The 57,671-nt window shown below is 61.9% G+C and carries 47 protein-coding genes, 5 tRNA genes and 2 pseudogenes (1 of these 54 running past the window's edge); 24 read left to right on the plus strand and 30 right to left on the minus strand.

Annotated elements, in window-relative coordinates:
* The 9 genes and pseudogenes from IFU31_RS18345 to IFU31_RS18385 all read right to left on the minus strand — a co-directional run.
* The coding region (locus tag IFU31_RS18345; RefSeq protein ID WP_192104058.1) for an ABC transporter ATP-binding protein at nucleotides 1–809 on the minus strand (809 nt) is incomplete at its 3' end.
* Complete coding sequence (locus IFU31_RS18350; RefSeq protein WP_192104060.1) at nucleotides 806–1,762, minus strand: ABC transporter permease; 957 nt, start codon at nucleotides 1,760–1,762, stop codon at nucleotides 806–808. The genes IFU31_RS18345 and IFU31_RS18350, both read right to left, overlap by 4 nt.
* Before the next feature lie 20 nt (nucleotides 1,763–1,782).
* Nucleotides 1,783–2,742, minus strand: coding sequence for an ABC transporter permease (locus tag IFU31_RS18355; protein WP_192104062.1), 960 nt, complete (start codon nucleotides 2,740–2,742; stop codon nucleotides 1,783–1,785).
* Nucleotides 2,739–4,391, minus strand: a complete 1,653-nt coding sequence (locus IFU31_RS18360) for an ABC transporter substrate-binding protein (RefSeq protein ID WP_192104064.1) — start codon at nucleotides 4,389–4,391, stop codon at nucleotides 2,739–2,741. The genes IFU31_RS18355 and IFU31_RS18360 overlap by 4 nt, the downstream gene beginning before the upstream one ends.
* Nucleotides 4,392–4,554: 163 nt before the next feature.
* Nucleotides 4,555–5,346, minus strand: a complete 792-nt coding sequence (locus IFU31_RS18365) for an ABC transporter ATP-binding protein (protein ID WP_192104066.1) — start codon at nucleotides 5,344–5,346, stop codon at nucleotides 4,555–4,557.
* Between the two features lie 4 nt (nucleotides 5,347–5,350).
* Nucleotides 5,351–6,127, minus strand: a pseudogene (locus IFU31_RS18370) (ABC transporter permease); the annotation flags it as partial.
* 61 nt (nucleotides 6,128–6,188) lie between these two features.
* A complete protein-coding gene (locus tag IFU31_RS18375; protein WP_192104068.1) occupies nucleotides 6,189–6,983 on the minus strand; it encodes a class II aldolase/adducin family protein in 795 nt (264 codons plus the stop codon).
* A 113-nt stretch (nucleotides 6,984–7,096) separates the two neighbouring features.
* A complete protein-coding gene (locus tag IFU31_RS18380) occupies nucleotides 7,097–8,680 on the minus strand; it encodes a rhodanese homology domain-containing protein (protein WP_192104070.1) in 1,584 nt (527 codons plus the stop codon).
* Complete coding sequence (locus IFU31_RS18385) at nucleotides 8,677–9,300, minus strand: cysteine dioxygenase family protein (RefSeq protein ID WP_192053757.1); 624 nt, start codon at nucleotides 9,298–9,300, stop codon at nucleotides 8,677–8,679. Before IFU31_RS18385 ends, IFU31_RS18380 begins: the two co-directional genes overlap by 4 nt.
* Before the next feature lie 94 nt (nucleotides 9,301–9,394).
* On the opposite strand from IFU31_RS18385, the gene IFU31_RS18390 reads away from it, so the two are divergent.
* The 3 genes from IFU31_RS18390 (at nucleotide 9,395) to mntP (ending at nucleotide 12,354) form a co-directional block, all read left to right on the plus strand.
* Nucleotides 9,395–10,288: a LysR family transcriptional regulator gene (locus tag IFU31_RS18390; protein WP_122479283.1), complete on the plus strand. Its 894-nt coding sequence runs from the start codon at nucleotides 9,395–9,397 to the stop codon at nucleotides 10,286–10,288.
* A 148-nt stretch (nucleotides 10,289–10,436) separates the two neighbouring features.
* The gene (locus IFU31_RS18395) at nucleotides 10,437–11,561 is read left to right on the plus strand and encodes an acyl-CoA dehydrogenase family protein (protein ID WP_192104072.1); all 1,125 of its coding nucleotides are present in this window, start codon (nucleotides 10,437–10,439) and stop codon (nucleotides 11,559–11,561) included.
* Between the two features lie 226 nt (nucleotides 11,562–11,787).
* Nucleotides 11,788–12,354 (plus strand): manganese efflux pump MntP, encoded by a 567-nt coding sequence (gene mntP / locus IFU31_RS18400; protein WP_192057570.1) that lies wholly within the window; start codon nucleotides 11,788–11,790, stop codon nucleotides 12,352–12,354.
* Between the two features lie 96 nt (nucleotides 12,355–12,450).
* Here mntP and IFU31_RS18405 read toward each other — a convergent pair whose 3' ends face one another.
* Nucleotides 12,451–13,416: an aliphatic sulfonate ABC transporter substrate-binding protein gene (locus tag IFU31_RS18405; protein ID WP_122479280.1), complete on the minus strand. Its 966-nt coding sequence runs from the start codon at nucleotides 13,414–13,416 to the stop codon at nucleotides 12,451–12,453.
* Nucleotides 13,417–14,060: 644 nt separating this feature from the next.
* On the opposite strand from IFU31_RS18405, the pseudogene IFU31_RS21935 reads away from it, so the two are divergent.
* The 3 genes and pseudogenes from IFU31_RS21935 to IFU31_RS18415 all read left to right on the plus strand — a co-directional run.
* Nucleotides 14,061–14,735, plus strand: a pseudogene (locus IFU31_RS21935) (Tc toxin subunit A); the annotation flags it as partial.
* Nucleotides 14,736–14,759: 24 nt separating this feature from the next.
* Nucleotides 14,760–19,025 carry an Ig-like domain-containing protein gene (locus IFU31_RS21765; protein WP_342345294.1) on the plus strand — a complete coding sequence of 1,422 codons (4,266 nt, stop codon included), beginning with the start codon at nucleotides 14,760–14,762 and terminating at the stop codon, nucleotides 19,023–19,025.
* 48 nt (nucleotides 19,026–19,073) lie between these two features.
* A complete protein-coding gene (locus IFU31_RS18415) occupies nucleotides 19,074–23,180 on the plus strand; it encodes a Tc toxin subunit A-related protein (protein ID WP_342345295.1) in 4,107 nt (1,368 codons plus the stop codon).
* 77 nt (nucleotides 23,181–23,257) lie between these two features.
* Here IFU31_RS18415 and IFU31_RS18420 read toward each other — a convergent pair whose 3' ends face one another.
* Nucleotides 23,258–23,668 carry a PA2817 family protein gene (locus IFU31_RS18420; RefSeq protein WP_192053770.1) on the minus strand — a complete coding sequence of 137 codons (411 nt, stop codon included), beginning with the start codon at nucleotides 23,666–23,668 and terminating at the stop codon, nucleotides 23,258–23,260.
* A 72-nt stretch (nucleotides 23,669–23,740) separates the two neighbouring features.
* Nucleotides 23,741–26,188, minus strand: a complete 2,448-nt coding sequence (locus tag IFU31_RS18425) for an acyl-CoA dehydrogenase (RefSeq protein WP_192104079.1) — start codon at nucleotides 26,186–26,188, stop codon at nucleotides 23,741–23,743.
* A gap of 384 nt (nucleotides 26,189–26,572) precedes the next feature.
* Between IFU31_RS18425 and IFU31_RS18430 the strand changes: the two genes are divergently transcribed.
* The 5 genes from IFU31_RS18430 (at nucleotide 26,573) to IFU31_RS18450 (ending at nucleotide 31,510) form a co-directional block, all read left to right on the plus strand.
* A complete protein-coding gene (locus IFU31_RS18430; protein ID WP_122479275.1) occupies nucleotides 26,573–27,505 on the plus strand; it encodes an ABC transporter ATP-binding protein in 933 nt (310 codons plus the stop codon).
* The gene (locus IFU31_RS18435; protein WP_122479274.1) at nucleotides 27,502–28,281 is read left to right on the plus strand and encodes an ABC transporter permease; all 780 of its coding nucleotides are present in this window, start codon (nucleotides 27,502–27,504) and stop codon (nucleotides 28,279–28,281) included. The genes IFU31_RS18430 and IFU31_RS18435 overlap by 4 nt, the downstream gene beginning before the upstream one ends.
* A 154-nt stretch (nucleotides 28,282–28,435) precedes the next feature.
* Nucleotides 28,436–29,290: a glycine betaine ABC transporter substrate-binding protein gene (locus tag IFU31_RS18440; RefSeq protein WP_192104081.1), complete on the plus strand. Its 855-nt coding sequence runs from the start codon at nucleotides 28,436–28,438 to the stop codon at nucleotides 29,288–29,290.
* A 253-nt stretch (nucleotides 29,291–29,543) separates the two neighbouring features.
* Nucleotides 29,544–29,855 carry a DUF485 domain-containing protein gene (locus tag IFU31_RS18445; RefSeq protein WP_122479272.1) on the plus strand — a complete coding sequence of 104 codons (312 nt, stop codon included), beginning with the start codon at nucleotides 29,544–29,546 and terminating at the stop codon, nucleotides 29,853–29,855.
* On the plus strand, nucleotides 29,852–31,510 hold the full coding sequence (locus IFU31_RS18450) for a cation acetate symporter (protein WP_185793918.1): 1,659 nt from the start codon (nucleotides 29,852–29,854) through the stop codon (nucleotides 31,508–31,510). Before IFU31_RS18445 ends, IFU31_RS18450 begins: the two co-directional genes overlap by 4 nt.
* A gap of 102 nt (nucleotides 31,511–31,612) precedes the next feature.
* Here the strand turns inward: IFU31_RS18450 and IFU31_RS18455 are convergent, their stop codons facing one another.
* The gene (locus IFU31_RS18455; protein WP_122479270.1) at nucleotides 31,613–31,771 is read right to left on the minus strand and encodes a DUF3309 family protein; all 159 of its coding nucleotides are present in this window, start codon (nucleotides 31,769–31,771) and stop codon (nucleotides 31,613–31,615) included.
* A gap of 168 nt (nucleotides 31,772–31,939) precedes the next feature.
* On the opposite strand from IFU31_RS18455, the gene IFU31_RS18460 reads away from it, so the two are divergent.
* A complete protein-coding gene (locus IFU31_RS18460) occupies nucleotides 31,940–32,272 on the plus strand; it encodes a YnfA family protein (RefSeq protein WP_185793917.1) in 333 nt (110 codons plus the stop codon).
* 218 nt (nucleotides 32,273–32,490) lie between these two features.
* On the plus strand, nucleotides 32,491–32,688 hold the full coding sequence (gene csrA / locus IFU31_RS18465) for a carbon storage regulator CsrA (RefSeq protein WP_192104083.1): 198 nt from the start codon (nucleotides 32,491–32,493) through the stop codon (nucleotides 32,686–32,688).
* A gap of 3 nt (nucleotides 32,689–32,691) precedes the next feature.
* On the opposite strand, the gene IFU31_RS18470 is transcribed toward csrA, so the two are convergent.
* From IFU31_RS18470 to IFU31_RS18530, 13 genes are all read right to left on the minus strand, one after another.
* Nucleotides 32,692–32,919, minus strand: a complete 228-nt coding sequence (locus tag IFU31_RS18470; RefSeq protein WP_122479268.1) for a YheU family protein — start codon at nucleotides 32,917–32,919, stop codon at nucleotides 32,692–32,694.
* A gap of 112 nt (nucleotides 32,920–33,031) precedes the next feature.
* Entirely contained in the window at nucleotides 33,032–34,222 is a 1,191-nt protein-coding gene (locus tag IFU31_RS18475; RefSeq protein ID WP_122479267.1) for an osmoprotectant NAGGN system M42 family peptidase, read from the minus strand.
* Between the two features lie 107 nt (nucleotides 34,223–34,329).
* A complete protein-coding gene (gene ngg / locus IFU31_RS18480; RefSeq protein WP_192104085.1) occupies nucleotides 34,330–36,072 on the minus strand; it encodes an N-acetylglutaminylglutamine synthetase in 1,743 nt (580 codons plus the stop codon).
* Between the two features lie 3 nt (nucleotides 36,073–36,075).
* Complete coding sequence (locus IFU31_RS18485) at nucleotides 36,076–37,848, minus strand: N-acetylglutaminylglutamine amidotransferase (protein WP_192104087.1); 1,773 nt, start codon at nucleotides 37,846–37,848, stop codon at nucleotides 36,076–36,078.
* Nucleotides 37,849–38,019: 171 nt separating this feature from the next.
* Nucleotides 38,020–38,784 (minus strand): ABC transporter ATP-binding protein, encoded by a 765-nt coding sequence (locus IFU31_RS18490; RefSeq protein WP_185793914.1) that lies wholly within the window; start codon nucleotides 38,782–38,784, stop codon nucleotides 38,020–38,022.
* A gap of 13 nt (nucleotides 38,785–38,797) precedes the next feature.
* Nucleotides 38,798–39,913, minus strand: a complete 1,116-nt coding sequence (locus IFU31_RS18495; protein WP_192057561.1) for a succinylglutamate desuccinylase/aspartoacylase family protein — start codon at nucleotides 39,911–39,913, stop codon at nucleotides 38,798–38,800.
* Nucleotides 39,914–39,922: 9 nt separating this feature from the next.
* The gene (locus tag IFU31_RS18500) at nucleotides 39,923–40,633 is read right to left on the minus strand and encodes an ABC transporter permease (protein ID WP_122479262.1); all 711 of its coding nucleotides are present in this window, start codon (nucleotides 40,631–40,633) and stop codon (nucleotides 39,923–39,925) included.
* A complete protein-coding gene (locus IFU31_RS18505) occupies nucleotides 40,630–41,358 on the minus strand; it encodes an ABC transporter permease (RefSeq protein WP_192053784.1) in 729 nt (242 codons plus the stop codon). Before IFU31_RS18505 ends, IFU31_RS18500 begins: the two co-directional genes overlap by 4 nt.
* A 69-nt stretch (nucleotides 41,359–41,427) precedes the next feature.
* Entirely contained in the window at nucleotides 41,428–42,210 is a 783-nt protein-coding gene (locus IFU31_RS18510) for a transporter substrate-binding domain-containing protein (protein WP_192104089.1), read from the minus strand.
* Nucleotides 42,211–42,466: 256 nt separating this feature from the next.
* Nucleotides 42,467–44,176 (minus strand): ATP-dependent DNA ligase, encoded by a 1,710-nt coding sequence (locus tag IFU31_RS18515; protein WP_122479259.1) that lies wholly within the window; start codon nucleotides 44,174–44,176, stop codon nucleotides 42,467–42,469.
* Nucleotides 44,173–45,183: a ligase-associated DNA damage response exonuclease gene (locus IFU31_RS18520; protein WP_192104091.1), complete on the minus strand. Its 1,011-nt coding sequence runs from the start codon at nucleotides 45,181–45,183 to the stop codon at nucleotides 44,173–44,175. Before IFU31_RS18520 ends, IFU31_RS18515 begins: the two co-directional genes overlap by 4 nt.
* Nucleotides 45,184–45,327: 144 nt before the next feature.
* A tRNA-Asn gene (locus IFU31_RS18525) sits at nucleotides 45,328–45,403 on the minus strand.
* Between the two features lie 60 nt (nucleotides 45,404–45,463).
* The gene (locus tag IFU31_RS18530) at nucleotides 45,464–46,660 is read right to left on the minus strand and encodes an amino acid aminotransferase (protein ID WP_192104093.1); all 1,197 of its coding nucleotides are present in this window, start codon (nucleotides 46,658–46,660) and stop codon (nucleotides 45,464–45,466) included.
* A gap of 288 nt (nucleotides 46,661–46,948) precedes the next feature.
* On the opposite strand from IFU31_RS18530, the gene uvrB reads away from it, so the two are divergent.
* The 9 genes from uvrB to IFU31_RS18575 all read left to right on the plus strand — a co-directional run bounded on the left by uvrB (nucleotide 46,949) and on the right by IFU31_RS18575 (nucleotide 53,555).
* Nucleotides 46,949–48,964 (plus strand): excinuclease ABC subunit UvrB, encoded by a 2,016-nt coding sequence (uvrB, locus tag IFU31_RS18535; RefSeq protein WP_122479256.1) that lies wholly within the window; start codon nucleotides 46,949–46,951, stop codon nucleotides 48,962–48,964.
* A gap of 219 nt (nucleotides 48,965–49,183) precedes the next feature.
* Complete coding sequence (gltX, locus tag IFU31_RS18540; RefSeq protein WP_122479255.1) at nucleotides 49,184–50,662, plus strand: glutamate--tRNA ligase; 1,479 nt, start codon at nucleotides 49,184–49,186, stop codon at nucleotides 50,660–50,662.
* A 219-nt stretch (nucleotides 50,663–50,881) separates the two neighbouring features.
* A tRNA-Ala gene (locus IFU31_RS18545) sits at nucleotides 50,882–50,957 on the plus strand.
* A gap of 69 nt (nucleotides 50,958–51,026) precedes the next feature.
* A tRNA-Glu gene (locus tag IFU31_RS18550) sits at nucleotides 51,027–51,102 on the plus strand.
* Nucleotides 51,103–51,155: 53 nt separating this feature from the next.
* Nucleotides 51,156–51,231 (plus strand) — tRNA-Ala (locus IFU31_RS18555).
* Nucleotides 51,232–51,274: 43 nt separating this feature from the next.
* A tRNA-Glu gene (locus tag IFU31_RS18560) sits at nucleotides 51,275–51,350 on the plus strand.
* Nucleotides 51,351–51,472: 122 nt separating this feature from the next.
* Entirely contained in the window at nucleotides 51,473–51,910 is a 438-nt protein-coding gene (locus IFU31_RS18565; protein WP_122479254.1) for an acyl-CoA thioesterase, read from the plus strand.
* Between the two features lie 102 nt (nucleotides 51,911–52,012).
* Nucleotides 52,013–52,957, plus strand: a complete 945-nt coding sequence (locus tag IFU31_RS18570) for a tRNA dihydrouridine synthase (RefSeq protein ID WP_122479253.1) — start codon at nucleotides 52,013–52,015, stop codon at nucleotides 52,955–52,957.
* A gap of 151 nt (nucleotides 52,958–53,108) precedes the next feature.
* Nucleotides 53,109–53,555, plus strand: coding sequence for an Hsp20 family protein (locus IFU31_RS18575; RefSeq protein ID WP_122713242.1), 447 nt, complete (start codon nucleotides 53,109–53,111; stop codon nucleotides 53,553–53,555).
* 71 nt (nucleotides 53,556–53,626) lie between these two features.
* Here IFU31_RS18575 and IFU31_RS18580 read toward each other — a convergent pair whose 3' ends face one another.
* Together IFU31_RS18580 and argF are read right to left on the minus strand one after the other, a co-directional pair.
* Nucleotides 53,627–54,712, minus strand: a complete 1,086-nt coding sequence (locus IFU31_RS18580; protein ID WP_192104095.1) for an ABC transporter ATP-binding protein — start codon at nucleotides 54,710–54,712, stop codon at nucleotides 53,627–53,629.
* On the minus strand, nucleotides 54,709–55,629 hold the full coding sequence (gene argF / locus IFU31_RS18585) for an ornithine carbamoyltransferase (RefSeq protein ID WP_122479250.1): 921 nt from the start codon (nucleotides 55,627–55,629) through the stop codon (nucleotides 54,709–54,711). Before argF ends, IFU31_RS18580 begins: the two co-directional genes overlap by 4 nt.
* A 279-nt stretch (nucleotides 55,630–55,908) precedes the next feature.
* Here argF and IFU31_RS18590 point away from each other — a divergent pair, with 279 nt between their 5' ends.
* Together IFU31_RS18590 and grxD are read left to right on the plus strand one after the other, a co-directional pair.
* Nucleotides 55,909–56,202 carry a hypothetical protein gene (locus IFU31_RS18590; RefSeq protein ID WP_122479249.1) on the plus strand — a complete coding sequence of 98 codons (294 nt, stop codon included), beginning with the start codon at nucleotides 55,909–55,911 and terminating at the stop codon, nucleotides 56,200–56,202.
* 134 nt (nucleotides 56,203–56,336) lie between these two features.
* The gene (gene grxD / locus IFU31_RS18595) at nucleotides 56,337–56,678 is read left to right on the plus strand and encodes a Grx4 family monothiol glutaredoxin (RefSeq protein ID WP_043187303.1); all 342 of its coding nucleotides are present in this window, start codon (nucleotides 56,337–56,339) and stop codon (nucleotides 56,676–56,678) included.
* A gap of 102 nt (nucleotides 56,679–56,780) precedes the next feature.
* Here the strand turns inward: grxD and bfr are convergent, their stop codons facing one another.
* Both bfr and IFU31_RS18605 read right to left on the minus strand, forming a co-directional pair.
* Nucleotides 56,781–57,257, minus strand: a complete 477-nt coding sequence (gene bfr / locus IFU31_RS18600) for a bacterioferritin (protein ID WP_122713240.1) — start codon at nucleotides 57,255–57,257, stop codon at nucleotides 56,781–56,783.
* Between the two features lie 199 nt (nucleotides 57,258–57,456).
* Nucleotides 57,457–57,671, minus strand: the 3' portion of a protein-coding gene (locus IFU31_RS18605; RefSeq protein ID WP_122479247.1) for a bacterioferritin-associated ferredoxin. Its footprint extends 7 nt past the window's final position; only the last 215 of its 222 coding nucleotides appear in the window; its start codon lies beyond the right edge, outside the window; it ends in the stop codon at nucleotides 57,457–57,459.

Genomic DNA, 57,671 nt, shown 5'->3' on the forward strand with positions numbered 1-57,671 from the left:
GCAGCGCGCGGTGCGCGGGGCTCGGCGAAGGCCGGCGCGGCGGCGATCAAGGCGCGGGTGTAAGGCTGGGTCGGCTTGGCCAGCACCTGCTGCGGCGTGCCGTGCTCGACCAGCCTCCCGGACTTCATCACCAGCACCCGGTCGGCGCGGTCGGCGGCCACGCCCAGGTCGTGGGTGATGATCAGCAACGAGATGCCTCGCTCGCGCACCAGCCCCTCGAGATGATCGAGAATCCGCTGCTGCACGGTCACATCCAGCGCACTGGTCGGCTCATCGGCGATGATCAGTCGCGGGTTGCCGGCCAGTGCGATGGCGATCAGCACGCGCTGGCGCATGCCGCCTGACAGCTCGTGAGGGTACTGCCGGGCGCGCAGCGTCGGGTTGTCCAGGCCGACCTGGGCGAGCAGCTCGCCGACATCGTTGTCCACCCCGCGGTAGCGCCCACCTCTGGCCAGCACCAGAGCCTCGGCGATCTGCACGCCGATGCGCTGGGTGGGGTTGAGGCTGACCATCGGGTCTTGAGGCACCAGGCCGATGGTGCGGCCGCGGAGTTGGCGCTTGACGCGTTCGCTGGCCTGGCTCAGGTCCTGCCCGGCCACCACCAGCCGACCGGCGGTCAGCACGGCGCTGTCAGGCAGCAAGCCGAGCATAGCGTTGGCCACAGTGGTCTTGCCCGAGCCCGATTCTCCGACGATGGCCAGGGTCTCGCCCTGGGCCAGGCTGAACGATACATCCGTCACCGCCTGGGTGTGCTGCGCACCCTGGCGGTAGGCGATGCCCAGGTTGTGGACTTCAATGAGCGCGTTCATCGCTTGATCTCTTCAAGGGTGCGGGCCAGGTGATTGAGGCTGAACACCACGGCCACGACAAAGACGCCGGGCAACAGCGCCACCCATGGCGCGGTGATCAGAAAATGCCGGCCGGTGGCAATCAGCGTGCCCCATTCCGGCGCCGGTGGCGCGGCGCCGAAACCCAGGAAACTGAGGCCTGCGGTGGCCAGAATGGCGGCGCCGAAGTCCAGGGTGGCGAGCACGGCGACCGGCCCCCAGGCGTTGGGCAGGATGTGCCGCCACAACGTCTGCAACCAGCTCGCGCCGCCCAAGCGGGCGGCCTCCACGTAGGGCAGGGTCTTCACCCGCAACACCTCGGCACGGGTGGTGCGGGCAAAACCGGGAATGATCCCTACACCCACGGCAAGGGCTACCGGCAAGGTGCCGAAGCCGATGGCGGTGACGATGGCCAGCGCCAGCAGCAAGCCAGGCAGGGCCAGCAGCACGTCGATCACGCGCATGATCAGCGCATCCACGCGGCCCCCGGCGAACCCCGACAGCACGCCCAGGCTCAAGCCGCCGAGCAGGGCCAGGCCAACCGCCAGCAGCGCTGCCTGAATCGACAGGCTGGCGCCGTGGATCACGCGGGTATACAGGTCGCGGCCCAGCTCGTCGGTGCCGAACCAATGGGTGGCGTTGGGCGCGGTGAGCTTGGCCAGCGGCGCCGTGGCATTGGGGTCGAAGCCGCTCAGCACGCCCGGTGCCAGCGCAGCCAGCAAAGCAAAGGCGACTACCAGCGCGGCCAGCATGAAGCCGGGCCGGCGCAACAGGGGACGTGAAGCGCTGAGCAGGCGTGACCAGCGATTGCGCCGTCGCCATGGCGTGGTGGCCTCCACTGGCAATGGCGCGGATGGCGTCGTAGCCGGCAAGCGTTGTATCGACGGCGAGCCGAACCGACGGTCGAGGTTGTGCACGGCGTTGGATGAAGGCATGAGCGGAATCCTTGGCAGGCCTAGGCCGCACTGGGCGCACGGGGCGCGTGGGTGATACGGGGGTCGAACATCGGGTAGAGCAGGTCCACCAACAGGTTCACCACCACGAAAGCGGCCGCGGAGATGGCGACGATCGCCAGCACCACCGGAATGTCCTGGCGCAGTACGGCTTCCTGGGCCAAGCGCCCGACACCGTTGCGGCTGAAGATGGTTTCCACCAGCACCGCACCCGACACGGTGTTGCCGACCTGCAGGCCGAACAGCGTGAGAATCGGCAGCGCCGCGTTCTTCAGGCCGTGGCGGTACTGCACCTGGGCGCGGCTCAGACCCTTGGCGTAGGCCGTGGTGATGTAGGGCTCGCGCCACACCTGCTGAAATCCGCGTTGCAGCACCTGGGCATACACCGCTGCGCTGGGGATCGCCAGGGTGATGGCCGGCAGCACCAGGCTGTCCAGGCCCTGACTGCCGGTGGCGGGGAACCAGCCCAGGCCGAAGGCGAACACCTGGATCAGTAGCAGGCCCAGCCAGAACACCGGCACTGAGAACCCCAGCGACGGCAGGCGCGCCATGGCCGATTGCAAGGGTTGCCAGCGCACGTAGGCGGTCAGGTAGGCCAGGCCGATGCCGCCGATCAACGACAGCACGATGGCCGAACCGGCCAGGGTCAGGGTTTGTGGCAGGCGCTCGGCCAGCAGCGCAGTCACGGGCCGGTTGAGCGACAGCGACTGACCGAAGTCACCGTGCAGGGCCCGCCAGAGCAGATGCCCGTACTGCTCGAACAGGCCGCGATCCAGCCCGTAGTAGGCACGTGCCTTGGCCAGGTCCGCTGGCGACAGCGCATCGACTTCCAGGCCCGAGGCGCTGAGCATGATCGACAGCGTATCGCCGGGCAGCAGGTAGAGGATGAAGTAGGTGATGGTGTAGGCGCCCCATAGCACCAGCAGCGCCTGGCCGACACGCCCCAGCAGGTAACGGTTCATGGCGTGCCGACCTCGATGTCACCGAGGAAGGCGAAGCCTTCTGCGGTCCAGTGGAAGTTCTTCACCCGAGCCGCCGTGGCTGCCTGCCAGACACGCTCGTAGATCGGGATGGCCGAGGCCTCGTCCACCAGCAGGTCCTGCAGATCGCCGTAGGCCTTGGCGCGTTGCTCGGCTCGAGTGGCAGTGATGCCAGCGTCGAACAGCGCGGTCGCCCGGTTCAGGGTCGCCGGTTCGTAGGTATTGGTGGCCAGGGTCGAGCTGTTGGCGCTGCGCGGATCGAGAATGGTCTGCAGAATGATCGGATCGGCGCGGGTCATGTAGGTGGACGTCAGGTCGTAGTTGCCCTGGGCATTGGCGGCGGTCCATTCGGCGCGGGTCACCACGTTGAGTTTCAGGTCGATACCCACCTTGCGCAGTTGATCCTGCACCAGCACATCGCCGGCCGTTTCACTGCCGTTGATGTTGTAGGCCAGGCTCAGGCGCTTGCCGTCCTTGTGTCGATAGCCATCGGCAGCCGGTGCCCAGCCTGCCTCGTCCAGCAAGCGTGCGGCGCCGACAGCGTCGTAGCCAAGCTTGGCGCCCTGGGCCTTGAAGTACGGCGTGGTGCTGTCGTACACACCGTTGACGACGGGGAAATCGGCGTTGTACACGGTGCTGGCGTAGCTCTTGCGGTCGATGGCCTTGAGCAGTGCCTGGCGCACTTTCCTGTCGGCCAGTACACGGCCGTTGCGGGTGTTGGGGTAGAGGTTCAACGCGGGGCCGGGCAAGGCGCGGCTCTGAATGGTAGCGCCCTTGCTTTGGTACAGCTTGAGGTCGACCTCCGAGAACGGATTGCGCGGCCACAGCACATCGACCTTGCCCTGCAGGAACAATCCGTTACGTACGCTTTCCTCGGCGATGTAGCTGATTTCCACGGCATCCAGATGGGCGTCGGCCTTGTTCTTCATGTTCGCCGACGCCCAGTGGTAGCCCGGTCGACGGGTCAGTCGGGCGCCGCTCTCCGGCGTGTAGTGCTCGAGTACGAACGGCCCGGTGCCGATGATCTGGCCGAGCGAGCGCTGCTTGGCGGTCAACTGGTAGGAGGCAGGTGCAAGAATCGCCAGGTTGGTGGTGGACGTGGCCTGCAGGAAGCCGGCGTTGGGTCGTGACAGCACCAGTTTGACGGTGAAGTCGTCGAGCACTTCGGCATGGTCGTAGCCGGCCAGGTAGGTTGCGCCGAAGGTCGCCGGCAGCTCCTGGGCGAATGCCTTGTCGCTGTCGAACGCGGCCTTCACTGCCTGGGCGTCGAAGCGCTCGCCGTTGCTGAAGGTGACGTCGTCACGCAGTTGGAAGGTGTAGCTCAAGGCATCGTCGCTGATGTCCCAGCTCTTGGCCAGCCAGGGAATGATCTTGCCGGTGTCCGGGTCCTGGTCGGTCAGTGATTCGGCGACGTTGCGCAGCAGCACGCGATGTTCGAGCCAGTAGACCTGGAACGGGTCGACGCTGACCAGGGTGGTGTTGTCGCCGAAGAAGGCGATCTTGAGGGTCTTGTCGGCGTGTTCGGGGGCCGAGGGCGAGCAGCCCGCCAGTGTTGCGAGCAGTATGCCCAGTGCCAGCAGGCGGGGGCGTTGGGGCAGGTTCGAAGCCGATGGGTGGGTTGGGTGGGGCATGGGTGAGGGTCCTTTGTAGTGCTGTGATCGGCTTGGGTTTGGGGTGGGGGCGTTCGCGGGCAGAGCCCCGCTCCCACAGAGGTTGGTGGTGCCTGTGGGAACGGGGCGGGCGGCAAGTTCTCTGTGGGAGCGGGGCTCTGCCCGCGAATGGCCCCACTTCGATTCAGGTAGCGAGCGCTCGTGGTCTGTTGGCTTGCGGCAAGGGTCCATCGGCCACCTGAGGCGGGCCTGCTTCCACGCCCAGCAGCCCCAACAGGCGTCGGCGAATGGCATTGAAGGCCGGTGTGCCTTTTTCCCGAGGGCGATCCAGGCCAATGGGCAGCGCTTCGGCAATGCGCCCGTTCTTGAGCACGATGATGCGATCGGCCAGCAGGATCGCTTCCTCGACATCGTGGGTGACCAGCAGCACTGCAGGCCCGTGGGCACGCCATAGGTCGATGATCAACTGATGCATGCGAATGCGGGTCAGCGCATCGAGGGCGGCGAACGGTTCGTCCAGCAGCAGCAGGCGAGGCTCGCGCACCAGGCTGCGGGCCAATGCCACGCGCTGGGCTTCACCCCCGGACAAGGTGGCGGGAAAGGCATCGAGCCGATGCGCCAAACCCACTTCGGTCAGCGCCTTGACCGCACGCTCGCGGGCCTGGGGGGTGCGCACGCCCAAGGTGACGTTCTTCCACACGCGCTTCCACGGCATCAGGCGCGGTTCCTGGAACACCGCCGAGCGGGCCGCAGGCACCAGCAGCCGGCCACCTTCGATCGGGTCGAGCCCGGCCAGCGAGCGCAGCAGGGTGGTCTTGCCCGAGCCGCTGGCGCCCAGCAGGGCAACGAACTCGCCGGGCGCGATGTCCAGGTTCAAGCCGTCGATGACGCGGTTGGTGCCGAACTGACGCACCACGTTCTGCAGGCTGACGGCGGGTTGTGGGTGCAACGGGCGGGTGACGTTGTGTGCGGTCATGGGATCAGCTCTTCACGAAGGAGGGGCGCCAGGCCAGGGCGTAGTGCTCCAGGGCGCGGATGATGCCGTCGATCAGCAGCCCCAGCAGGCTGTACACCAGCAGGCAGATGACGATGATGTCGGTGCGCATGAAGTCGCGCGCGTCGCTGGCCAGGAAGCCGATGCCGGAGGTGGCGTTGATCTGCTCGACGAACACCAACGCCAGCCAGGAGATCGCCAGCGAATAGCGCAGGCCGACGAAGAACGACGGCAGCGCGCCGGGCAATATCACGTGCCAGACCAGTTCGCGACGGTTCAGCCCCAGGGTGTTGCCGGCTTCGATCAGCTTGGGGTCGATGCTGCGGATGCCGGCGAACAGGTTCAGGTACACCGGAAAGGTGGTGCCCATGACGATCAGCGCGACCTTGGTGAATTCGCCGATGCCGAACCACAGAATGAACAGTGGCACCAGCGCCAGTGAGGGTACGGTGCGCAGCATCTGCATGGGTGAGTCGAGCAGCACTTCGCCACGCCGCGAAAGGCCGGTGAGCAGGGCCGCAGCGGTGCCGATGAACACACCAATGGCCAGGCCCGACACCGCGCGCTGCAGGGATATCAGCAGATGCGCCGGGAGCTCGCCGCTGATGGTCAGCGCCCAGAACGTCACACCGATGCTCGACGGCGCGGCGATGATACGCGGCGGGATCAGCCCGACCCGCGAGGCCAGCTCCCAGAGCACCAGGATCGCCAGCGGGCTCAGCAGCCTGAGTACGAAGCCTGGCACCTGCACGCCGCGCCGGGATGCGCTGGGCGTGACTTCGAGCATGTGGATGGGCGCCCTGGCGATCGGCGCAGAGGCGATTTCAGGTGGCATAGTCTTGGCCCTCGCGATCGAGCTGACGGATCAGGGCGTCCCAGTGCAGTTGGATCTTGGGGTTGTCGCCGCTGGCCGCACTGGCGGATTGCTGATGCACCTTGTCGATGGCCGCCTGCGGCGCCAGCAGCAGGTCGGTATTGCCGCCGGCCTGGGCGGCGATCTGGATGTTGCAGGCCCGCTCCAGCCCATGCAGTTCGCGGAAGGCATGTTCGACACTGACGCCTCCGGTCAACAGGCCGTGGTTGCGCAGGATCAGGATGTTGCTGTTGCCCAGGTTGCGAACCAGGCGCGTCTGTTCGTCCAGGTCCAGGGCTATGCCTTCATAACCGTGGTAGGCGACGCGGCTGTAGTAGAGCAATGCGTGCTGGGACAACGGCAGCAAGCCGTTGCGCTGGGCCGACACTGCAGCACCATCGCGGGTATGGGTGTGCAACACGGCTTTGAGGTCGGGGCGTGCGCGGTGGATGGCGCTGTGGATCACGTAGCCGGCGTGGTTGATGCCCAGCCCCAGTGGATCGTCGATCAGCTCGCCGTCGATATCCACCTTGACCAGATTGGATGCGGTGATTTCATCGAACAGCAGGCCGAAGGCGTTGATCAGGAAGTGCTCCTGATCACCCGGCACGCGGGCCGAGAAGTGCGTGTAGATATGGTCGGTCCAGCGCAGTTGCGCGGCCAGGCGATAGGCGGCCGCGAGCTTGACGCGCACCTCCCATTCCTGCGGCGTGACACGCTGGCGCAGCGTGGGCGTGGAATCGTGCAGAACGGACAACGAAGTCATCGGGTCTCTCCTGAAAAACGTGCGTGCCGGCGGCGACGGCACATGAGTGCGATCGCCGCTCGGTCCGGTTTCATCAGGTCCCGAGCAGCCAGTGATGTAGGGGCGTTGCGGTGTCAGATCACCTTGAAGCCGTGGGTGCCGTCCCTGGCCAGTTGCTCGACCAGGCCGAACTCCCAATCCAGGTAGCCTTGCATGGCTTGGCGAGGGTTGTCGGTGCCCTCGTAGGGGCGCCGGTAGCGGTCGCTGCGGGGCACGGCCAGATGGCGTTCGCCGGCTTCCACCGGCAGGCCCTGGGCCACCCAGGCGGCGTTGCCACCTTCGAGGAGGAACACCGGTTTGCCGGTCAACGCCTGCAGATCGGCCACCGCGAAGCGTGCCAGCAGGCCGCTGCCGCAGGTCACCACGTAGCGTTCGGCCACGGGTACGTTCTCCAGGGCCTGGGGCAATTGCGCGCGCAGTGCCCAATGGGCACCGGCGATATGACGTTGCACGTGGTTGGCGCTGCTGGTGAAGTCGAACACCTGGGTGTTGCCCTCGCGTTGCCACCGAGCGAGCGTTGCCGGGCTGATCGTCTCGGCTTCCGGCAGGGTCGGCAGGGGCGTCTGCCAGGCGCCGTCGGCAGTGAAATCGCTGGACTGTGCATCGTCCAGCACGAACACGTCCCAACCCATCTGGGCCAGCCACGACGCGCTCATGTTGGCGCGTACGCCGTCGTCGTCCACCAGCACCAGCCGCGCACCGCGCACGCTGGCGAAATGATCGGTTTCCTGCACCAACTGGCCGCCCGGGGTAGAGCGCGCCGCAGGCAGGTGCCCGGCCGCGTATTCTTCCGGGGTGCGCACGTCGAACACATAGGTGGTGCGGCCCTGTTCGGTTTGCCAGCGGGCCAGCGCTGCAAGCGTCGCGCGTTGCACACCGGCCCTGTCCGCGACCGCGCGTGCCGACTGCGCCGCTGCCGCGCGGGTGTGCTCGGCGACTTCGCCGAAGCGACGTTGCTGGCCATGTTCCAGTGCCTGACCGGCGAGTGTCCAGCCAATGGTGCCGTTGCGCAGCGCCGACACCGGGTTGGGAATGCCCGCATTGACCAGCGACTGCGTGCCGATAATGCTCCGGGTGCGACCGGCGCAGTTGACGATCACTCGGGTCTGCGGATCGGGCGCGAGTTCGCGGATGCGCAGCACCAGTTCGGCGCCTGGCACACTGATGCCGCCCGGAATGCTCATGGTCTGGTATTCGTCGAAGCGTCGTGCGTCGACCACCACCACGTCGGCCCGGCTGTCGAGCAGGGCCTGCACGTCCTCGGCCGCCAGTGACGGTGTATGCAGCAGGCTTTCGACCAGCTCGCCGAAGGCCTTGCTCGGTACGTTGACGTCGCGAAACAGCTCGCCGCCTGCATCGTGCCAGCCGGCAAGCCCGCCTTGCAGCAGCGCCACATCGGTATAACCGAGCGCTTGCAAGCGTTGCGCGGCCACGGCGGCAAGGCCTTCGCCGTCGTCATAGACGGTGATGGCCGTATCGCGGCGCGGTACCCGGGCGTAGATGTCCAGTTCCAGCCGGGACAGGGGGATATTGGCGGCGAACAGCGGGTGAGCCTCGGCGAAAGGCGCCTCTTCGCGGACATCGATCAATGCCACTTCCTGGCCGTCCAGCAGTGCCTGGCGCAAGGTGGAGTAGGGGCGTACGGCAATCTGGCTCATGCGGGTGAACTCTCTTTTGGCGGGCGCTCTTTGGACAAGTCCCAGAAATTGGGGATGCCGGCATTGGAATAACCGGAAATGAATGGCTTTTCTTCGCCGCTTTCGCTGTACACAGCGCGCGCTACCGCGCCGATATTGGCGCCGTAGACATGGATGCTGATGGACACCCGATCGTGGAAGGCATTGCTGACTTGATGGATGTCGCCGATGTTGGGTGATACCGCTTCGACCTGGCCCGGCCCGAGGCGGATCGGCGCGCCGTCGGGCACCAGGCGCCCATCGGCTTCGCGGCTGAAGCCTTGGGAAAACTCGGCACCGCGCAACATGCCGATCAGGCCCCAGACGCGATGGTCATGGATCGGTGTGCTCTGCCCAGGGCCCCAGATGAAGCTCACCACGGAAAAGCGCTGGCGGGCGTCGGCGTGCAGCAGGAATTGCTGGTAGCGTTGCGGATCGGGCTGGGCAGCGATGGCCGGCAGCCAGTCGTCGTGGCTGACCAGCCGCTGCAGCAGCACTGCGCCTTGTTCCAGCACCGCCGGCTCGCTGGGTTCGCGATCCAGCAACTCGGCCAGGTCGCCGACGAACTGGCGAAAGCGGTCATAGCGCAGTGGATGAGTCATTTCAGTAGCCCTCGAACAGATTCGTTATTACCCTAGCAAAGGGATTAAGCTTCCCGAAATTCAATTTGTTCATAAGCTAATATGCGAAAAGCGAATGAAGATAGATGACATCCAAGCGTTCCTGGCAGTCGTGCGCCTGCAGTCCCTGAGCGTGGCCGCCGAATCCCTGCAGCTGACTCAGTCCGCCGTCACCCGGCGCCTGCAAAGTCTCGAAGAGTCGCTGGGCGCAATTCTGCTCGACCGGCACACCAAGCCGATGAAACCCACGGCCATCGGCCTGCGCGTGTATGAACGCTGCCAGGGCGTGATGCGCGAGGTCGATTCGCTGCACGAGCTGGTGGCCGAAGACGCAGCGCCCTCCGGCACGCTGCGCCTCGGCGTGCCGCAGACGGTCGGTGACGCCGTGCTGCTCGATGCCCTGCAAGCCTTGAAGCAGCGCTTCGTCGATTTGCACGTGCAGGTTGCCCACGGCTGGGGTGGACAGCTGGTCCAGCGTATCCAGCACCGTGAGCTGGATGCGGCTGCGGCGTTGTTCCCGGCAGGCAAGGTGTTTCCCGACGGCGTGGTGGGTCACTCGCTGGCGCGCATGCCGCTGCTGGTGGTTGGAGCCAAGGGCCTGGATTTCGGCAAACGCTGCAAGCTGGCCGACTGCCAAGGCGAAGGTTGGGTGCTGAACCCCGACGGCTGTGGCTTTCGCGCTGGTCTCTCGCACGCCCTGGCCGAGCAGGGCCTGAGCCTGAAACTGAACCTGGAGACCTTCGGCACCGACCTGCAATTGGGCCTGGCGGCCAGCGGCATGGGCCTGGGTCTGGTCCCGGCACCGCTGTTGCAGCACAGTCGCCACCGCGAACAACTGCAGGTTCTGCAGGTGGCGGATTTCAAACCCATGGTCGACCTGTGGCTGGTGCATGCGGCGTTCGTCGGCAACCTGCAAGGCGCGATCAGGCTGTTCGGGGAAAGCGTGGCACAAGGGATGAATACGGACTGATGGAGCAAGATATGTGCGCGTTTCGCATATTAGGATATGCCTAAAATGATCTTTACTCATGTCCTTGAAGGTGCGTAGATTAGTCCACAACCACAGCGCTGCCGCTTCGAGTTGCGTTGCCGTGCACTTGTCCGACCGAGTTTCCGCCATGCCCCAGTTAGACCCCGACGCCCTTGCCGCGCTCACCGAACGAATGGCACTGCACGCCGAGCGCTACGACCGCAGTGGCGAGTTCCCCCATGACAACATCGACCACCTGCACAGCCTCGGCCTGCTCGCGCTGACCGTGCCCACGGCCTATGGCGGCGGCGGGGCCGACCTGGCAACAGCGCAGAAAGTGGTGGCCGCAGTCGCCAAGGGCGAGCCGGCGACGGCGTTGATCCTGGTCATGCAGTACCTGCAGCAGGCCCGCCTGCACCAGAGCGAGCGTTGGCCTCAGGCATGGAAGCAGCGCCTGGCGCTGGACGCCTTGGAAAGCGGGGCGCTGATCAATTCGCTGCGGGTCGAGCCCGAACTGGGCACGCCGGCCCGCGGCGGCCTGCCCAACACCGTGGCGCGACGTACCGCCGAGGGCTGGCGACTGAACGGCCGCAAGATCTATTCCACCGGCAGCCACGGCCTGACCTGGCTGCTGGTGTGGGCGCGCAGCGATGATGACGATCCGTTGGTGGGTTCCTGGCTGGTGCACCGAGACACCCCCGGAATCACCATCGAAGACACCTGGGACCACTTGGGCATGCGTGCCACGTGCAGCCACGATGTGGTCTTCGACGACGTGCTGGTGCCGTTCGACCAGGCCGTCAGCGTGAGTCCGGCCAGCACGCCGCAGCCGGAACTGGACGGCGAAGGCCTGCTGTGGATGGCGGTGCTGATGTCCAGTGTCTACGACGGCGTGGCCCAGGCCGCACGTGATTCGTTCATCGATTGGCTGCAGCACCGCGTACCGGCCAATCTCGGTGCCGCCCTGGCGACGCTGCCGCGCTTCCAGGAACGGGTCGGCGAGATCGACAGCCTGCTGCTGGCCAACCAGGCCCTGTTGCAATCGGCCGCCGAAGGCCGCCTGCCCGCCGAGCGCTGGCCCGCCATCAAGTACCTGGTGTGCAACCAGGCCATACGCGCGGTGACCCTGGCCATCGAAGCCGGCGGCAACCCGGCGCTGGACCGTCGCAACGCGCTGGAAAGGCACTACCGCAACGTGCTCTGCGCGCGCATTCACACGCCTCAGGATGACAGCGCCCTGGTTGCAATAGGGCGTCAGGCACTGGCGCTCTGACACCCATCAACGAGCTCACGAAATTTTCATGTGCCGCTGATTACAGTGGCGTCCCTTGTTGGGGAGTAGCCTGCTCTGGACCTCGGTCCAGCGCGTTCGTGTCAACATTCTCGGCTGCCTGCCGTGGCACGAACACCTTGTGGTTGGTGAGACCAATGATGCATCCATGCCTAAAGCCGGGCGTGTGGTCGCGTCGTTGACTCATAGCCCGGCTGGATCTTCGACCGTGAACCCCATTTCCATCATCTTCGTCGCCCTGGCGATGTCCACCGACGCCTTCGCCGCCGCCATCGGCAAAGGCGCGACACTGCACAAACCGCGATTCACGGAAGCACTTCGTACGGGTGTCATCTTCGGTGCTATAGAGACCATCACCCCCTTGATAGGGTGGTTCATAGGCCAGGCGGCGACTGAGTACGTTCAAGACTTCGACCACTGGATCGCCTTCGTGCTATTGGTGGGACTTGGGCTGCACATGATTTACAACGGCGTCAAGGATGAAGCCCCTGAAGAAGACAAGCCGCAACAGCATTCCTTTGCCATTCTGGCCGTCACCGCCTTTGCCACCAGCATCGATGCTCTTGCGGTTGGCGTAGGCCTGGCCTTCGTCGACGTGAACATCTGGATTGCAGCCGCCGCCATCGGCGTGGCGACCACGGTCATGGTCACGATCGGCGTGATGCTGGGTCGGGTACTGGGCGTCGTGGTGGGCAAGCGCGCGGAAATCGTGGGCGGCATCGTGTTGATGCTGGTCGGTGCGGTGATTCTCTACGAGCATTTGTCTGCGGCGTAATCGGAGCAGTGGACTGCTCATGGGCTGCGTTTTCCGGCCCGGTTGGCGGCGGCAGGTGAGGGGCCGCCGCACAGATCCTGGGAGTGCGTCGTTGGATTACTCGCCCGGCGCCCACACCTCCACGTTCACCGCATCGATCCGCTTGGGAATCAGCTTCTCGTCGTGAAAGGCATCGGCGATCTTCTGCTGCTCGGCCAATCCTTCGCGGGTGACGGGCTGCACATCGTAGCTGCGGCGGGCGTTCGCCTGCTGCACCACTGCCGGGTCAAGATTGCCCCAGAGCGGACCCAGAATCGCGGCGGCGTCGGCCGGGTTCGCCTTGACCCATTTGCCAGTTTCGGCCAAGTCGTCGAACACCGTTTTCAGGATCGCCGGGTTGGCCTTCGCATAAGGCGTGCCTGCCAGATAGTAGCGCTTGTACGAGGCCAGGTTTTCGCTGCCCGCCAGTACGCGGGTAGGTTGGTGCTGCTGCGCGGCACTGAGGAACGGTTCCCACGCCACCCAGGCATCCACCTTCTGGTTTTCGAAGGCGGCGCGACCGTCGGCGATGGTCAGGTAGGCCGGCTTGATGTCAGTGAACGTCAGATCACCCTTGCGCAAGGCCGCCAGCAGCAGGTAGTGAGCCCCTGCCGCCTTGGTGACTGCTACGGTATGGCCACGCAGGTCTGCCAGCGATTTGAGCGGCGAGTCCTGCCGCACCAGAATCGCCTGGGCCTGCGGTGAAGCCGATTCGGACGCGTAGTAGGTGAGCTTGCCGCCGGCAGCTTGAGCGAACACCGGCACCGTGTCGGCAACGTCTGCCGACAGGTCGACGTTGCCGACGTTAAGCGCTTCGAGCAGCGGCTGGCCACTGGCAAATTCGTGCCAGCTGACGCGCACGCCTTTGTCTGCCAGTTGCTTCTCCAGCGTACCTTGCTGCTTGAGCAGCACCATCAGCGTCGAGGACTTCTGGTAACCGATGCGCAGCTGGGTTTCTGCCGCTGCCGAAAAGCTGAAGGCAACGCCGAGCGCAACGCTGAGGCTGGCGGCAAGCAGGTGCCGCGGGGTGAAGAGGGTGGACATGGTTTCAAGTCTCGTCTCCGACGCATCCGCGGGGCGCGGTCGGCTCGAAGAGAACGGGGAAGGGCATGCCGGTGATCCGGTGAAGCGACTATAGAAGAACAGTTCAACGCACGGTAATGGCGTTTAGTTATCAGCTTATGCAGCCTCACCGGCCAAACTGATTCGCACTGCACTTCACCCGCCGGTTCTTTATCGATGCGAAAGGTTCTCAGTAGGCGCCTGTCATCTTCGCATATACAAATTTCTCTTTTAAAAACATACACGTACCTATCACTTCTGTCAGGCGACGTCCAAGGAAACATTACCTAGTGTGGCGGCTTCACTGCGCAGCCCGTTCGCGGGCCTGCGCCGAACAGCCAAGGTAGATAGCCATGAAAGATGAAACGCCGGCGGAACGTACCCTATCCGCACATTTGAAGAATATCGCCGTCAATGCCGAACAGCACCAGACCCTGTCCAAGGTTCAAGGCTGCACGGCAATGGAGATCGCTCAAGGCAGCGTCGACGACCTGATCAAGCTCGGCAAGGGTTTTGACGTAGATCAAGCGCAAGCCTTGCATCAGCGCGCCAGCTCGGTGGCCGTGCTCGCAGCGCGACAGATGCGCGAACAACGCCTCAAGGCCAGCGAGCCGGCTTCGGCGGCCATGGCCCGCAGCGGCGTCCGTGCGCTGGTCGACGGCCCCAGCTTCGAAAGCCAGTTCACCCCCAGTTGGTCGAGCAACTGCATGCCCGGCGCTATCGAGGCAACCTCCTCGCCTGCGGCTTATCTGACCAGTCTTTACCGTCTTGCCACCCAGACCATCGAGCCTCTGGCAATCGAAGGTGAAGCCATCACGCTGGCCAAGCGTCGTCCCGATCTGGTTGACCTGACCTTGGACCCGGTGAGCCTGGAGCGCGTCGAGCCGACTGTAGTGATCGTCAATGAGATTCTCGAGCGCGCCGCGCGCGAGTTTCTGGACGGCCGCAACCGCAGCGAAGAAGCGGTAGACGATGTACTGCTGGCCACCCGTTATCCTTTCCAGTTGCCGTATGAGCGGTATCAGGCGCAGATCAACCATGTGCTGCAGCGCAAGCGCTACCAACTGGGTGACGTGGTTCGACAACTCGATCCCAAGTTCCCCTATTTCAAGGAGCAAGGGTTGCATTCGGCGGCCTCCGACGATGCCCTGCAACTGGACGCCGCGTTTGGCCCCGAGCAGCGCGCGCTGCTGCTGGAAGCGCCTTATTTTCCGCTGACGAACCTGGCCCGCAAGGCCCCAGGCCTCCAGCGTCAGGCAGCCATGGCCGTGGCTCAGGCCAGCTTCTACAACCGTCACTACGGTGTTGCCAACGCCGAGCCGCTGGTGGATATCCCTACCTTCTGCAAGCGCACGGGCATCAACCAGGCGCAACTGGAAGACCTGCTGTCCATTGAAACGCGCGCACCGGTGGCTTCGCCCAATGTGGCCGGGTTGGCGCCGGCATCGCCTGCCGTGGTCGGTTCCAGCTACATCAACGCGGGTACCGCGCCGACCTTGGGCGTGGTCAGTGAGGGTGGGGCGATGCACCGTTTCATCGGCCACACCGATGGCCATTTCGACCGCCTGCAACGCATCATTCGTCTGTCGCGCTGGATGGAGCTGAGCTTCGCCGACATCGATCTGCTGCTATCGGCAGCCTTCAAGACCGAGCACGGCAAGACCCCGCACGCTTTTCAGATCACCGAAAACACCCTGCGCATGCTGGGTCTGTTTCGCCAACTGCAGCGCGATTTCAAGGTAACCGCTGAAGACTTTTCGGCGCTCGTTCATGGCGTAGGCCTGTATGCGTGCGGCAGTGACACGCCGCAGTTCGATCGCATTTTCAATGCCAGCGGCCTGTTTGAAACGCCGTTGTGTCTGGACGACAGCGTATTTCCAATCGTCCCGGCGACGGAGAATCAGTACCGCAAGGTCGATCATCTGTGCAGCGCGCTGGGCATCAGTTTCGAAACCTACGTCTATATCGCTCGCTACATCGCTCAGGGGCTCCACAGTCAGGGCAACGAAAGCATGGCTGACTTCGATATCAACAGCTTGCGGTGGTCCCACGCTGTAGTCTCGGCGTTCTACCGCCTGGTGAAGCTGCCACGCTATCTGGGCATTTCGAGTATCGAGGCGATTGCCTTGCTGCAATTGATCAACCAGAGCGCCAACCAGTACATCAACCGCCTGGCGCAGCCCCGGCTTGCTGTGCATCAGCACTCGGAAACGACTGACACCCTGAGTGTGATCCAGTCCTTGGCCGATGTGATCAAGTGGTGCAACACGCATCAGTTGTCGGTCAACTGGTTGTATCAGCAGGTCATGCCACTGACTCCCGTTGCGGCAGCGACCGAGCACGAGATCGATCTGCTCAAGCAGATTCAATCACGTATGGGAGCGGTATTGGTCAGCCAGGCGACCTTCGTCGAAGCAGGTGCACCGCAGTATTCAGCGGGTGATGCGCCAACTGCGATTGACTGGCTGGCTGAATTCGAAGCGCTCGTTTCCGGTGACGGCCTGATCATTGATCGCAGCATCATGGCCCCCGAGTACGAGGACGAAGCCTACTATACCGAGCGGCTGCTGGAGCTGATCGATCGCGTGATGAGCCGCCATGGCGTCACAGCGATCTCCGACCTGCGCATCAAACTGTTCAGTGTGGTGATGGACGCCCGTGCCGCTCAGCAGAGCCTGGTTTGGGAATGCCTGGCCAGCACCTTGAAGGTGACTGCCGAGCAGTGCCGCGAGCTGCTGCTGTGGGCGCGTGGCACGACCTATCAGTTGCTTGCCGAAGTACTGCGGGTGTTCGCCATCGAGGGGGGCGCCGGTGTCGCGGTGCCCGTGGGCGATGAAGTGCTGACCATCCTGGCACGTCTGGCCCGCCGGGCAGCGATCGCGCAACAGCTGAACGTCAGCGCCATGGCCTTGCGCAGTTTTGTGCGTAACCCTGAGTGGTTCGGCCGCCCGGCGCAAGTTCGCCGAACCAGATCCGCCACCTGGTCGATCGACGACATCGGCTTTGCAGACCTCTACAGCCTGGTGCAGTACCAGCGAGTGGTGAAATTCAGCCGTCGCGGTGAGCAGGAGTTGCTCGACTACCTACAGCTGGTGAACAGCCTGCCCCAAGAGCTCAGCGATGCCGATGCCGAACTTGTGCGCGAAGATGCTGCGGGCAAGATCGCCGGATTTATCGGCTTCGGCACTCGCGACATTCTGCAAACAGCCGCGCTGTTGGCTGACAACGGGATTCTGCTGACGGTGCTGGAACTGGATCACCTGATCCGTATTCGCGAGTTCTGTAACGAGCTGCAATTGGGCACCACGGCAGTGGTCGACTTGAGTCGGCTGCGCAGCGACAGTTCGCGCAACGACTACCGGGCCGCTGGCGAGGGTGCCTTGGCCAGCTTGACCGCCAGCCTGTCAGGTGAAGGCAAACAAGTGGAAGGTGAACTGGGGCAAAGCGAGTCTTCATGGATCATTGTCGACCGTGAGCTGTTGGTGGCCAGGACCGACGAGGTCGCACGCTTCACCATTACCGTCAGAAACTTCCTGGGCCAGCCGATGGGTGGTATTCGAGTCGCCTGGCGTACCAGCCTGGGCGAACTGCAATTACCCGCGATGACGGAAACCGACGCCAATGGCGAAATGACCGCGACCCTGATGGCTGGCGATGAGATGGGCACCGCTCAGGTCACCGCCACCTACGGCCTGGACCGGCAGATCCAGGCGCCGCTGGTGCGGATCGATTGCGATGAAAGCACCCTTGACTTCATCGAGGTGCCCCATTACCCGAATCCTGCCGAGGCGCTGGCGGGTGACCGTGAAGAAATCGAGTTTGCGGTGGAACTCGTGGATATGCATGGCAACGTGGGTCGCGATCGTGTGGTGCAGTGGGAGACGGACCTAGGTCAATTCCAGCGTCCGCAGACGCGCACCAATAGCGAAGGCCTGGCGTATGCGACGTTGCACAGCAAGCCGTCGGGTCCGGCCAGCGTAGTAGCGGTGTTCGAGTTCAACGGTAACGAGCACGCGTTTCAACCCGTCAGGTTCCTGGAACAGCCTTACTTTCAATACATACGCTTCGCGAGCGCCATCGCGGCGACCCAGCCGGTAGAGGTCACTTGCCGCATTATCAACCTGGATGAAACGCCTGTAATCGGCGCCACAGTGACTTGGGGTTGCACCGTCGGCGGCTTTGATCAGCAAGCTACGAGCATCACCGATGGGCAGGGTATTGCCCGCATCAATTTCACCGCAGCCCAGGCAGGGTCCGTGATAGTGAGCGTTGATGCCACTGTGTCGGACACCCAATTGCGCCCCCTCGCCAGTGCTGCGACGCCTATCTTCGAGCTGCCAAGACTGGTCGAACATGCACCATTGGAGCAGATTTTCGGCATCGGCCAGTCACGCCCAGCGCAGTTCCGTGTACGCCTGGAGCCAGCATTGAGCCGCTACCCCGTGACGTGGCACCAAGGCAGTAGGGAGCTCGGAACCAGCTACACCGATAGTCAAGGTTGGACCGCATTCGAATATCGCTTCGCGGCGGGTGATCACGGCCAGAAAGTGGTGACAGCGCGAACCATTGGGGTAAACAACGCGGCTGATTTCGCAGTCGCAGTCATGCACGCTCACGAATCTTTACAAGTGTCGTCGCTGGGTGAAACGGGTGATCTGTTGAATCATTCTGATGGCAGCTCGTTCGTCATAGGGCGTGGTGGGCAGGGAGCATTGAGCGTACGTGCTGTCCGTGGGGATATCGGCGATGATCGTGCATGGGTGCAATGGAGCTTGGTTGGCGGCGCTGCCGACATGCAAGGAATTGTCATTTCACCTGCAGCGGGCGAGAAAGCCTATGCCGATGAGCAAGGGCACATGCATTTTGATTTCAATGGGGAGTACGCCGATTTCAAAGAAGGTGGTGCAGCGGATAACGTGCTTGTCTTGAGATTCGAGAGCAATTTGGGTGTCATTGAAACCCGAGAAGTGCATGTGAAGGAGATCGTGACACTTGGCATCTTTCAAGCTTGGAGGCAGCATGACTACCTAAATACCCACGGGCTCAGTGTCCAGCTGAACTCGCAAAGTGGACGTCCGCTGATAGGCGGCACGGTGCACTTCAGGCAAACGGATGGAAACCCCCCGGAAAGACCTCTATTACCAAACAGTGCTGGGGGCTGTGCTTACAGAGGAATCTATACCAGTAATAACCGCTGGGATAACACGCTTACTGTACGCCCGGATACCTGCGCGGTGTTCAGGGACGGAATGAACACTGTTGATCATGTGAACTTTGTTATCCCCGAAGACCGGCGAAATCTGCCGGCGGCGTTCAGAACTGTGGCCAGTAGCAGTGATTCACGCGTACGGTTCGAAGGAAACATTGCTTATGTTCCCAAACGCGCCGAAGTGCCGATGACGGTCAGGGTTCTGTACGGTAACGAACCCGTGCTGGCTATAACTCCTGCTGGCTATAGGGTCGTCTCGACACCTGGAACCTGCGGCCCGGATGGCTACATGGAATTGATGCTGTCCGAGACTCAAACCAGTCCGTACAGCGTGATGGACAATTTCGTAGGCTACGAAATCATGAAGATCATTCCGGAATAAAAGTGTCTGGTTGATCAATTGTATTGCCCTTATTATCGAGATATTATCGTGACCGAGTTCACTGCTGCTCTATTTTCCGCACACCGCGACGCACTGGTCGCCTATTACCTAGGCCAAATAGTTCCGGAACACCCCGTGCCCGGCGCTCGCCGTCTGGAAACCCCTGAGGACTTGTACGAATACCTGCTTATCGACAACCAGGTCAATGCCCCTGTCGATACCAGCCGTATCGCCATGGGCATGGCCAGTCTTCAGCAATACATTCATGCCATCTACAATGGGATGGAGCCTGGCTATCGTGGAATTTTCGACAAGCAGGCGCAGCAACTCTGGCGCGAAAGCAAGAGTGAGTACGCTATCTGGGCGGGTAATCAGATGTTGCAGGATTACCCCGAGAACTACATCGAACCCACACTACGTCTCAATCAGACGCAGGCATTCACGGAATTAACCAACGACATCAATCAGAGTCGTCCGTCCAAAGATTCCGTGCAGCACGCATTGCGGCACTACTTGAACAAGTTCGAACACTTGAGCAATCTGAACGTGGTGGCCGGCTATATTGATGGCGTGGACTTTCGTAATGCCGATTACTACTTTCTGGGGCGGCAGAACGTCGAGCCCTATCAGTATTTCTGGCGCAAGGCCCAGGTACGTTTTGGCGAGGCCACCGGCCAGGCCGAAGGTGACGATTACCTGAGCCCCACTGCCTGGAGCGAGTGGTTGCCGGTAAACATCCCTTCGGGAAGCGAGATCCTGCACATCAGGCCGCTACTACTGGACGGTCGTTTGTATGTCGCGTGGATCAGCCAGCAAGAAAAGATGCGCGAACGCCCCGACGGCGACGACGTGGTAGGTACCCACGAGTCCGTGCCAAGTTACAGTCTGAACGTTGCCTACCAAATGATTGATGGCAGTTGGTCGCCAGCCATGGTCACGGTGCTCATGGATAAGCGTAAATACGATCCAGACGCCGACTATTTCGTGGCCTTTGTCAGCGAGGCCGATCCAGACGACAAGAAAATTGTCTTTGCATATGGCGTGACCGATGCAGACCAGCCTGATTATGAAGGATTGATTTTCGATGCGCGGTTCAATGTGCTGTTTCACGATGTCGTGAACCACACTGGCGTCAGCGGTTATCTGGGAAAAATGCTCAATGCCTTGCAGCATTTCTCCAACGCAGATAATTCGTTGCAACATCCGCTGGCCAGCGACCGCTGGACCCACCCTGCAGTGACTCAAGGCTATGAAGAGGCTTATCATAAAGTTGGCGCTTTGAGTGGGTGGATGCGGTTGGTGACGTGGTTCTGCATCGATAAAGAAGGGCGCTACTGCCTGCGCGTTCGTGGTCAAGTCACTAAAGCCTTCATCAACGCCACGACAGAACGCCCGCATAACGCCCATTTAATTTTGAGCTGTTATGTCAGCGGGGTGCAAAAGGCGGGGGCAGAGTTCCGCGACATCGCCCTGAACGGCAATGCCTGGACGCCGGATGTCATGTTTGTGTTTGGCGCACAACCTGGGGACATTCCGTCCACGATCGACATCAGCTTTGGCGACGTGGCGAGCACACCTTCGCGGGATCATTATGTGGTCACGCTCAATGCCTTGCCCGAGGCTCGTCCCAAACTGCGTCACGAGGCGACTGGAGGGCAGTTTCTCGACTTGACCGCGCTGCGGCTGACTGGACTGCAATACGTCCGCCTCAATACGCTGTTTGCCCGAGACCTGGTTGCCAAGGCAAACGTGTCGGTAGATGCCGTACTCAACTGGTCCACCCAGCATATGCAGGAACCGCCGCTTCCGGGTAGCACTGCGGTGAGCTACATGGACTTCCATGGCGCCAACGGACGATATTTCTGGGAGCTGTTTTTCCATGTGCCCCATGCGGTCGCCCAACGTCTGCACAACGAGTTCGATTTCTTCGGTGCCGAAGAGTGGCTCCACTACATCTTCAACCCGCAAGCCAAGATCAAGCCCACCCAGCCGCCCAGCCCCTTGTACTGGTCGGTGCGCCCTCTAGAGGAGGCCAGCAGTGGTGACTATGAAGTGGTCGGTATCACCGATCCCGACGCGATCTGCTATTCACATCCAGAGCACTACCGCAAGGCGATCTTTACCTTGTATGTGCGCAACCTCATGGCCTATGGCGATTCCCTGTACCGTCGCCTGACCCGCGACAGTTTGAACGAGGCGAAGTTGATGTACGTGCGTGCGCTCTCGTTGATGGGTAACAAACCGGACAACCGGATGGTCGGTCGCTGGGAACCTGTCAGCCTGGGCGTGGCTGCTGAAATGAACGGGCAAACGTTCGCACGCTACGAACATCCACTGAGCGCACGCTCGCTACCCGCCATACAGGGCGAGGATCGGCCGTGGTTCGAACTGCTCGACTCCGAACGTTTCCGCCTGCCGGTCAACACCCAGCTGCTGGATATCTGGGACGACATTGCGCGGCGACTCGAGAACCTGCGCAACAATCTGACCATCGACGGCAAGCCGCTGCTGTTGCCGCTCTATGCTCCGCCGGTGGACCCGAAAATGCTGCTGCGCGCGCAGAACAGCGCCAGTGGGCTGGTACAGCGCAGTGTCGGTGGCATGGCGCCGATTCCGCCGTATCGCTTCCGCGCGCTGCTGCCGCGGGTGCAGAATGCGGTGGAGACCCTGATTCGTTTCGGCGAGCAGGTACGCACTTACCGTGAGCTCAAGGATCGTGCCGAGCAGGAAGAACTGCAACAGTCCCACGTCCTGGAGCTGTCGCAGTTCGGGATCAAGCTGCAGGAATTGGCGATCGACCAAGCTGACGCAGGTCTGGTGGCATTGACCAGCAGTCGCCAGGTCATCAAGCAGCGCTTCGACTACTACTCAAAGCTGGCCGAAGAGAACGTTTCGTCGGCAGAGGAGCGGGCCAAGGACCTGAACTTGAAGTCCGCCATCGCCAGCGCAGGCACTCAGGCCCTGGAACGTGTCGCCGGCGCGGTGAACATGGGCTCGGTGATCGTCACGGCTGTGGGCGGTGGACACACCCGTGCCGGTTCGGCCGTCCAGGCTGTGGCCGTGGTTGCCGGAATGGCAGCCGATTCCATGCGTATCAATGGCGAGATGCTTTCCATCAACGAGCAATACCGGCGTCGCCTGGTCGAGTGGGAGTTTCAGCGCGACCAGGCGTCGGCCGAGCTGTCGGCGGTGGACAAGCAGATCAATACCCAGAAGCTGCAGATAGAATCCGCTCGTGAGCAACTGGCCCATGCCGTACGCAGCGAACAGCAGTCGCAGGACTACTATGCATTTCTGAAAACCCGCAGCACCAATGCCGGCCTGTACCAATGGCTGCTCAGTCAGCTGTCGACCTTTTACTTCCAGGCGTACGATGCGGTTGTCGCGTTGAGCCTGAATCTGGAAGCCTGCTGGCAGTATGAGCTGGGTGATTTCCAGACTCGATTCATCCAGCCCAACGTGTGGTTCGAAAACTACTTCGGCCTCACCGCCGGCGACGCGCTGAAGCTGCAACTGCTGCGCATGGAGGCGGCCTACCTGAAACGCAATGAACGGCGTCTGGAGCTGACCAAGACCGTTTCCCTCAAGTCTCTGTTCGAGAAGATAGGCAGCGAAGAGCGCTGGGAGATGGCGCTGACCCAGCTCAAGGAGCGCGGGGAACTGACGTTCGACCTTCACTGCTCGTTGTTCGACGGCGATTACCCGGGGCATTACCTGCGGCAGTTGGTCAGCGTCTCGGTATCACTGCCGGTTGTGGTCGGGCCCTATCAGCAGATCCATGGCGTGTTGACCCAAGTGTCCAGCAAAACCGTGACCAAGGCCGACCTGCGGGCGATGAATTCGCTGTACGGCCTGCCGGATGCGAACACCCAGCATATCCTGTTCAACCCCCGTGCCAGCCAAAGCATCGCCCTGTCCTCTGGCATGGACGATCACGGCCTGTTCATGCTCGACTTCAACGACGAGCGCTACCTGCCGTTCGAGGGAACTGGCGCGGTTTCCAGCTGGCAATTGAAATTCCCTCGCCACGATCGTGCGCCTCAAAGCGCAATGCTCGATACCTTGACTGACATCATCGTCAACCTGCGCTACACCGCAGTGGATGGTGGGCCAGGGTTCGCCAGTCAAGTGGAGGGTCTGCTGGAGCAGATGTGATCTGATCCCACCTGGCTGAAACGACAAAGGGGTCGCTCGATGAGCGACCCCTTTGTCGTTATGCATCCGGCGTCCAGTCAGTGGCGAGCTTCCTGCCCAGACATCGCCATCAATTGCTTCTCCTGATTCCAGTCGAAGGGTTCGTCGTTCTCCTCGGCTTCGAAACGGCGCTCTTCCAGCGCCTGGTACAGCGCGATTTCTTCGTCGGGCATGTAGTGCAGGCAGTCGCCGGCGAAGAACCACAGCAGGTCGCGCGGCACCAGGTGGGCGACCTGCGGGTAGCGGGTGATCACCTGGCACATGATGTCCTGGCCCAGGTACTGGCTTTCCACCGGGTCGACCGGCAGTTGCGCGCGCAGCTCATCGAAGCGCTCGAGAAACAGCGCGTGGCTTTCCTCAGGGACCTGCTCCGCCTCGCCCAGAGCCACGAGGATGCTGCGCAGATGGTCGAGCAGGACAAGGTGGTATTCGAGATGGTTAATGGCCATGGTGGGGTCCTCTTGAGCGAAACGGGCGCGGGAGTATAAAGCTCCACGCGCCCGCTGTCTTTTCGCTGATCCTCAGCGGACCTTGTCCGCAGTGGGCAGCAGCTCTTCCTTGCTGAAGTCGTCGACGTCGATCACCTTGCGCCGTGCAGCTTCTGCCTGTTGCAGGGTCTGCGCCTCGGCGGGTTGCAGCACGCCGGCGTGCAGGGCTGCATCGATCAGCGACTGGCCGGGTGTAGCGCTGAATTGCCGTGCCTTGTAGGCCTGTTGCAGTTTCCTGTGCAGCGGCTGGCTGTCGCGCAGCAGGTCGAACGCCACTTGCAGCGCGCCGACCGGATCGTCCGCGCCCTGTGGGCGGTAGCAGCCGGCCAGCAGTTCTTCCAGCGCCGGGTCGCCTTTGTGGCGACCGGTGATGGCCGCCACTTCGGCTTCCAGCTTGTCGGAAGGCCCGGTGTGTCGCCGACCGAACGGGAAGACTACGCCACGCAGCAGATACCCGAGCGCCTTGTTGGGGAAGTTCTTCAAGATGGCATCCAGCGCGTGCTCGGCCTGGCCCAGGCTTTCTTCCATGGCCCAGCACAACAGCGGCCGCAGATGCTCGGGCGAGTTCTGGTCGTGATAGCGCTTGAGCGCTGCAGAACTCAGGTACAGGTAGCTGAGCACATCGCCCAGACGCGCCGACAGCCGCTCGCGACGCTTCAGCTCGCCACCGAGCAGCATCATGCTCAGGTCCGCCAGCAGGGCGAAGGCAGCTGCCTGCCGGTTCAGGGCGCGGAAATAGCCTTGGGCAAGACGGTCACCCGGCGCCTGTTCGAAGTGGCCCAGGCCCAGGTTCAAGACAAAGGTACTGGCCGCGTTGCCGACGGCGAAGCCGATGTGCTTGAGCAGCAGCGCATCGAATTCCAGCAGTGCCTGAGCCTGGTCTGCGCGGCCAGCCAGGGCCATTTCCTTGAGCACGAACGGATGGCAGCGGATGGCACCCTGGCCGAAGATCATCAGGTTGCGCGACAGAATGTTCGCGCCCTCCACGGTGATGAAGATCGGTGCACCCTGCCAGTTGCGACCCAGGTAGTTGTTGGGGCCCATGATGATGCCCTTGCCACCGTGGACATCCATGGCATGGGTGATGCAATCGCGGCCGCGTTCGGTCAGGTGGTACTTGAGAATGGCCGAAAGCACCGAGGGTTTCTCCCCCAGGTCCACCGCATTGGCGGTCAGCATGCGGGCGCTGTCCATCAACCAGGCGTTGCCACCAATCCTGGCCAGGGATTCCTGGATCCCTTCGAAGGCCGCCAGCGGGACGTTGAACTGCTCGCGAATCTGCGCGTATTGGCCTGTGACCAGGCTGGTGTACTTGGCGGCACCGGTGCCGACTGCCGGCAAGGAGATCGAACGACCCACCGACAGGCAATTCATCAGCATCATCCAGCCCTTGCCCAGCATCGGCTGGCCGCCGATGAGGTAGTCGAGGGGGATGAACACGTCCTTGCCCGAATTCGGCCCGTTCATGAAAGCAGCGCCGAGTGGCAAGTGGCGACGACCGATTTCCACACCCGGTGTGTCGGTCGGAATCAGCGCCAGGCTGATGCCCAGGTTTTCCTTGTCACCCAGCAAGTGCTCGGGGTCGTGGGCCTTGAAGGCCAGGCCAAGCAGGGTGGCGATCGGACCCAGGGTGATGTAACGCTTTTCCCAGGTCAGGCGGATGCCGATGACTTCTTCACCCTGCCACTGGCCTTTGCAGATGACACCGACGTCGGGCATCGCGCCCGCATCCGAGCCTGCCAAGGGGCCGGTCAGCGCGAAGCAAGGGATGTCGTCGCCGCGTGCCAGGCGAGGCAGGTAGTGATTGCGCTGCTCGTCGGTGCCGTAGTGCAGCAGCAGTTCAGCGGGGCCGAGCGAGTTCGGCACCATGACGGTAGACGCAAGGTCGCCGCTGCGAGTGGCCAGCTTCATCGCCACTTGGGAGTGGGCGTAGGCCGAAAAGCCCTTGCCGCCATATTCCTTTGGAATGATCAGGGCGAAAAAGCCATGCTCTTTGATGTGGGTCCAGGCGGCCGGCGGCAGGTCCATGTCCTGACCGATCTGCCAGTCGCTGACCATGGCGCAGAGCTCCTCGGTCGGGCCGTCGATGAATGCTTGCTCTTCTGCGCTCAACTGCACCTTGGGGTAGGCCAGCAAGGTGTTCCAGTCGGGCCGGCCGCTGAACAGTTCGCCATCCCACCAGACCGTGCCGGCGTCGATCGCATCGCGCTCGGTGTCGGACATCGGCGGCAGGGTCTTCTTGAACCAGCGAAACAAGGGCGCGCTGAAATGCTTGCGGCGCAGCTCTGGCAGCAGCAATGGCAGCGCGCTGGCAATCAGCAACAGCCAGAGCAGCGTCAGCAACCATCCAGGCGCGTGACTGGCCGCGCCCATGATCACCAGAAACACGGCGACGATACCCATGGCGGGCAGGGCGGCAATGCGCCGATGAGCCAGCCAGGCGATGCCGACCACGAGGGCGACGATCCACAACAACAACATAGTGTTTTCTCCGTGTAAGCCAGGCGGGACGAACCACCTGCAGTTGCCGTCGACACGGGGCGGCAGACGGGAAAACGGTGGCCAGGCACGTAAGCTTCGGTGTGGGACAGATCCGGTACTTGCCTGGATAGTGACCGTTGCAGGGTAGGGGAGTTCGCGGCGCAGAAGGCCGCAGGCAGTTGCCCGGAACGTTCGCTGGCCGCTGTGGCCCTATCTGCATGGGCGCTCGCGGCACGCGTGGGACTGATGTGCACTATCGACAACAGTCACTTTACGGGGGCGGTCACCGCGCCCATCATGGAGTCAGCTGTTACACATCTGGTTGCAAATCATCGCAGTCGCCCTTACTTCATCACCACTCTCAACACGGCGTATAGACCCCTTATGAGTTCTGCTCTGTCCATTCGACAGTTGACCAAGACCTACGGCAACGGGTTTCAGGCCCTCAGCGGCATCGACCTCGACGTAGCGGAAGGCGACTTCTTCGCACTGCTGGGCCCCAACGGCGCAGGCAAATCGACCACCATCGGTATTCTTTCCACCCTGGTCAACAAGACCAGCGGCACGGTCAACATCTTCGGCAACGACCTGGACCGCCAGCCGGCAGCGCTCAAGCGCAGCATTGGCGTGGTGCCTCAGGAGTTCAACTTCAACCAGTTCGAAAAGACCTTCGACATCGTCGTGACCCAGGCCGGCTACTACGGGATTCCGGCCAAGGTCGCCAAGCAGCGTGCCGAACAGTACCTGACCCAGCTGGGGCTGTGGGACAAGCGCGATACGCCGTCGCGGTCGCTGTCGGGCGGCATGAAGCGGCGCTTGATGATCGCACGGGCGCTGATCCACGAGCCGCGCCTGCTGATTCTCGATGAGCCCACCGCCGGCGTCGACATCGAACTGCGGCGTTCGATGTGGGGCTTCCTCACCGAGCTGAACGAAAAAGGCATCACCATCATCCTCACTACCCATTACCTGGAAGAGGCCGAGCAGCTGTGCCGCAACATCGGCATCATCGACCACGGCACCATCGTCCAGAACACCAGCATGCGTGAACTGCTCGGCACCCTGCACGTGGAGACCTTTCTGCTCGATCTGGGCCAGCCGCTCAACGCGGCGCCGCAGCTGCAAGGCTACCCCTGCACGCTGGTCAATCCGCAGACGCTGGAAGTGCAGGTCGACAAGGAGATCGGCATCACCTCGCTGTTCGGCCAGTTGGCGCTGTTGAACATTCCGGTGTTGAGCCTGCGCAACAAGACCAATCGCCTGGAGGAGTTGTTCGTGTCTCTGGTGGAGAAGAATCTGAGGAAGGTTGCGGTATGAGTTCCGAATTCCAGGCCAATGTGGTCGCTCTCAACACCATCGTCTACCGCGAAGTGCGGCGCTTCACGCGGATCTGGCCGCAGACCCTGCTGCCGCCAGCCATCACCATGGTGCTGTACTTCGTCATCTTCGGTAACCTGATCGGCAAGCAGATCGGTGGCATGGGTGGCTTCAGCTACATGGAGTACATCGTGCCGGGGCTGATCATGATGTCGGTGATCACCAACTCCTACGGCAACGTGGTCTCGAGTTTCTTCGGCGCCAAGTTCCAGCGCTCCATCGAAGAGCTGATGGTTTCGCCACTGTCGCCGCACACCATTCTGATCGGCTATGTCGCGGGTGGGGTGTTGCGCGGCTTGATGGTCGGGATCATCGTCACCGCACTGTCGTTGTTCTTCACCGATCTGCAGGTGCATCACCTGGGCATCACGGTGCTGGTGGTGCTGCTGACCGCCACGATCTTTTCCATGCTGGGCTTCGTCAACGCGGTGTTCGCGCGCAACTTCGACGACATCTCCATCGTGCCGACCTTCGTCCTCACTCCCTTGACCTACCTGGGTGGGGTGTTCTATTCGATCAGCCTGCTGCCGCCGTTCTGGCAGACCGTGTCCCTGGCCAATCCGGTGCTGCACATGGTCAATGCCTTCCGCTACGGCATCCTCGGCGTGTCGGATATCAGTATCGGCGTGGCGGTGGCATTCATGCTGGTGGCCACGGTGGTGCTGTACTTCGCCTGCGTGAAGTTGCTGGTCAGCGGCCGCGGCATGCGCAGCTGAGTTCCCCCGGCCGGACCGCAAGGCCCGGCCATGTCGTTTCTCGACGGTTCAAGGTCGTAGGTGGAGCATGATCATCGGCGCGCGAAGTCGATGATCAGGACGCCAACATATGCCGTGCGGCATTCGTCGCGCGCAGCCTTATCGGGGAAGCAGAATGAACATGAAGAAAGTTCTCGGAGCCAGTGCTGCTCTGGTTCTGGCCATGGGATGTAGCTGGGCCAGCGCTGCCGCCAAGGAAGTCACCATCGGCTACGTCGACGGATGGTCGGACAGCGTTGCCACCACCCATGTCGCCGCCGAAGTCATCAAGCAGAAGCTGGGCTATGACGTGAAGCTGCAGGCAGTGGCCACCGGGATCATGTGGCAGGGCGTGGCCACCGGCAAACTCGACGCGATGCTTTCTGCCTGGCTGCCGGTGACCCACGGCGAGTACTGGGCCAAGAACAAGGACAAGGTGGTCGACTACGGCCCCAACTTCAAGGACGCCAAGATCGGCCTGATCGTGCCTGAATACGTCAAGGCCAAGACCATCGACGACCTCAAGACCGACGAGACCTTCAAGAATCGCATCGTGGGCATCGACGCGGGCTCGGGTGTGATGCTCAAGACCGATCAGGCGATCAAGGACTACGGCCTGTCCACCTACAAGCTTCAGTCCAGCTCCGGCGCCGGCATGATTTCGGAGCTGACCCGTGCCGAGAAGGCCAACGAATCCATTGCCGTGACCGGTTGGGTGCCGCACTGGATGTTCGCCAAGTGGAAACTGCGCTTCCTCGAAGACCCTAAAGGCGTGTACGGCGCTGCGGAAACCGTCAACAGCATCGGCAGCAAGGGCCTGGACAAGAAGGCGCCGGAAGTGGCTGCCTTCCTGAAGAAGTTCCAGTGGTCGTCCAAGGACGAAATCGGCGAAGTCATGCTGGCCATCCAGGACGGTGCCAAGCCTGATGCCGCCGCCAAGGCCTGGGTGGACAAGCACCCTGACCGCGTCGCCGAGTGGGTAGCCAAGTAACCGAGTAACCCCCAAAAGGGCCGCCTGTAGGAGCGGTCATCGGCCGCGAACCAGGCACTGCGTTATATCTGGTCAACCGCGGTGCAGCCTTCGCGGTCACTGACCGCTCCTACGTTGAACCATGAAAGGTCGCCTCAGGGCGACCTTTTTTCATTTTCAGGCTCCGATCTACTACTAAGGTCGTCTGGAGTGCGCTCCAGAGCAGCCTAAAGTGGAATACGTTCTATCCATCTATGCTGCGAGGACAAAAACAATGAACGACAGCATTTACCTCTCGATTCAAAACAGCCCACGTTTCAAGGAGCTGGTGAGAAAAAGGGAGAAGTTTGCCTGGATACTTTCGGCGATCATGCTTGGACTGTATTCGGCCTTCATCCTCTTGATTGCCTACGGCCCGCACATCCTGGGCGCGAAGATCAGTCCTGAATCGTCGATCACCTGGGGCATTCCTATCGGTGTCGGCCTGATTCTCTCCGCCTTCGTGTTGACCGGTATCTATGTCAAGCGCGCCAATGGCGAGTTCGATGACCTGAATCGCCTGATCCTGCAGGAGGCCAAGCAATGATGCGGCGTCTATTGGCAACAATGGGCGCATTCGCCCTGGCTCCAAGCGTGATGGCGGCCGATGCACTGACCGGCGCGGTGCAGAAGCAGCCGCTCAACGTGGCGGCGATCATCATGTTCGTGCTGTTCGTCGGTGCCACCCTGTGCATCACCTACTGGGCCTCCAAGCGCAACAAGTCAGCCGCGGACTACTACGCCGCCGGCGGCAAGATCACCGGTTTCCAGAACGGCCTGGCAATTGCCGGCGACTACATGTCGGCGGCGTCCTTCCTGGGGATTTCCGCGCTGGTGTTCACCTCCGGCTACGATGGCCTGATCTACTCCATCGGCTTCCTGGTGGGCTGGCCGATCATCCTGTTCCTGATCGCCGAGCGTCTGCGCAACCTGGGCAAGTACACTTTTGCCGACGTGGCGTCCTATCGCCTGAAGCAGAAAGAAATCCGTACCCTGTCGGCCTGTGGTTCGCTGGTGGTGGTGGCGTTCTACCTGATCGCGCAGATGGTAGGTGCCGGCAAGCTGATCCAGCTGCTGTTCGGCCTCGACTACGCCGTGGCCGTGGTTCTGGTGGGTATCCTGATGTGCCTGTACGTGCTGTTCGGCGGCATGCTGGCGACCACCTGGGTACAGATCATCAAGGCGGTATTGCTGCTGTCCGGTGCGTCCTTCATGGCCCTGATGGTGATGAAACACGTCAACTTCGACTTCAACGTGCTGTTCTCCGAAGCCATCAAGGTGCACGCCAAGGGTGAAGCCATCATGAGCCCCGGTGGGCTGGTGAAGGATCCGATCTCGGCCTTCTCGCTGGGCCTGGCGCTGATGTTCGGTACGGCTGGCCTGCCGCACATCCTGATGCGCTTCTTCACTGTTTCCGATGCCAAGGAAGCCCGCAAGTCGGTGCTCTACGCAACGGGCTTCATCGGCTACTTCTACATCCTGACCTTCATCATCGGCTTCGGCGCGATTCTGCTGGTCAGCACCAATCCGGCGTTCAAGGACGCTGCCGGTGCCTTGCTCGGTGGTAACAACATGGCCGCGGTGCACCTTGCCGATGCGGTCGGTGGCAGCATTTTCCTGGGCTTCATCTCGGCCGTGGCATTCGCCACCATCCTGGCTGTCGTGGCCGGCCTGACCCTGGCCGGTGCTTCGGCGGTGTCCCACGACCTGTACGCCAGCGTCATCAAGAAAGGCAAGACCAACGACAAGGACGAGATCCGCGTTTCCAAGATCACCACCGTCTGCCTCGGTGTCCTGGCGATCGGCCTGGGTATCGCGTTCGAAAGCCAGAACATCGCCTTCATGGTGGGCCTGGCGTTCTCGATCGCGGCCAGCTGCAACTTCCCGGTCCTGCTGCTCTCGATGTACTGGAAGAACCTGACCACTCGCGGCGCCATGATCGGTGGCTGGATGGGCTTGATCAGCGCCGTGACGCTGATGATCCTCGGCCCCACCATCTGGGTGCAGATTCTGCATCACGACAAACCGATCTATCCCTACGAGTACCCAGCACTGTTCTCGATGGCCATCGCCTTCATCGGTATCTGGTTCTTCTCGATCACCGACAAGTCGGCAGCCGCTGACGAAGAGCGTGCGCTGTTCTACCCGCAGTTCGTGCGTTCGCAAACCGGTCTGGGTTCCAGCGGGGCAGTCTCCCACTGATACCTGCACCACGCTGCAAGCAAAAAAAATCCGATGCCCGCGAGGGCATCGGATTTTTTCATTTCTGCTGTGCGGCCCGGTGCAGGCTGCACATCGGCAAGATTATATCTTGCCGAGCAATACCAGGATCAGCAGGATGACCAGTACAGTACCGATGATACCCGACGGGCCATAACCCCAACTTCTGGAGTGCGGGAATACTGGCAATCCGCCAATCAACAGCAGAATCAGAACGATGATCAGTATGGTGCCCATGGCGATTTCCTTATTTGGACAATGAGATGATTCGTCAGCGAGCCAGTAGCACTCGTCCGCCTAATAGCTCGGACTATGACCTGCCGTAAAAAGTCCCAAAGATTTAAAAATGTTTCCGAGCCGGGTCTGGGCTGGCGTATTCTCGCGGGCTGATATTGGCTCTGGAGAGTTCGAGTGCTCAATTATGTGTGGTTTTTGCTGGCCGCCCTTTTCGAGATCGCTGGCTGCTATGCCTTCTACCTCTGGCTGCGGATGGGCAAGAGCGCGCTGTGGGCATTGGCGGGCGTGCTGAGCCTGACCTGTTTCGCGCTGCTGCTCACGCGCGTGGAAGCCGCCTATGCCGGCCGTGCGTATGCAGCCTACGGTGGCATCTACATCGTTGCTTCGCTGGGGTGGCTGGCGGTGGTCGAGAAAGTTCGGCCGCAGACCTTCGACTGGCTCGGCGCAACGTTGTGCGTGCTGGGGGCGAGCATCATCCTGTGGGGGCCGAAGCTGCAACAGGGCTAGGAGTGGCGAGTGTGGCCAAGATTGTAAATATCCATACAAAGAAAGCCTGAAGTGTATGGATCGGTACAACTAAGTGACGGCTTGCCTGCTGCAAGTGCGAAATATCTGACAGGGAATTTACTAACTTTCGTAGGCTTAAACTGTATTGCTCTGCTTGCCTTGTGATGGTCGAAAACAGGGTCCACCCTCAAGAAGCATTCATTTGAGGGAACAAAGCCATGCTGGTATTGACGCGACATGTAGGCGAGCTGATCTCGATCGGCGATGACGTCTGGATCAAGGTGCTGGACGTGCGGGGCAACACCGTGCGCTTCGGCATCCAGGCGCCCAGGGACGTGGAAGTGCACCGTGCCGAGGTCTATCGGCGAATCCAGGAGAAGCACGGCAAGCATGCCAAGGAGGTGCCGGTGGTGTGACGCTCAGTCGAACAGCTCGGGCGCTATGTCGTGCTTGAGCATCAGCGTGCACTGCTGGCTCTCCGGATCGAAAACGATGAACGCCTGTTTCTTGGCCAGTGCATGACGCACGCGTTCGACCCGCGTCTGCAAAGGTGTTTCATCGCCGTTGTCGGTTCCGTCGCGGGTCACGAAATCTTCGATCAGGCGGGTCAGGGTGTCGGCTTCGAGGTGGTCGTAGGGAATCAGCATGTTCGGCGCTCACAGGGTAGGCCGGCATTGTAACAGTGCCGCGCCTGCCGGAGGCCCCAAGCCAGGCAGCGGCGAGGGGCGGGGCGGCGGTGGTCCGGTTGGATCGGGCCGATCAATGGCTGGATTTCTGCCCCAGCACGTCTTCGACCGCAGGTACGCGGGTGTCCGATTCCATCTGCGCGTCGTGCTCCAGCTGATGACTGAAACGCTCGAGCGAGCCGTTGTTCGGCTTCGCATCGCTGGCGAACACCGGTGGGCTCAGCATGTAGGCCGTAAGAATGCGGCTCAGCGCGCTGAGGCTGTCGATGTGCGTGCGTTCATAGCCATGGGTTGCGTCGCAGCCGAACGCCAGCAGCGCGGTGCGAATATCGTGGCCCGCCGTGACGGCCGAATGAGCGTCGCTGAAGTAATAGCGAAACAGGTCGCGCCGCACCGGCAGTTCGTTCTCGTCGGCGAGCCGCAACAGATGCCGCGACAGGTGATAGTCGTAGGGGCCACCGGAGTCCATCATGGCCACGCTCACGGCGTGCTCGCTCGAATGCTGGCCGGGTGCGACAGGTGCGATGTCGATGCCGACGAACTCACTGACGTCCCACGGCAGAGCCGCCGCTGCGCCAGAGCCGGTTTCCTCGGTGATGGTGAACAATGGATGGCAATCGATCAGAGGCTCGTAGTCGCTCTCGACGATGGCCTTGAGCGATGCCAGCAGCGCGGCAACACCTGCCTTGTCGTCCAGATGGCGGGCACTGATGTGGCCGCTGTCGGTAAATTCGGGCAGTGGATCGAACGCCACATAGTCGCCGATGTTCACCCCCAGCGATTCGCAGTCGGCACGCGTCGCGCAGTAGGCATCCAGACGCAACTCGACATGGTCCCAGGTCACCGGCATCTGGTCGACGGCGGTGTTGAACGCATGCCCGGAGGCCATCAGGGGCAGCACGCTGCCGCGGATCACGCCGCTGTCGGTGAAAACGCTCACACGGCTGCCTTCGGCAAAGCGGCTCGACCAGCAGCCCACCGGCGCCAGTGACAGGCGACCGTTGTCCTGCACCGCCCGTACGCTGGCGCCAATGGTGTCCAGATGCGCAGACACAGCGCGGTCCGGTGAATTCTGCTTGCCCTTGAGAGTCGCGCGAATGGTACCGCGGCGTGTCATTTCAAAGGGAATGCCCAGCTCTTCGAGACGTTCGGCGACGTAGCGCACGATGGTATCGGTGAACCCGGTAGGGCTGGGAATGGCGAGCATTTCCAGCAGCACTTTCTGCAAGTACTGGATATCCGGTTCGGGAATTTTGGCTGTCATGGAAACTCCTGAGGTGGATAGGGTTATGGGGACCGCTTCTTCACGATCCCGGTAGCGTTTCAGCGCGGAGCCTGTGCGGGTCGCCGCGGCAGGCTCCATGCGGGCTTTTACCTGGGGCCGCTGTGCGGGAACAGCAGATCGACGAAGCGCTCTGCCGTCGGTTGCGGTTCGTGGTTGGCCAGGCCCACGCGCTCGTTGGCTTCGATGAACACGTACTCCGGCTGGTCGGCGGCCGGAACCAACAGGTCCAGACCCACCACCGGTATGTCCAGCGCGCGAGCGGCACGCACCGCTGCGTCGGCCAGTACCGGGTGGAGAGTCTGCGTGACGTCCTCCAGATGCCCGCCGGTGTGCAGGTTGGCCGCTCTGCGCACTGTCAGCGTCTGGCCGCTCGGCAGAATGCTGTGCATGTCGAAGCCGGCTGCCTGCACCGTGCGCAGGGTTTCCTGGTCCAGCGGAATCCGGCTTTCACCGCCGGTAGCCGCTTGGCGACGGCGGCTCTGCACATCGATCAGCGTGCCGATGTCGGTGTGCCCGTCACCAATGATCTGCGCCGGCCGGCGAATCGCTGCCGCAACCACTTCGTAGCCGATGACCACGATGCGCAGGTCCACCCCTTCATGGAAGCTTTCGAGCAGGACCCGGCTATCGAACTGGCGAGCATGCTCGATGGCCTGCTGCACCTCGTCGAGTGTGCTCAGGTCCACGGCCACACCGTTGCCTTGCTCACCGTCGAGCGGCTTGACCACCACCCGGCCATGTTCGTCGAGGAAGTCTTGGTTGTCGTCGGCACTGCCCGCCAGCTGCTGCGCCGGCAAGCTCAGGCCAGCGGCCCTGAGCACCTTGTGGGTCAGGCTCTTGTCCTGGCACAGGGTCATGCTCACCGAGCTGGTCAGGTCGCACAATGATTCGCGGCAACGGATGCGCCGGCCACCGTGCGCCAGCGTGAACAGACCAGCCTCGGCGTCGTCCACCTGCACATCGATGCCCCTGCGAAACGCTTCGTCGACGATGATCCGCGCGTAGGGGTTGAAATCGGCCTGCGGACCGGGGCCCAGGAACAGTTTCTGGTTGATGCCGTTCTTGCGCTTGATGGCGAAGGTGGGCAGGTTGCGAAAGCCCAGCTTGGCGTAGAGGTTCTTGGCCAGGCGGTTGTCGTGCATCACCGACAGATCGAGGTAGGCCAGGCCGCGGCTCATGAAGTGCTCGACCAGATGCCGCACCAGCACTTCGCCCACACCTGGACGTGTGCAACGTGGGTCGACGGCCAGGCACCACAGGCTGCTGCCTTTTTCCGGATCACGAAAGGCTTTGGCATGGTTGAGGCCCATGACACTGCCGATCACATGGCCGGTGTCTTCATCTTCGGCCAGCCAGTACACCGGTCCGCCCTGATGTCGTGGGGTCAGCAGGCTCTGGTCGATGGGCAGCATCTTGCGCTTGAGATAAAGCTGGTTGATGGCCTGCCAATCGCCATCGCTCTGCGCCCGACGAATACGGAACCCACGAAACACCCGCTGCGCGGGTCGATAATCGCTGAACCATAGGCGTAGGGTATCGGACGGATCGAGGAACAGTTGTTGAGGCGCCTTGGCCAATACCTGCTGCGGCGCGGCAACATACAGGGCGATGTCGCGCTCACCCGGTTGTTCGTTGAGCAGCTCGGCAGCCAGGGCGTCCGCGTCGGGGTAGGTATGCCCGATCAGCACGCGGCCCCAGCCGCAGTGCAACGGTCGTTGTTGCAGGTCGTCGCTATGGCCTTCCTCGGCCAGCCGCGCCTGCAATCGCTCGTAGGACGGCGACTGGCCGCGCTGCAAGCGCTGGTTGAATGCCGTGGCATGAGCTTTCATCGATCAGAGTCCTTGTTCGCTGAGCCACAGGTTCAACGCCGCCAGCTGCCAGAGCTTGGAGCCGCGCAGCGGCGTGAGCTGGCCTTGCGGATCGGTCAGCAGACGGTCGAGCATGGTCGGGTTGAACAGGCCGCGGTCCTGGCTGGGGTCCAACAGCAGGTCGCGCACCCAGTTGAGTGTGTCGCCTTCGAGATGCTTGAGGCCAGGCACCGGGAAATAGCCTTTCTTGCGGTCGATGACTTCGCTCGGAATCACCAGCCGCGCCGCTTCCTTGAGCACCTGCTTGCCACCATCGGGCAGCTTGAACTTGCCCGGAACCCGCGCGGAAAGTTCGACCAGTCGATAGTCCAGGAACGGCGTGCGCGCTTCCAGGCCCCAGGCCATGGTCATGTTGTCGACGCGTTTGACCGGGTCGTCGACCAGCATCACTGTGCTGTCCAGGCGCAAGGCCTTGTCCACCGCTGCATCGGCGCCGGGCATGGCGAAGTGCTCGCGCACGAAGTCACCGGCAGCATCGTTGGCGGTCAGCCATTTGGGTGCCACGGTTGCGGCGTAGTCGTCGTAGCTGCGGTCGAAGAACGCATCGCGATAGGCCTGGTACGGATCGCTGGCGCCGTCCACTTGTGGGTACCAGTGGTAGCCTGCGAACAGTTCGTCGGCGCCCTGGCCGCTCTGTACGACCTTGCAATGCTTGGCAACTTCCCGCGAGAGCAGGTAGAAGGCGATGCAGTCGTGGCTGACCATCGGCTCGCTCATCGCGCGGAACGCGGCGGGCAGCTGCTCGATGATCTCTCGCTCCTCGATGCGCAGCTGGTGGTGCTGAGTACCGTAGTGTTTGGCGATCAGGTCGGAATACTGGAACTCGTCGCCACGTTCGCCGCCGGCATCTTGAAAGCCGATGGAGAAGGTCGACAGATCCTTCACGCCCACTTCGCGCAACAGACCTACCAGCATGCTCGAATCGACGCCGCCGGACAGCAGCACGCCCACATCCACGGCGGCCCGCTGGCGAATGGCAACCGCTTCGCGGGTGCTTTCCAGCACACGGTCGCGCCAGTCTTCCAGGGTCAGGTTGGCTTCGTCGGCATGCGGTCCATAGGGCAAGGTCCACCACGTTTGCTGTTCGGTCTTGCCGTTGGCATCGATGCGCATCCACGTCGCTGGCGGCAGCTTTTCGATGCCCGCGATCAACGTCCGTGGCGCAGGCACTACGGCGTGGAAGTTCAGGTAGTGGTTCAATGCCACCGGGTCGAGCATCGGGCTGATGTCGCCACCCTTGAGCAGCGCCGGCAGGGCCGAAGCGAAGCGCAGGCGCTTGTCGGTGCGCGACAGGTACAACGGCTTGACGCCCAGACGGTCGCGGGCAATAAACAGACGTTGCGTGTCGCGCTCCCAGATGGCAAAGGCGAACATGCCGTTGAGCTTGGGCAGCAGTTTTTCGCCCCAGGCATGATAGCCCTTGAGCAACACCTCGGTGTCGCCGCCCGAATAGAAGCTGTAGCCCAGCGCTTCCAGCTCGCTACGCAATTCGGGAAAGTTGTAGATGGCACCGTTGAACGCCAGGCTCAGGCCTAGCTGGGCGTCGGTCATCGGCTGCGCGGAGCCGTCCGACAGGTCCATGATCTTCAGGCGGCGATGGCCCAGGGCAATCGGCCCTTGCGCCTGAAAACCCCAGGCGTCCGGCCCGCGTGGGGCCAGTTCATGGGTAATGCGTTCCACGGCCGCAAGGTCCGCAGGTTGAAAGTCGAAGCGCAACTCACCAGCTAATCCGCACATAAGTCCTTACCGGTTTTTCCGTTGGGGAATGGCCGAGTGAAGTTCGGCCAGGTATGAAACTGACCGAGGCGGGTAGCGAGAGTTTTAGAACGATCGGTTATAAGGAGGAGAAGTGTCCGAAGACGCATTCGCGGGTAGAACCCGCTCCCACAGGTCGGCGGCGCTTGAAGGCTACTTGAGATTACCGCTGAGAAACTGCCGGAGGCGTTCGCTTTTCGGATTGGCCAGCACCTGGGAGGGCGGGCCTTCTTCCTCGACCAGCCCCTGATGCAGGAACAGCACCTGGCTCGAGACTTCGCGGGCGAAGCTCATCTCGTGGGTGACCATGATCATGGTCCGGCCTTCCTCGGCCAGGCCCTTGATCACCTTCAGCACCTCACCCACCAGCTCCGGGTCGAGCGCCGAGGTAGGTTCGTCGAACAGCATGACCTCCGGTTCCATGGCCAGTGCGCGAGCGATGGCCACGCGTTGCTGCTGGCCGCCGGAGAGGAACGCTGGATACTGGCTGGCAACCCGCTCAGGCAAGCCGACCTTGTCCAGGTAGCGCAACGCGCGGGCCCGCGCTTCGTCCTTGTCGATGCCCAGCACCCGGCGTGGCGCCATGGTGATGTTGTCGAGCACGGTCATGTGGCTCCACAGGTTGAAGTGCTGGAACACCATGGCCAGGCGCGTGCGCAGGCGCTGCAATTCTTCGGCGTCGGCAACCCGCATGCCGCCGTGGTCGCTGATCATCTGGATCGGCTTGCCATCCAGGCTCATGGCGCCGTCGTCGGGCTGCTCGAGAAAATTGATGCAGCGCAAAAAGGTGCTCTTGCCCGAGCCGCTGGCGCCGATCAGGCTGATCACGTCACCCGTGCTGGCCTTGAGCGAGACGCCCTTGAGCACCTTGTTGTCGCCATAGCTCTTGTGCAGGCCGTCGATGGTCAGTTTGTACATGCGCAACACGTCCTCAAGGTTGAAGTAGATAGCCGCTGCGGCAGGCCTGGGTACCCGCGACATGGGCCACCAGCATGCCAGCGGTGGCCATGCGCCGCAGCGAGCGGGCGTACATCAGGCCAGGCTGACGATTGCGCACCGGGGTAACCGTATTGCTCAGCGGATCGATGATCTCGGCGATCAACTGGTCGGCTTCCAGGTACTGTCCGGGCATCGCGCTGTACACCAGCAGCCCACCCACCGGCGCTGTAACCGGTTCTACGGCAGCAAGCGGCGTTGCTGCGGCGAGCAACGCCGGCAGCTCGGCCGGCTGGCGGTCGATGGCACCGACGCTGGCCAGGTAGTCGAGGATGGCCTGGCAGTCACCGCTGGCCATCGGATGGTTGACGTCGCCCTGGCCGCGCAATTCGACAGTGACCGAAAAGCTGCCCATGGCGATCGGGAAGCGCTCGCCGAAACGTTGCTGCAGCTGCCACCACAACAGGCTGAAGCACTCGTCGAACGACTGCCCGCCCGAATCGGTAGCCAACAGACTGGCCTGGGCGCCCAGATAGCGCGCCAGCGGCTCTACCTGCGGCCAGGCCTCGGGCGTGGTGTACAGATGCTGCACGGCTTCGAAGTCGCAGTGCAGGTCCAGCACCATATCGGCGTCGCACGCCAGGCGCTGCAGGGTCAGGCGCTGCGACTGCAGGGCGGTGGCGGGCTGCAGCCGGTTCAGCCCATCGCGCAGATGCGTGCGGATCAGCGCGGTATTGCGTGCCACATCCTCACCCAGCAGGCTCTCGACGGCGCACCCGACCTGATCGGCCAGGTCGACGAAACGGCGATTGAAGTTCTCGCCGGTCTCCAGCTCGTAGCGGCCCATGGGGGTGTCCATGACGATCTGGTCGAGCCCGGCCGGGTTGGCGATGGGCACCACCACGACCTGCCAGCGCAGTTGCCCGGCGCTTTCCAGTTCGGCCAGGCGCTGACGCAGGTGCCAGGCGACGAGCATCCCCGGCAGCTCGTCGGCATGCAGCGAGGCTTGGATATAGACCTTGCCGGCACCGCTCGGGCCGTAGCTGAAGCTGTGTATCTGGCGCGCGGTGCCCGGCAGCGGAGCCAGCAGTTCATGAATGTCGTGTTGCATGTTCAGGTCCTAGTGCGTCGGGCCGAGAAAGGCCAGCCAGCGGCGTTCGGCCAGGCGAAACAGTCCAACCAGAGCGAAGGTGACGGTCAGGTAGATCAGCGCGGCGATACCGAAGGATTGGAAGGTCAGGAAGGTCGCCGAATTGGCGTCACGCGCGACCTTGAGAATGTCCGGGATGGTGGCGGTGAACGCCACCGTGGTCGAGTGCAACATGAGGATCACTTCGTTGCTGTAGTAGGGCAACGAACGGCGCAGGGCGGACGGCATGATCACGTAGGCATACAGCTTCCAACCGCTGAGGCCGTAGGCTTTGGCCGCCTCGACCTCGCCGTGGTTCATGCTGCGGATGGCCCCGGCGAAGATTTCCGTGGTGTACGCGCAGGTGTTCAGCGCGAATGCCAGCACCGTGCAGTTCATCGCGTCGCGGAAGAAGTCGTTGAGCAGAGGCTGCCCACGCACCGCCTCCAGGCTGTAGATGCCGGTGTAGCAGATCAGCAGCTGGATATAGAGCGGGGTGCCGCGGAACAGGTACGTGTAGAACTGCACTGGCCAGCGTACCCAGCGCCGATTCGAGACCCGTGCGATCGACAGCGGCACCGAGAACACGAAGCCGATCACCAGGGCGGCAGTGAGCAGCCACAGGGTCATCGCCAGGCCGGTGATGTTCTGCCCGTCGGAGTAGAGGAACGGTCGCCAGTATTCTTGAAGAAGCTCGATCATCGCAGGGCCTCCCGGGTGCCCGCGCTGTAGCGTCGTTCAAGCCAGCGCAGGGCGATGTTGGAGGCACTGGTGATCAACAGGTAGATGAGCGCGGCCAACACCAGGAAGTAGAACAACTGATAAGTGCTCTTGCCCGCGTCCTGGGCGGCCTTGACCAGATCGGCCAGGCCGATGATCGACACCAGCGCCGTGGCCTTGAGCATGACCATCCAGTTATTGCCGATACCGGGCAGGGCGTAGCGCATCATCTGCGGAAACACGACATAGCGAAAGCGCTGCGAGCGCTTGAGGCCATAGGCCGTGGCCGCTTCGAGTTGCCCGCGCGGTACTGCCAGCATGGCACCGCGAAAGGTCTCGGTGAAATAGGCGCCGTAGATGAAACCCAGGGTGATGACCCCAGCGGCGAAAGGATCGATTTCGATGTAGTCCCATTCCAACGCTTCGGTAATACCGGTCAGCCAGGTTTGCAGGCTGTAGAAAATCAGCAGCATCAGCACCAGGTCGGGTACGCCGCGAATCAGGGTGGTGTAGAGCTGCGCAGGCACGCGCAGCGCCGCGGCGCCGGACAGCTTGGCGCTGGCGCCGAGCAGGCCCAGCACCACGCTGACCAGCAGCGAGAGCAGGGAAAGCTTGATGGTCATCCAGGTGCCCTCGAGCAGCAACGGGCCGAAGCCCTTCAAGCTGAACGCAGACAACCCGAGGTACTGCAAAAGGTCATCGAACATGAATCTGGCCTTTGCCGATCAAAAAAACGCCCATCCCCGAGCAGGAATGGGCGCTGTCATCGCGGGGGTTTATTTACCGCTGTACAGGTTCAGCTCACCGAAGTGTTTCTTCTGGATTTCGCTGTAGGTGCCATCATCATGTAACGCTTTGATACCTTTATCGATGAACGCCTTGAGTTCCTTGTTACCTTTGGCGATACCCACGGCCGTCTTGGCCGGCAACAGCTCGCTGTCGATAGCCTCGCTGACTTCATAGCCAGCACCCTGTGGCGACTTCAGGAAGCCCAGCTCGGCCTGCAGCATGTCTTGGATGGATGCGTCGAGACGACCCGAGATCAAGTCGGCGTACACTTGGTCCTGATTCTGATAGGCCTGGGTTTTCACCCTAGCCTTGTCGAGCACGGCCTTGGCGTAGGCTTCCTGGATGGTGCCTTGCTCGTAGCCGACGGTCTTGCCCTTGAGCGACGCCAGGTCGGTGCTCAGGCCTGCACCTTTCTTGAACACCAACGAAGTCGGGCCCGAGAACAATTCGTTGGAGAAGTCGATGACTTTCTCCCGCGCCGGGGTGACGGTCATCGAGGAAATCACGCCATCGAATTTCTTCGCCTTGAGCCCCGGAATCATGCCGTCGAAATCGCTTTCGACCCACTTGCAGGTCACTTTCAGTTCCTTGCAGATGGCATTGCCCAGATCGATGTCGAAACCCACCAGGCTACCGTCGGCGGCCTTGGATTCGAACGGTGCGTAGGAAGGATCGACCCCGAAGCGCAACTCCTTGTATTCCTTGGCCATTGCGCTGCCGGCCGAAAACGCCAGGGCCAGAGCAGAAAGGGTCAGCAATGCTTTTTTCATCGTGCAGTCCTTAAAACCAGTTGAATGCGTTGGTGAGGGCGATGTGCGTTACCGGCAAGTGCCAGACATCATTTTGATAGCAATTTCCGCACCATAGTCCCAGTGCAGACCGCTCTGAGCAAGGTTGTGTCGCGTGGCAGCAAGTTTTGCCATGGCCCGAGTCAGGCTGGATGTCCGCGCTGCGCGTCATTGGTACAGCAATGCCCAGAAATAATCCACGGCAAAAAAATGCACCTCGACGGTGCATTCAGAAGGGTCAGGCCAACAGGTCCTGCAGGGTCGCCAGACTGTCCGCTTCTGCCACCGGTTTATCGTGGCGCCAGCGCAACATGCGTGGGAAGCGCACCGCAATACCGCTTTTGTGGCGCTTGGACAAGGCAATGCCCTCGAAGCCCAATTCGAAGACCAGCGTCGGGGTCACGCTGCGCACCGGGCCGAACTTCTCCACGGTGGTCTTGCGAACGATCGCGTCGACCTTGCGCATTTCTTCATCGGTCAATCCGGAATAGGCCTTGGCGAACGGCACCAGCGTTCGCTCGGACGCTTCCGGTGGGCCATCCCACACGGCGAACGTGTAATCGCTGTACAGGCTTGCCCGGCGCCCGTGGCCGGCCTGGGCATAGATCAATACCGCGTCGACGCTGAACGGGTCGACCTTCCATTTCCACCAGGTGCCCATGTCCTTGGTGCGGCCGACGCCATACAGCGAATCGCGGGCCTTGAGCATCATGCCTTCCACACCCAGCGCGCGCGACGCTTCGCGCTGTCGGCCGAGGTCTTGCCAATCGTCGCCGGTCAATACCGGCGAGGGGCGCAGCACGGGGTCGGCGGCCTGCGCGATGACCTGTTCCATCCGCGTGCGACGTTCGTGCTGCGGGCGGTTGCGCCAGTCTTCCCCTGCCCATTCGAGCAGATCGTAGGCGAGCACCACCACCGGAATCTCTTCAAGGATTTTCTTGCTCAAGGTTTTACGGCCGATGCGCTGCTGCAGCAGGGCGAACGGCTGCACGGCGGGTGCATCGGCCGACGCACTCGATGACTCGTCCAGGCTGAAATGTTCAGGTGCCACATCGGTTGCTGGCGGGGTTTTCCAGACCACGATCTCACCGTCGATGACCGTACCGTCAGGCAGGCTCGCGGTCAGTGAGTGCAGCTCCGGGAAGCGATCCGATACCAGTTCCTCGCCGCGCGACCAGATCCACAAGCGCCCCTCGCGCTTGACCAGCTGGGCGCGAATCCCATCCCACTTCCATTCCACCTGCCAGTCGCTGCTGGGGCCCAGCAAGGTGTCGAACTGATCGACCGGTTGCTGCAGGGAGTGGGCGAGGAAAAACGGGTAGGGCTGGCCACCCCGTTGGGCATGTTCGTCCGCCGATTCCTGGGCGATGAGCTTGAGGTAACTTTCGGCGACCGGACGGTGCGACAGATCGGTGTAGCCCACCAGGCGCTGGGCGACGCGCTTGCTGTCGATACCGGCCATCTGCGCCAGCGCGCGGGTGACCAACAGCTTCGACACACCGACGCGAAAGCTGCCGGTGATCAGCTTCAGGCACAGCATCAAGCTGGCCCGATCCAGCTGCGCCCACAGCGGCGGCAAGCGCGCGTGGAGCTCCTCGGGCGGCAGCCCGCGCAGGGGCAACAGGGCGTTTTCCAGCCACCAGGCCAGGCCTTCGTCGCTGCTTTGCTCAGCTTCGGGCAGCAACAGCGAGAAGGTCTCGGCCAGGTCACCTACGGCTTGATAGCTTTCTTCGAACAGCCACTCGGGCACGTTCGCCAGTTTGATCGCCAGCTCGCGCAGGATCTTGGTCGGCACCAGCTGCCGTGGACGGCCACCGGAAAGGAAGTACACCGCCCAGGCAGCATCGGCCGGTTGCGCCTGACGGAAGTAATCTTCCAGAAACTGGCGCTTGGCATTGGTCGAGGTGGTTTCGTCGAGATTGGCATACAACTGCGCGAAAGCTTTCAAGACGCGACCTCCTGAGGTTCCTCTTCATTGCCGTACTCAGTGGTGAACCCCTGTGCGTCCAGGCCGATGTCGCGCAGATAGCGCACCAGCACCTCTACCGAGCCGTGGGTGACCATGACCCGCTCGGCTCCGGTCTGCTCGATGGCCCACAGCAGGCCTGGCCAGTCGGCGTGGTCGGACAGCACGAAGCCTCGATCCACACCACGGCGGCGGCGGGTGCCGCGCAGACGCATCCAGCCACTGGCGAAGGCGTCGCTGTACTCACCAAAGCGGCGCATCCAGATACTGCCCCCGGCCGAGGGCGGGGCGATGATCAACGCGTTGCGCAGTGCCGGGTCGGTTTTCTTGAAGTCCCCGGCGTATTGGGTTTCCGGAATATAGACACCGGCATCGCGGTAGACGCGGTTCAGCGGTTCGACCGAGCCGTGGGCTAGAATCGGTCCGATGCTGGCGTCGATGCCGTGCAGCAAGCGCTGGGCCTTACCGAAGGCGTAGGCGAACAACACGCTGGCCTTGCCTTGCTCGGCGTTGGCTCGCCACCACTGGTTCACTTCCTCGAAGATCTCCGCTTGCGGCTGCCAGCGATAGATCGGCAGGCCGAAGGTCGATTCGGTGATGAAGGTGTGGCAGCGCACCGGCTCGAAGGGCGCGCACGTACCGTCTGGCTCGACCTTGTAGTCGCCCGAGGCTACCCACACCTCACCTTTGTATTCCAGGCGGACCTGGGCCGAGCCCAGGACGTGTCCGGCAGGATGGAAACTCAGGGTCACACCGTTGTGCTGCAGGACTTCGCCGTACTCGAGCAATTGCAGATTTATCTCCTGGCCCAGGCGAGTGCGCAGGATGCCTTCGCCGGGTGCTGCGGCCAGGTAGTGTTGGTTGCCCGTGTGCGCGTGGTCGCCGTGACCATGGGTGATCACCGCGCGCTCGACGGGCTTCCATGGATCGATATAGAAATCCCCGGCGGTGCAATACAGACCTTCGGGACGAGCGACGACAAGATCCATGGCAGGTCGGCCAGGTAATGGGTGTGTTGTTTTGAGGGGGTGGGGCAGGGGAAAGTTCGAAGGCATACGCCTTGACGAGCGCTGCGCGTGGCCCGTGACGCAGGCATGAAAAAGCCCCTGCGATGAGGGGCTTGTTTCAGAATCTGGCTCCACGACCTGGACTCGAACCAGGGACCCAATGATTAACAGTCATTTGCTCTACCAACTGAGCTATCGCGGAATCTGCTGCGTATGTTACTGATTGCTAAGGGGAAGTCAAGCTTTCCCCTTAGCAAGGTTGTTACAGCACCTTGACGATGGCCTTGACCACGCCGTCGATATTGCTTTGGTTCAAGGCGGCCACGCAGATGCGCCCGGTATCCAGCGCGTAGATGCCGAACTCGCTGCGCAGGCGACCGACCTGCTCGGCGCTCAGCCCGGAATACGAAAACATCCCCGCCTGGCGAGCGACGAAGGTGAAGTCACGGTTGGCGCCCTGGGCAGCCAGGCCCTCGACCATTTGCAGGCGCATGCCGCGAATGCGCTGGCGCATCTCGCCCAGCTCGGCTTCCCACATGGCTCGCAGTTCGGGGCTGTTGAGCACGTTGGCGACGATCATCGCGCCATGGGTCGGCGGGTTGGAGTAGTTGGTACGAATGACCCGCTTGATCTGCGACAGCACGCGCGCGCGCTCGTCGCTCGACTGGGTGACGATCGACAGCGCACCCACCCGCTCCCCATACAGCGAGAACGACTTGGAAAACGAACTGGAAACGAAGAAGCTCAAGCCCGACTCGGCGAACAGGCGCACGGCCGCCGCGTCTTCCTCGATGCCGTCGCCAAAGCCCTGATAAGCCATGTCGAGGAACGGCACGTGGCCCTTGCGCTTGACCACATCCAACACGTTGACCCAGTCCGCCGCGTTGAGGTCGACCCCGGTGGGGTTGTGGCAGCATGCGTGCAGCACAACGATGGAGCCTGCGGGCAGGGCGTCGAGGTCTTCGAGCATGCCTGAACGGTTCACGTCGTTGCTGGTCGCATCATAGTAACGGTAGTTGCGGACGCCGAAGCCTGCAGCTTCGAACAGCGCACGGTGGTTTTCCCAGCTGGGATCACTGATCGCGACGACCGCATCGGGCGACAGTTGCTTGAGGAAGTCGGCGCCGATCTTCAACGCACCGGTGCCACCGACGGCTTGGGTGGTCACGACGCGGCCTGCTGTCAGCAGGGGCGACTGGGCACCGAATATCAAGGTCTGTACGGCCTTGTCGTAGGCAGCGATGCCATCAATGGGCAGATAGCCACGGGCCGCGTGCTGTGCAACGCGCTGCGCTTCGGCTTCGATCACCGCGCGCAGCAGGGGAATTCGCCCCTCTTCGTTGCAGTACACGCCCACACCCAAGTTCACCTTGTCGGTGCGGGTGTCGGCGTTGAATGCTTCGTTGAGGCCCAGGATAGGATCGCGGGGTGCCAATTCGACAGCGGAAAACAGGCTCATTTTTACCGTAGCTCTGATCGGGAGTAAGGAAGGGTGCACGCTTCATCCATGCTGCGCGAAGCGGTGCACGAGTGGGATGTCAGTATAAAGACGCTTGGCTGACGGGGCGACAGGTTGCACCTGGTTTTACCTGTTTTTGCCGATTTATTTTCGACCATTGGTCCCGCGTTTACCGGAGGTCTTGGGCCTTGCCCTTGAAACTCGTAGGAACAGGCGCAAACTAGGGTTAAGTACTGTCTATAAATACAGTCGGAAAATGTCCGGCTGGTGCGACTCATGAGGTGTGGCATGTCCGAGTTCCAACTCGTTACCCGTTTCGAGCCTGCTGGCGATCAGCCGGAAGCCATTCGCCTGATGGTGGAGGGTATCGAGGCAGGGCTGGCGCACCAGACATTGCTGGGGGTAACCGGATCGGGCAAGACGTTCAGCATTGCCAACGTGATTGCCCAGGTTCAGCGTCCGACACTGGTGCTGGCGCCCAACAAGACCCTGGCAGCTCAGCTGTACGGCGAGTTCAAGGCGTTTTTCCCGAACAACGCCGTCGAGTATTTCGTCTCCTATTACGACTACTATCAGCCCGAAGCCTACGTGCCGTCGTCGGACACCTTCATCGAGAAGGATTCCTCGATCAACGATCACATCGAGCAGATGCGCCTGTCCGCCACCAAGGCACTGCTCGAGCGCAAGGACGCCATCATCGTCACCACGGTATCGTGCATCTACGGCCTGGGCAGCCCTGAAACCTATCTGAAAATGGTCCTGCACGTGGACCGCGGCGACAAGCTCGACCAGCGCGCGCTGCTGCGCCGTCTGGCCGACCTGCAATACACCCGCAACGAAATGGACTTCGCCCGCGCTACGTTCCGTGTGCGCGGCGACGTGATCGACGTGTTCCCGGCCGAATCCGATCTTGAAGCCATCCGTATCGAGCTGTTCGATGACGAGGTCGAGAACATCGCCGCGTTCGACCCGCTGACCGGCGAGGTCACGCGCAAACTGCCGCGCTTCACCTTCTACCCCAAGAGCCACTACGTTACTCCGCGCGAGACCCTGCTCGGCGCCGTGGAAGGCATCAAGGAAGAGCTCAAGGAGCGCCTGGACTACTTTCGCGACAAGAACAAGCTGGTTGAAGCCCAGCGGCTGGAGCAACGGACCCGCTTCGATCTCGAAATGATCCTCGAGCTGGGCTATTGCAACGGCATCGAAAACTATTCGCGCTACCTCTCCGGCCGCCCTTCGGGCGCCGCTCCGCCCACCTTGTACGATTATCTGCCAGCCGACGCCCTGCTGGTGATCGACGAGTCCCATGTCAGCGTTCCGCAGGTCGGGGCGATGTACAAGGGCGACCGCTCGCGCAAGGAAACCCTGGTCGAGTACGGCTTTCGCCTGCCATCGGCGCTGGATAACCGGCCGATGCGTTTCGACGAGTGGGAAGGGGTGAGCCCGCAGACCATTTTCGTCTCTGCTACCCCCGGCAACTACGAGGCCGAGCACGCGGGGCGCATCATCGAACAGGTGGTGCGCCCGACCGGCCTGGTCGATCCGCAGGTGGAAGTGCGGCCGGCGCTGACCCAGGTGGATGACTTGTTGTCCGAGATCCGCAAGCGCGTCGCAACCGACGATCGCATTCTGGTTACCGTGCTGACCAAGCGCATGGCCGAAGACCTTACCGATTACCTGGCCGACCATGACGTGCGCGTGCGCTACCTGCACTCGGACATCGACACCGTGGAGCGGGTGGAGATCATTCGCGACCTGCGCCTGGGCGCGTTCGACGTGATCGTGGGGATCAACCTGCTGCGCGAAGGCCTGGACATGCCCGAGGTCTCGCTGGTGGCGATTCTGGATGCCGACAAGGAAGGTTTCCTGCGCTCCGACCGCTCGCTGATCCAGACCATTGGCCGTGCCGCGCGAAATCTCAATGGGCGTGCCATTTTGTATGCCGATCGCATGACCGGTTCGATGGAGCGTGCCATCGGCGAAACCGAGCGCCGTCGCGAGAAGCAGATCGCCTTCAACGAGGCCAATGGCATCGTGCCCAAGGGCGTGATCAAAGATGTCGCCGACATCATGGAAGGCGCCACCGTGCCCGGCTCGCGCAGCAAGAAGCGCAAGGGCATGGCCAAGGCTGCCGAGGAGAACGCACGCTACGAGAACGAGCTGCGCTCGCCGAGCGAGATCACCAAGCGCATCAAGCAGCTGGAAGAGAAGATGTACCAGCTGGCGCGGGACCTGGAGTTCGAAGCGGCAGCACAGATGCGCGACGAAATCGGCAAGCTGCGCGAGCGCCTGCTCAAGGTCTGACACCGCGTCGCCCCCTTCGCGGGTAGAACTCGCTCCCACAGAAAAGCGTCACCCAGCCCGCCCCCATGTGGGAGCGGGGCGGGCGGCCTAGCCCTCTGCCCGCGAAGGCCGCACTGCGTTCCTAGCCAAGCACCCATGCCCGTCGCCACACGATTCTGGAGCCTTGCCCCCAAGCCCTGCTAACATCGGCGTTTCGATTCAACCTGCTCGAGACTCTTCATGACCGTTCGTACGCGTATCGCCCCATCGCCCACCGGCGACCCCCATGTCGGCACGGCCTACATCGCCCTGTTCAACTATTGCTTTGCCAAACAGCATGGCGGCGAATTCATCCTGCGCATCGAAGACACCGACCAGTTGCGCTCCACCCGCGAGTCCGAGCAGCAGATCTTCGACGCCCTGCGCTGGCTGGGCATCGAGTGGAGCGAAGGCCCGGACGTAGGCGGCCCTCACGGCCCTTACCGGCAAAGCGAGCGGGGCGACATCTACAAGCAGTACGCCCAGCAACTGGTCGACATGGGTCACGCGTTCCCCTGCTTCTGCACGGCCGAAGAACTCGACCAGATGCGCGCCGAACAAACCGCCCGGGGCGAAACCCCGCGCTACGACGGTCGTGCCCTGTTGCTATCGGCCGAGGAAGTCCAGCGTCGCCTGGCAGCAGGCGAGCCCCACGTCATCCGCATGAAGGTCCCTACCGAGGGCGTCTGCGTGGTCCCGGACATGCTGCGCGGCGATGTCGAAATCCCGTGGGACCGCATGGACATGCAGGTCCTGATGAAAACCGACGGTCTGCCCACCTACTTCCTGGCCAACGTGGTCGATGACCACCTGATGGGCATCACCCACGTGCTGCGCGGTGAAGAATGGCTGCCCTCGGCGCCCAAACTGATGAAGCTCTACGAATACTTCGGCTGGGAGCAACCGGCACTGTGCTACATGCCGCTGCTGCGCAATCCTGACAAGAGCAAGCTGTCCAAGCGCAAGAATCCGACCTCGGTCACGTTCTACGAGCGCATGGGTTTCATGCCTGAAGCCATGCTCAACTACCTGGGCCGCATGGGCTGGTCGATGCCCGACGAGCGCGAAAAGTTCTCCCTGGCTGAAATGGTCGAGCACTTCGATCTTTCCCGTGTATCCCTGGGCGGTCCGATCTTCGATATCGAGAAGCTCTCGTGGCTCAACGGCCAGTGGTTGCGCGAGCTGCCGGTGGAACAGTTCGCCGCACGGGTACAACAGTGGGCTTTCAACCCTGACTACATGATGAAGATCGCTCCCCACGTGCAGGGCAGGGTGGAAACCTTCAGTCAGATCGTTCCGCTGGGTGGCTTCTTCTTCGCCGGCGGGCTGCAGCTGGACGCGCGCCTGTTCGAAAGCAAGAAACTCTCTGCGGACCAGGTGCGGCAGCTGATGCAGTTGATCCTGTGGAAGCTGGAAAGCCTGCGCCAGTGGGACAAGGAACGCATCACCGCGACCATCCAGGCCGTGGTCGAGTCGCTTGGTTTGAAACTGCGCGACGCCATGCCGCTGATGTTCGCCGCAATCACCGGGCAAGCCAGCTCGGTGTCGGTTCTGGATGCCATGGAAATCCTCGGCCCGGACCTGACCCGTTTCCGCTTGCGCCAGGCCCTCGACCTGCTCGGCGGCGTCTCCAAGAAAGAAAACAAGGAGTGGGAGAAGCTCCTGGCTGCAATCGCCTGACCGCAGCTATTCGCCACCCCAAATGACGCAGCTCGCACCGCTGCTACAAACGCCCCCTGTAGCAGCGGCGCAAGCCGCGTCGCTCCTCGCCCAAACCCAGCAAAACCGGTAAGTCCCTGTAATCGCGATAAAAAACTTCAAAATAATTCTGAAAATAAGTTTGACACCCTGGCGAGGTCGTCTTAATATGCGCCCCGTCCACACAGCAACACACTGTTTGGGGCTATAGCTCAGCTGGGAGAGCGCTTGCATGGCATGCAAGAGGTCAACGGTTCGATCCCGTTTAGCTCCACCAAATTCCAGGTTCGATGTCACGTGCTGACGACGAGCCGATCAGTTCCAGACTGATCTTGGTAGAAGGTATGTCCCCTTCGTCTAGTGGCCTAGGACACCGCCCTTTCACGGCGGTAACAGGGGTTCGAGTCCCCTAGGGGACGCCAGTTGTACAGAAATGCCGAGTGAAGTCGGCATTCCGCCGCAGGGCGATAAATTCGGGGCTATAGCTCAGCTGGGAGAGCGCTTGCATGGCATGCAAGAGGTCAACGGTTCGATCCCGTTTAGCTCCACCAATTTGCCGGAGTCCGCAACAGCGGGCTTGACTGAAGGTTTTGCGTCCCCTTCGTCTAGTGGCCTAGGACACCGCCCTTTCACGGCGGTAACAGGGGTTCGAGTCCCCTAGGGGACGCCACGATTACCCGCTCTGCGGGACTTATAAGGCTCATTCGATTATTGAATGAGCCTTTTGTTTTTCTGCCCTCGCAATAATCGCCCATTCCTGAATCGCCACCGCCCAATTCTTCAGGAGCGCCCATGAACTGGGATCGGCCCACCCCCTTCGTTATCCAGCTCCAGGTCCAGTCCGACGACATCGACGGCCTCGGGCATGCCAACAACGCAGTCTACGTGACCTGGCTCGAGCGCTGTGCCTGGCAGCACTCGCAGCACCTGGGTCTGGATCTGGCAACCTACCGCCAGTTGGATCGCGCCATGGCCGTGGTGCGCCATGAGATCGACTACCTGGCCAGTGCCCACGAAGGCGATGAGCTGCACCTGGGTACCTGGATCCTCGACTGGGACCGCCGCCTGAAAATGACACGCCAATTCCAGCTGCTGCGTCCGCGCGATGGTGCGGTGCTGCTGCGGGCCCGCACTACCTTCGTGTGCATCGAGCTGTCCAGCGGCAAGCCCAAACGCATGCCGCCGCAGTTTCTGGAAGGGTACGGCTCGGCGATAGCCATCGAGCCCTAGAGCCATCAATTCTTGGCACCATCGGGTAGCAGCGCTGCCGTCGATGTGCAGGCTTTCTGCTAGAATCCGCTCCCTTTCACGCCTCTGCCCGAGAACTACCCCATGCAATTAGCTTTGGCGCCCATGGAAGGGTTGGTCGACGATATCCTGCGCGACGTCCTCACCCAGGTCGGCGGCATCGACTGGTGCGTCACTGAGTTCATCCGCGTCAACGAGCGCGTGCTCACCGCCGCCTACTATCACAAGTTCGGCCCCGAGCTGCTTACCGGTGCGAAGACCCGTGCCGGGGTGCCGCTGCGCGTGCAACTGCTTGGCTCCGACCCCTCGGCCCTCGCCGACAACGCTGCGTTCGCCTGCACCCTCGGCGCGCCCGTGATCGATCTGAATTTCGGCTGCCCGGCCAAGACGGTGAACAAGTCCCGTGGCGGCGCGGTGCTGCTCAAGGAGCCCGAGTTGCTCCACCGCATCCTGCGCGAAGTGCGCGCCACCGTCCCTGCGCACATTCCCGTGACGGCCAAGATGCGCCTGGGTTTCGATACCCCGGACAGCGCCATCGAATGCGCCACGGCCTTGGCCGAGGGCGGGGCGGATGTGCTGGTGGTGCACGCGCGGACCAAGGTCGATGGCTACAAGCCGCCTGCGCACTGGGAGTGGGTCGCCAAGGTGCAGGACGTGGTGAAGGTGCCGGTCTATGCCAACGGCGACATCTGGACCGTGGCCGACTGGCGGCGCTGCCGCGAGGTCAGTGGCGCGCAAGACTTCATGCTCGGTCGTGGCCTGGTGTCCAGGCCCGACCTGGCTCGGCAGATCGTCGCGGCCCGGCAAGGCATCGAGCTGCCTGACATGACCTGGTCCGAGCTGCTGCCATTGATCCGCGAATTCTGGCGCCAGGCCCGTGCGCAACTGACACCACGCCAGGCACCGGGCCGACTCAAGCAGTGGCTGGCCATGCTGACCCGCACCTACCCCGAAGCGACCGAGCTGTTCACCCTCGTGCGTCGCGAGCAGGATTGTGACGCCGTGGAACGGCTGCTGCAGCCGGGCTAGCGGGCCGCCTTACCGCACGAAAAAATGGCTGCGCCGTTACAATTTTTTCGTGCGAACTCTTGAAAGCCCTTGGGTGGTCCCTATCTATGGGTTACGCGATGCCGAATTCGGGTCGCGGAGACAACCACTCGCTGAAATTCAGGAGAAACACATGGCTACTGCATTTTCCCTTGCTCCGCTGTTCCGCCACTCCGTGGGCTTTGATCGGTTCAATGACCTGTTCGAGTCTGCCGCACGCAACGAGTCGGCCAGCAGCTACCCACCCTACAATGTCGAAAAGCATGCCGATGATCAGTACCGGATCGTCATCGCTGCCGCAGGCTTCCAGGAAGAAGACCTGGAGCTGCAGGTCGAGAAGGGCGTACTGACCGTCAGTGGTGGCAAGCGCGACGCCGATACCAGTGCAGTGACCTACCTGCACCAGGGCATCGCCCAGCGCGCGTTCAAGCTATCGTTCCGCCTGGCCGACCATATCGAGGTCAAGGCCGCAGCGTTGAACAACGGGCTGCTCAATATCGACCTGCTGCGTGTCGTGCCTGAAGAGGCCAAGGCCAAGCGGATTCCCATCAATGGATCCGCGCAGACTCGTCTGCAGTAACGCTTGAAGCCGTAGAAGAAAGGGCGCCTGGTGGGGCGCCCTTTTTTATTGGCTGAAATTTCTCCGGGTTGTCAGGCCTGTCGGCGCGTGTCGGCCAGCACCGGCACACTGCCTGCTGCAGGAAACAACACCAGATGGTCGGCGGCGACCTGAATACCAACTTCGGCCCCTGGCTGATAGTCCAGGTGACTGGGGAATACGGCTTCAAGTTGGCTGCCGGTCGGTAGCTGCAGGCGATACAGGGTAGCGGCGCCCTGGAAGCTCTTGCCGACGATGCGTGCCTTGAGCAAGCTGTCGGGCGCGTGCACGATGTCGTCGGGACGCAGCAGCAGATCGACGGCGCTACCGGCAGGCCATGTATAGGCGCGGTTGCCACGCAGAACACCCAGCTCGGTACCCACCGTCTCCGGATCCAGCAGTTGACCACGTATGAAATAGCCCTGGCCGATGAAGCTGGCCACGAACGGCGTAGCGGGTTCATGGTACAGGTTGTACGGCGTATCCCACTGCTCCAGCCGACCCTCCTTGAATACGCCCACATGATCGCTGACGGCGAAGGCTTCTTCCTGATCATGGGTGACCAGGATCGCGCTGGTACCGCGGCGCTTGAGAATGTCCCGCACTTCGTGACTCAAGCGACGGCGCAGCTCGACGTCAAGGTTGGAGAAGGGTTCGTCCAGCAACAGCAGCTGCGGCTCCGGCGCCAGTGCTCGGGCCAGCGCGACACGCTGTTGCTGGCCACCCGACAATTCATGGGGATAGCGCGCATCCAGGCCACCCAGGTTGACCAGTTCGAGCATGTCGCCGATGACCTGTGCCTGACGCGGGTGCTTGCGAATGCCGAAGGCGATGTTCTGGGCCACGGTCAGGTGGGGAAACAGCGCGTAGTCCTGAAAGACCATGCCGATCCGACGTTTCTCCGGGGCCAGGGTGTGCCCGGCCTTGGAAATGATTTCGCCATCGAGCGTGATCTCGCCTTCATGAACCGGCTCGAAACCGGCGATGGCGCGCAGGGTCGTGGTCTTGCCGCATCCGGAGGAACCAAGCAGGCAACCGATATCGCCGGCATTAAGGTGCAGATTGAGGTTCTGCACCACGCGTTGGGCGCCATAGCCGCAGGCCAGGTTGCGCAGTTCGAGCAGCAGTGCGGTGCTCATTCAGGGCGATACCCTGGAGCGACCAGAAATTCCAGCAACGCTTTCTGCGCATGCAGGCGGTTCTCGGCCTGGTCCCAGGCCACGGCGCGAGGGTCGTCGAGTACGTCGTGGCTGATTTCCTCGCCGCGATGTGCAGGCAGGCAATGCATGAACAACGCGTCGTCGGCGGCAAGGTCGAGCAGCTCGCGGTTGACCTGATAGGGCTTGAAAAGCTTCAGGCGGCGGGCGGTTTCTTCTTCCTGGCCCATGGAGGTCCAGACGTCGGTGCTGACCAGATGCGCGCCACGTACGGCTTCGCGCGGATCGCGGACCACGCTGACGCGGTCCGGCGCCATGGCGAGGAAACGAGGGTCGGGCTCGAAGCCCTCCGGGCAGGCAATGCGCAGTTGGAAGTCGAACTGGATGGCCGCTTCTATATAGCTGTGGCACATGTTGTTGCCATCGCCGATCCAGGCCACTGTCTTGCCTTGAATGGCACCACGGTGTTCCAGGAACGTCTGCATGTCGGCAAGCAACTGGCACGGATGCAGGTCATCGGACAGGCCGTTGATCACCGGTACCCGCGAATTGGCGGCGAACTCGGTCAGTGTCTGGTGGGCGTAGGTGCGGATCATCACCGCATCGAGCATGCGCGACATGACGATGGCACAGTCGCCGATGGACTCGCCACGGCCCAGCTGTGTATCGCGCGGGGACAGGAAAATCGCCTGGCCGCCGAGCTGGATCATGCCGGCTTCGAAGGACAGGCGGGTACGCGTCGACGATTTCTCGAAGATCATGCCCAGTACGCGGTTCTTCAAGGGTTCGAAAAGCACGCTGCGCTGGCGCAGGTCCTTGAGCTCGATGCCTCGACGAATGATGCTGATTAGCTCTTCGGGCGTGCAATCCATAAGGGAGAGAAAGTGCCTTGCGCTCATCATTGACTACCTTTTGCCACGGACCGCAGGTACTCGAAAACAGGTTTTTCGGAAAAACGAGTGAGACCTGCGGCGAAAGCCGCACGGGGCGACGAAATAAGGGAAGGCGCCATCCTATAAGGAACTGTCGCCTTTTACCAACAGCCACTGCAGTTTTGAACGGGGCCAACAAGTTTCACAGGGTTTCGATAGCTGGATGTTTCGCCCGACCATCTGACGTTTCCTAAACATCGGGCGTGGGTTATAAATGCGTCTTGGGAAACACACGGAGTTTGCGGAATGGAATCGAAAGAACAACAACTGCTGGAGCTGCTCGGCCTGACCGCGCGCACCCTGACCCACCTGACGGCATCCATGACCTCGATGTCGTTCGAACTGCTGCGCAGTTCCGACGAGGTCACACGCTCGGCCGGCAAGCACATGATCGATCGCATGGCGACCATCAGCACCGGCCTGGACGACCACTGGCGCCTCATCGGCGAACTGACCGGTGTGCATGTCGCCCAGGAAGAAGTCGAAACTGTCCTGGAAATCCAGCTGCAGGCACTGCCACCTTCGCTGCCGCTGAACTAGTTCGGCACACCTGGCAACGCCTTCGCTCTGAGCAACGGTCAGCGCAAGAGCCCGAGCGTAGCGCTCGGCTTTCCGTTACAATGCCTCACCGTGCCGACGACTGAGTCGGATATACAAGCCGAGCGAGGTGCTCCATGGATATTATCGAAACGATCAAAGAGCAGATTGCCAACAACACAATCCTGCTTTACATGAAAGGCTCGCCGAATGCGCCCCAGTGCGGTTTCTCGGCCAAGGCTTCGCAGGCAATCATGGCCTGTGGCGAAAAGTTCGCCTACGTCGACATCCTGCAGAACCCGGAAATCCGTGCAAACCTGCCCAAGTACGCCAACTGGCCGACTTTCCCGCAGCTGTGGGTGGCCGGTGAGCTGGTAGGCGGTAGCGACATCGTGGCCGAAATGGCCGCCAACGGTGAATTGCAGACGCTGGTCAAGGACGCTTCGGCCAAGGCCGCACAGCCCAAAGCCGACGCGTGATCCGCTTGCTGGCTGGCCTGGGTGCCAGCCAGCCATGAAAAAGCCCCGCCTGTTCACACAGCGCGGGGCTTTTTCATGGTGTCGCGTCAGGGTTGGGAAGACTCAGCTTTCTTCGCCCATGCTCGACTGCAGGTAATTCTCGATCCCGACCTTGTCGATCAGGCTCAGTTGAGTCTCCAGCCAGTCGATCTGTTCTTCCTTGCCTTCAAGGATGTCTTCGAGCATTTCGCGGCTGCCGAAGTCGCCAGCGGTTTCGCAATGAGCGATGGCGCCTTTCAGATCGCCCAGGCCCTTGTATTCGATCTTGAGATCGCAGGCCAGCATTTCACCGGCGTGTTCACCGATCAGAATCTTGCCCAGTTCCTGCAGGTTGGGAATGCCCTCGAGGAACAGCACGCGCTTGATCAGCTTGTCGGCGTATTTCATTGCGTCGATCGACGCCTTGTATTCGTGCTTGCCCAGCTTGTTCAGGCCCCAGTCTTCGTACATGCGGGCATGCAGGAAGTACTGGTTGATGGCGACCAGCTCGTTTCCGAGGATCCTGTTGAGATGCTGGATGACGCTGATATCGCCTTTCATGATCAGAGAGCCTGCGCGGGTATAGGAGTAATGGCGTGAAGTTTGGCCTCAGGAACTAAGCATGTCAAACCTAAGTTATTGAATACTATATGAAAATTAATCGGAATAAGAATGACTGAGTTCCGCGTTTGTTGCTAAGTCGTTGTATTCCAGACATAAAAAAACCGGGCGGGGCCCGGTTTCTTCAAAGACGGTGGTTTCACGCGGGTGTAAATTCTGCTGGGTAGGGCAGTGCAGAGGCTTGAGCGGTCTGGATTTGAGTCAGGGTATCGCGTACCACTTCCTTGGCTAGGCAGGCACATTTACCGCACTGCGTGGCCACGCCGAGGGTTTCACGCACGTCACGAAAGCTGCAGCAGCCTTCGTAGATCGCATCGCGAATCTGACCATCGGTGACACCCTGGCAAAGACAGA

Origin of the sequence: Pseudomonas sp. CFBP 13602, assembly GCF_014842725.1 — a bacterium.
GTDB lineage: Bacteria > Pseudomonadota > Gammaproteobacteria > Pseudomonadales > Pseudomonadaceae > Aquipseudomonas > Aquipseudomonas baltica.

Bases quoted from the DNA above. Each gene is read 5' to 3' on its own strand.
- IFU31_RS18350 (WP_192104060.1), bottom strand. From the start codon at position 1,762: ATGCCTTCATCCAACGCCGTGCACAACCTCGACCGTCGGTTCGGCTCG.
- IFU31_RS18355 (WP_192104062.1), bottom strand. From the start codon at position 2,742: ATGAACCGTTACCTGCTGGGGCGTGTCGGCCAGGCGCTGCTGGTGCTA.
- IFU31_RS18360 (WP_192104064.1), bottom strand. From the start codon at position 4,391: ATGCCCCACCCAACCCACCCATCGGCTTCGAACCTGCCCCAACGCCCC.
- IFU31_RS18365 (WP_192104066.1), bottom strand. From the start codon at position 5,346: ATGACCGCACACAACGTCACCCGCCCGTTGCACCCACAACCCGCCGTC.
- IFU31_RS18375 (WP_192104068.1), bottom strand. From the start codon at position 6,983: ATGACTTCGTTGTCCGTTCTGCACGATTCCACGCCCACGCTGCGCCAG.
- IFU31_RS18380 (WP_192104070.1), bottom strand. From the start codon at position 8,680: ATGAGCCAGATTGCCGTACGCCCCTACTCCACCTTGCGCCAGGCACTG.
- IFU31_RS18385 (WP_192053757.1), bottom strand. From the start codon at position 9,300: ATGACTCATCCACTGCGCTATGACCGCTTTCGCCAGTTCGTCGGCGAC.
- IFU31_RS18390 (WP_122479283.1), top strand. From the start codon at position 9,395: ATGAAGATAGATGACATCCAAGCGTTCCTGGCAGTCGTGCGCCTGCAG.
- IFU31_RS18395 (WP_192104072.1), top strand. From the start codon at position 10,437: ATGCCCCAGTTAGACCCCGACGCCCTTGCCGCGCTCACCGAACGAATG.
- IFU31_RS18405 (WP_122479280.1), bottom strand. From the start codon at position 13,416: ATGTCCACCCTCTTCACCCCGCGGCACCTGCTTGCCGCCAGCCTCAGC.
- IFU31_RS18420 (WP_192053770.1), bottom strand. From the start codon at position 23,668: ATGGCCATTAACCATCTCGAATACCACCTTGTCCTGCTCGACCATCTG.
- IFU31_RS18425 (WP_192104079.1), bottom strand. From the start codon at position 26,188: ATGTTGTTGTTGTGGATCGTCGCCCTCGTGGTCGGCATCGCCTGGCTG.
- IFU31_RS18430 (WP_122479275.1), top strand. From the start codon at position 26,573: ATGAGTTCTGCTCTGTCCATTCGACAGTTGACCAAGACCTACGGCAAC.
- IFU31_RS18435 (WP_122479274.1), top strand. From the start codon at position 27,502: ATGAGTTCCGAATTCCAGGCCAATGTGGTCGCTCTCAACACCATCGTC.
- IFU31_RS18440 (WP_192104081.1), top strand. From the start codon at position 28,436: ATGAACATGAAGAAAGTTCTCGGAGCCAGTGCTGCTCTGGTTCTGGCC.
- IFU31_RS18445 (WP_122479272.1), top strand. From the start codon at position 29,544: ATGAACGACAGCATTTACCTCTCGATTCAAAACAGCCCACGTTTCAAG.
- IFU31_RS18450 (WP_185793918.1), top strand. From the start codon at position 29,852: ATGATGCGGCGTCTATTGGCAACAATGGGCGCATTCGCCCTGGCTCCA.
- csrA (WP_192104083.1), top strand. From the start codon at position 32,491: ATGCTGGTATTGACGCGACATGTAGGCGAGCTGATCTCGATCGGCGAT.
- IFU31_RS18470 (WP_122479268.1), bottom strand. From the start codon at position 32,919: ATGCTGATTCCCTACGACCACCTCGAAGCCGACACCCTGACCCGCCTG.
- IFU31_RS18475 (WP_122479267.1), bottom strand. From the start codon at position 34,222: ATGACAGCCAAAATTCCCGAACCGGATATCCAGTACTTGCAGAAAGTG.
- ngg (WP_192104085.1), bottom strand. From the start codon at position 36,072: ATGAAAGCTCATGCCACGGCATTCAACCAGCGCTTGCAGCGCGGCCAG.
- IFU31_RS18485 (WP_192104087.1), bottom strand. From the start codon at position 37,848: ATGTGCGGATTAGCTGGTGAGTTGCGCTTCGACTTTCAACCTGCGGAC.
- IFU31_RS18490 (WP_185793914.1), bottom strand. From the start codon at position 38,784: ATGTACAAACTGACCATCGACGGCCTGCACAAGAGCTATGGCGACAAC.
- IFU31_RS18495 (WP_192057561.1), bottom strand. From the start codon at position 39,913: ATGCAACACGACATTCATGAACTGCTGGCTCCGCTGCCGGGCACCGCG.
- IFU31_RS18500 (WP_122479262.1), bottom strand. From the start codon at position 40,633: ATGATCGAGCTTCTTCAAGAATACTGGCGACCGTTCCTCTACTCCGAC.
- IFU31_RS18505 (WP_192053784.1), bottom strand. From the start codon at position 41,358: ATGTTCGATGACCTTTTGCAGTACCTCGGGTTGTCTGCGTTCAGCTTG.
- IFU31_RS18510 (WP_192104089.1), bottom strand. From the start codon at position 42,210: ATGAAAAAAGCATTGCTGACCCTTTCTGCTCTGGCCCTGGCGTTTTCG.
- IFU31_RS18520 (WP_192104091.1), bottom strand. From the start codon at position 45,183: ATGGATCTTGTCGTCGCTCGTCCCGAAGGTCTGTATTGCACCGCCGGG.
- IFU31_RS18530 (WP_192104093.1), bottom strand. From the start codon at position 46,660: ATGAGCCTGTTTTCCGCTGTCGAATTGGCACCCCGCGATCCTATCCTG.
- uvrB (WP_122479256.1), top strand. From the start codon at position 46,949: ATGTCCGAGTTCCAACTCGTTACCCGTTTCGAGCCTGCTGGCGATCAG.
- gltX (WP_122479255.1), top strand. From the start codon at position 49,184: ATGACCGTTCGTACGCGTATCGCCCCATCGCCCACCGGCGACCCCCAT.
- IFU31_RS18565 (WP_122479254.1), top strand. From the start codon at position 51,473: ATGAACTGGGATCGGCCCACCCCCTTCGTTATCCAGCTCCAGGTCCAG.
- IFU31_RS18570 (WP_122479253.1), top strand. From the start codon at position 52,013: ATGCAATTAGCTTTGGCGCCCATGGAAGGGTTGGTCGACGATATCCTG.
- IFU31_RS18575 (WP_122713242.1), top strand. From the start codon at position 53,109: ATGGCTACTGCATTTTCCCTTGCTCCGCTGTTCCGCCACTCCGTGGGC.
- IFU31_RS18580 (WP_192104095.1), bottom strand. From the start codon at position 54,712: ATGAGCACCGCACTGCTGCTCGAACTGCGCAACCTGGCCTGCGGCTAT.
- argF (WP_122479250.1), bottom strand. From the start codon at position 55,629: ATGAGCGCAAGGCACTTTCTCTCCCTTATGGATTGCACGCCCGAAGAG.
- IFU31_RS18590 (WP_122479249.1), top strand. From the start codon at position 55,909: ATGGAATCGAAAGAACAACAACTGCTGGAGCTGCTCGGCCTGACCGCG.
- grxD (WP_043187303.1), top strand. From the start codon at position 56,337: ATGGATATTATCGAAACGATCAAAGAGCAGATTGCCAACAACACAATC.
- bfr (WP_122713240.1), bottom strand. From the start codon at position 57,257: ATGAAAGGCGATATCAGCGTCATCCAGCATCTCAACAGGATCCTCGGA.